Consider the following 52,788-nt stretch of genomic DNA (forward strand, 5'->3'; position numbering starts at 1 on the left):
GCTCATGCGCTACAACCGCATGATGTACGGTCCCACGGCGAAGGAGATGAAGCCCGCCGTGAAGAAGGTCAACTTCGGGGCGGCCTACCTGGATCACCCGAAGTTCCAGAGCCTGATGACCGCCTTCAAGCGGGGCACGGCCTTCAAGTTCGAGGTCACGGACAAGGGCAAGACCTACACCATCGCCACGGATGGAACGGACATCCTGTTCAACGGGAAGACCATCTTCTATTCCCGCCCCATGAACAAGTACGAGGACCACCTGCTTCTCGACCGCGTCTCCATGACCCAGTACCAGACGACGGATGCGCTCATCCACCTGGCCTTCGCCGTGCTGCGCAGCCTCCCGGAGCTCGCCGGGCATTCGCTGGTCTACATGCAGCACCAGTTCTACTACGGCGCGGAGCCCCTGGAGGATGGCGTGGCCCAGCAGGGTCCCAACCTCCTGCTCGGCTCCTACCGACACAACAAGGTCCCGGAGAAGACCCGGGGCTAGACACCGGCCGAGCGGCTCAGTTCTGGATGTAGTGCACCAGCTGATCGATGGTGAACCGCTGGTCGGAGATGGTTTCCTTCACCAGGTCGCCGATGGAGAGGATGCCCAGCACCTCGTTGTCCTCCGAAAGGACCGGCAGGTGGCGGATGTGCTTGCCCGTCATGAGGGCCATGCACTCCTCTACGGTCTCCCCCAGGGTCACGCAGCTCACCCGCTCGCTCATGATCTCCCGCACGAGGGTGTCCTTCGAGGACTTGCCCTTGAGGATGATCTTCCGCGCGTAGTCCCGCTCCGAGAAGATTCCCACCAGGCGACCTCCTTCCAGCACCAGCAGGGCGCCGATGTCGTGCTGGGCCAGCAGGGTCAGGGCGGTGAACACCGTGTCGTCGGGGCCTACCGACACCAGGGCCTTCTTGCCTTGGATCAACTGGGCGAGTGGTCGCATGCGTGCCTCCCGGCGCCGGACTGGATGGAATGGATGGCCCTGACTATACGGCCAAGGAGGGCCCAATGGGACCCTCCGGTTCCGGGAATTCGTGATCCTTGGCGTGGATTTTCCCGGGACAAGGCATTTATGATGCATGGGTCAGCTTTTTGAAAGCCTGCCCGGACCTGCGCTCAGGGCCGCGAAATGCCTCCAAGGATCGCCCATGTCCCTCCCCCGGAAACTCAAGGATCACGCCGCCCGCCAAGCCGAAGCCAAGGAGCCCCATCCGGAGGCGGCCCGGAAGCAGGCTGCCCAGGGCAAGCTCCTGGCCCGGGAGCGCATCACCGCCATCCTCGATCCCGATTCCTTCCATGAGTACGACCTCTTCGTGGAACACAAGTGCTCCGACTTCGGCATGGCGAAAAAGCAGCTGCCCGGGGACGGCGTCATCACCGGCACGGGCACCATCGCGGGCCACCCGGTGGCCATCTACGCCCAGGACTTCACCGTGGCCGGGGGCAGCCTGGGCCTGGCCCACGCCCGCAAGATCACCAAGATCATGGACCACGCCATCAAGCTGGGCATCCCCCTCATCGGCATCAACGATTCCGGCGGGGCCCGCATCCAGGAGGGAGTGAACTCCCTGGCGGGCTATGGCGAGATCTTCTACCGCAACACCCTGGCCTCGGGCGTCATCCCCCAGATCTCCATCATCCTGGGCCCCTGCGCGGGCGGAGCGGTGTACTCCCCGGCCCTCACCGACTTCGTCTTCGTGGTGGACAAGATCTCCAAGATGTTCATCACGGGCCCGGAGGTCATCAAGACCGTGCTGGGCGAGGAGATCTCCATGGAGGACCTAGGCGGGGCCCGGGTGCAGTCCGAGATCTCGGGCAATGCCCATTTCTATGCGGAAAGCGAGGCCACGTGCTTCGAGCAGGTGAAGCGCCTGGTCACCTTCATCCCCTGGAACAACCGCAAGAAGGCTGACCCCTTCAACACCAGCCCCTCCCGCACCGAGGAGGACCTGGAGCGCATCATCCCCTCCGAGGCCCACCGGCCCTACGATGTGCGCGACGTGCTGCGGGCCGTCTGCGACGGCTCGGACTTCATGGAGGTCCAGGCCCTCTGGGCCGCCAACGTCGTGGTGGGCTTCGCCCGGATGAACGGCCGCACCGTGGGCATGGTGGCCAACCAGCCCGCCGTGCTGGCCGGCGTCCTCGATGTGGACAGCTCGGACAAGGCCGCGAGGTTCATCCGCTTCTGTGACGCCTTCAACATTCCCCTGGTGACCTTCGTGGACCTGCCGGGCTACCTGCCGGGCGTGGACCAGGAGCACGCCGGGGTCATCCGCCACGGCGCCAAGCTGCTCTACGCCTACAGCGAGGCCACCGTCCCCAAGATCACGGTCATCCTGCGCAAGGCCTACGGAGGCGGCTACATTGCCATGTGCTCCCGCCACCTGGGCGCCGACTTCGTCTTCGCCTGGCCCTGCGCCGAGATCGCCGTCATGGGCCCCGAGGGCGCCGCCAACATCATCTTCAAGGGCGAGATCGCCGCCGCGGCCGATCCCGAGGCCTTCCGGAAGCAGAAGGTCCAGGAATACACCGAGAAATTCGCCAGCCCCTACGTCGCCGCGGCCAATGGGCATGTGGATGCGGTCATCGCCCCCCGGCAGACCCGCGACTTCCTGCTCCACGCCCTGGCGATCTCCGAGCAGAAGGACGAGCCGCGGCCCGCCCGGAAGCACGGCGTGCCCCCCTTCTGAGCGAGCCTCCATGACCACGCGCCAGACCCTCACCCTGAACGACACCGTCTACGAAACGGCCCACACCCGGAAGTACACCCTCCGGAAGGCCTACGCACCCAGGGACCCGGGCCGGATCACGGCCTTCATCCCCGGCCTCGTCCTGGAAGTCCTCGTGAAGCCCGGGGACCTCGTGCGCCGCGGCCAGAGCCTTCTCGTCCTCGAGGCCATGAAGATGCAGAATCACGTGGCGGCCCCCTTGGACGGCACCGTGCTCGACGTGACCGCGGCCCCCGGCGCGACCGTGGCCAAGGGGCAGCTGCTGGTGACCCTCCGGACGGGCTCTGACACTCTGTAAACCGGGGTTCGGGCCGGCGCCTTCCGGACCGCCGTCACCCCGGGGGGCGGCTACCCTGGGGCCTGGATTCGCTTCGGAGGACCCCATGGCCGTCAACCTCAAGGGACGCAGCTTTCTCACGCTGATGGACTTCACCCCCCTGGAGGTGCGCTACCTCCTGGACCTCTCCCGGGACCTGAAGGCCAAGAAGCGCATGGGGCTCCACGGCGAGGCCCTGAAGGGCAAGAACATCGTGCTGCTCTTCGAGAAGACCAGCACCCGCACCCGCTGCGCCTTCGAGGTCGGCGCCCTCGAGGAAGGCGCCCACGTGACCTTCCTGGACAGCGCCAGCTCTCAGGTCGGCAAGAAAGAGAGCATCGAGGACAGCGCCAAGGTGCTGGGCCGCTTCTACGACGGCATCGAGTACCGCGGCTACAAACAGGAAGTGGTGGAGGCCCTGGCCCAGCACAGCGGCGTGCCCGTGTGGAACGGCCTCACGGACACCGACCACCCCACCCAGATCCTGGCGGACTTCCTCACCATCGAGGAGCACGTGGCCAAGCCCCTGAACAAGGTGAAGCTGGTATTTTGCGGCGACATCCGCAACAACATGAGCTACGCCCTGATGTACGGCGCCGCCAAGACCGGCATGCACATGGTGGCCCTGGGGCCGAAAGACCTCGCCCCCGATCCCGCCGTGCTGGCCGCCGCCCGCAAGGCCGCCGAGGAGACCGGCGCCACCATCGAGGTCACCGATGACGTCGCCGCCGCCGTCAAGGACGCCGATGTGCTCTACACCGATGTCTGGGCCAGCATGGGCGAGGAGGACCAGATCCCCCAGCGCGTGAAACTGCTCACGCCCTTCAAGGTCACGATGGAGATGGTGCAGAAGACCGGCAACCCGGACGTGAAGTTCCTCCACTGCCTGCCCGCATTCCACGACTTCGAGACCAAGCTGGCCAAGGAGCAGAAGGCTCTCGGCCACGACATCCGCGAGGTGACGGACGAGGTCTTCCGGTCCCGCCACAGCGTGGTTTTCGACGAAGCCGAGAATCGCATGCACACCATCAAGGCCGTCATGGTGGCGACCATCGGGTAGGGGACGACCCAGCCCCATCGGTTGTTTCACCGCAGAGAACGCAGAGAAGGTTTTTCTCCGCGTTCTCTGCGGTTGGCGTTTGAAGGTGTTGCCGCGGACCACCCGGTGCTATGGTGGGACCACCCATTCCACGGAGGTCCCCATGCGCGCAGCCCGGCTGTTCATCGTACCTGTACTCGCGGCTCTGTCTCTGGCGGCCCAGGAGCCTCCCCTCTCCGGCGCCTGGACCCAGACCAAGGCCGATGACATCGCCGCGGCCATCGACGCCACGGTGAAGGAGATGGCCTTCTACAAGCGACCCATCGCCCGCGGGCGGCTCAGGAAGCTGAACCCCGCCTACCGGAAGGTCACCATCACCATCACCGACAAGGGCGTGGCCGTGAAGCTGGACGACCGGGCCCCCATCCTCATGCCCGCCGGCGGCAAGGCCGCGCCCTGGACCCGCGAGGACGGCGAGAAGTTCATGGTGGCCGCCCAGGTGGGCAAGGACCAGCTCGTCCAGACCTTCAAGAACGAGGACGGCGAGCGCACCAACTTCTTCAAGCTGAGCCCCGACGGCAAGGCGCTGACCCTCACCGCCACGGTGAAGAGCCCCCAGCTGCCGAAGCCGCTGACCTATTCGATCCATTTCGGCCGCTAGGCGCCGTTCGACGGCCCGGGCGGCCTGCGGAGGTGGCGCATGACACGCACCGCGCCGTACGCCGTGGCTTCCGTGATCATCCTCCTGGCCTCGTGCCGTCCCCCGGCGCTGGCCCCGTCCGCCCCCGACACGCCGGACACCCGGCTCGTACTCAGCTTCCTGGAGGCCTACGGCCGCCGGGATCTCGAGGGGATGATGCGGTGCCTGACCGAGGACGCCGTCTTCCGGGGATCCGGCGGAATCCTTTCGAAGCCACAGATCCGGGCCTTCTTCCAGACCACCTTCCGCAAGCACCCCGACCTCCGCGTGGAGGTCGGGACGTTGGCGGTGGTCCAGGGCTCGATCCAGGCCCGGGTCAAGGTCCAGACCGATGCCATCTGGTCTGACACCTGGATCTTCGAGATGCGGGACCACAGGATCCGCGCCTATTCGCTCGCCTCAGGAACACGCTAGGTTCCCCGCACGGTCCCAGCGGCCCCTGACAAGCTCACTTCGTGAGCGTCACGGCCTCCAGCTCCCGCCCTTCGGCATCCAGTTGCCGCAGCCTCAACTCGCGGCCGTCCACGTCCAGCACCGTGAAGGAATGCCGGTCGGAGACGAAGGCGCGGGTCCAGGGCTGCCAGCTGGCGCGGACATCCGTCTGCCAGCGGTCGTAGAGCTCGGCCCCGCCGGCGCCCGTGACGATGTGGACGACGCCCTTCGCCCGGGTGACCGTCTTGCCGTCGAAGGCCTCGTCGACGGTGAAGGTGCCCTCCACCGGCCTGCCCCGGGGCCCCACCTTCGTGGGCGTGAAGCGGAGGGGAGCCGTGCGCTGGTAGTTGTGGACATGGCCGGCCAGCACCAGGTCCACGCCGTACTTCTCGAGGAGGGGGCTGATGGGGCGCATCCACTGGTCATCCATGTGGCTGCGGGAGCTCTGGAACAGGGGGTGGTGGAGGGCCACGATGCGCCAGGTGGCCGCCTTCGCGGCCTTCAGGTCGGCCTCCAGCCAGGCCCTCAGGACCGGGCTCGTCCAATCCGCGTAGGCGTTGGAATCCAATACGGTCCAGTGGACCTTGCCGTAGTCGAAGCTGTAGCTGGCCATGCGGGGAAAGGCCGGGCCCGCGGCAGCCACCATGGCATCGTGCACGCCGGCCACGACGGGCGCGGCGTTCGGCCCGCCGGGCTCCAGGGCGGGCCCGTTCAGGGGCAGGGACCAGTAGGCGAAATAGGCGGCCGCATCCGGAGCGCGGCGGAACGGCACGTCGTGATTGCCGGGCAGGCCCAGGAACGGCACCTCCGCCATGAGCGGGCGGGAGCCGCCGTTGTAGACCGGGAAGAAGCGTTGGCGGTACTCGGAGGCCAGGCCCATGCCATAGACCAGGTCCCCGACAAGGAGGACTGCGTCCGGATGCGCGCCGGCCACGGCCTGCGCGAGGGCCGCCTGTTCCCGCGACCCGTCCGCCGCATCCCCGAACACCACCATCCGATGGGCGTCAGGCTTGCGCACTTGCGCCTGAGCCTCGAACACCACCGCGCCATCCCGCTTCACCCGATAGGGCACGCGGGCCCCCGGCGGCAGGTCCTTCAGGGTGGCCCGGTAGATGCGGTGGGGCGGCAGAGGCGGCGCATCCAGCCGGCGGAAGGCGGGCCGCAGGGGCTTCCAGCGGTCGCCGACCTTCACCTCCACGCGCCAGGCGGCGTCACGATCCTCGGTCTGCCACAACAGATCCAGCCGGTCCACGGCCGCCGCCTTCGGAGCATCGCCCAGCTGCAGGTAGGGCTGCACCAGGAAGACCTCCTGGGCCCGGAGGAGCGAGGCGAGCAGGAGGAGGATGGAGAGGCGCATCCTTCCAGGGTAGGTGGTCCTCCCAGGAGGCTCCAGACGATCCGGGCCTTGCCTGTGCCCAGGAAGGCCTTATGCTCCAAGCGCCGGCCGTCCTCGCCTGGCTGTCCCGCCACTGGAGGTCGTATGCCCAAGCCCCTGGCGTCCCTCGTCCCGAGCATCGAGAAGCGGGAATGCACGTGGACCGAGCTGCAGGAGCGGCTCGCGCGCTCCCATCAAAGGCGGAACCTGCCCACCATCACCATCTCCAGGGAGTTCGGCTGCCAGGGCTATCCCCTGGCCCTCCACCTGAAAACCCTCCTCGACGAGGTGACAGGCCTGCCCTGGACCATCTTCGACAAGGCGCTGGTGGATCAGGTGGCCTCCGACGAAAAGCTCTCCCGGGAGCTCCTGGCCCACCTCGGGAACGAAAGCCACGCCCAGGATGTCCTCCGGACGCATTTCGGCTTCCTCACCCACGATGACGCCTACGCCAAGGTGGTGCAGCACCTGGTCCCCATCGCCATGGCCGGGGGTGCGATCATCGTCGGCCGGGGCGGGGCTGTCGTCTGCCAGGACATGAAGAACTGCTTCCATTTCCGCCTGGTGGGCAGCTTCGAGTTCCGCGTCCGATCCATCGCGCGCCGCCTCGAGATGCCCATGGAGGACGCCGGGGACGTGGTCCGGGTCCAGTCCAAGCTGCGAGAGAAGTTCATCAGCGAGTGCCTGCACACGGACATCACCTCCTTCCACTGGTACGACGCCGTCTTCAACAACGGACGACAGCGGGTGGAAAGCGTCGCCCAGGCGTGCCTCCGGCTTGTCGAATGCGGCTGGCCTGATCTGAAGGGCGGCTACAAGGCCGGCCCCGCGCACCCGACCCTGGTCGGCTCCTGAGTGGCGCGACCTTTCCCGAACAAGGAACCGGGCGCCGTCGGCGCCCGGTTCTGCGGAACGGAAGGATGGCCGCTAGTGCGCGCCCACCGCGGTCAGCAGCCGCGAGCCCTGGGCGTAGCAGGTCTTGTGGGTGATGTGATGCTCGAACTCGTGGCGGAACTTCTGGAGGGCGGAGTCCATGGGGCCGCAGGCGGCGTCGCCGAGGGGGCAGAGGGTCCGCAGGCCGATGCGGGGTGTGAGGCTGGCCAGCAGGTCCAGGTCCTCCATGCGGCCTTCGCCGTGCTCGATGCGGTGGAGCACCATCTCCATCCAGTTGCAGCCTTCGCGGCAGGGCGTGCACTGGCCGCAGCTCTCGTGGGCGTAGAAGCGGATGAGGCGCAGGGTGGCCTGCACCATGCAGGTGTCCTCGTCCATGCAGATGAGGCCGCCGGAGCCGGCCATGGAGCCGCGGGCCTTCACGGTGTCGAAGTCCAGCGGGCAGTCGAAGTCCTTCTCGTCGAACATGGGGGCGCTGGCACCGCCGGGGATGATCGCCTTGATCTTCTTGCCGGTGCTGGAGCCGCCCGCCAGTTCGTTCACGACGAAGTCCATGGGCGTGCCCAGGGGCAGCTCGAAGAGGCCCGGGCGCTTCACGTGGCCGCTGACGCCGAAGATGCGGGTGCCCGTGTTCTTGGGGGTGCCCAGCTTGGCGTACTCGGCGCCGCCCATGCGGAGGATGGGGGGCACGGCCGCGAGCGTCTCCACGTTGTTCACGGTGGTGGGCTGGCCGAAGGCGCCCTTGGCCGCCGGGAAGGGCGGCTTCACGCGGGGCTCGCCGCGGCGGCCTTCCAGCGAGTTCAGCAGGGCCGTCTCCTCGCCGCAGATGTAGGCGCCGGCGCCGCGGTAGACGAGGATGTCGTAGTCCCAGCCCGTGCCCAGGATGTTCTTGCCGAGGTAGCCGGCATCGCGGGCCTGCTGGATGGCGGCCTCCAGCTTCTCGATGAGCCAGAGGAACTCGCCGCGGATGTAGACGAAGCCCAGCTTGCACTGCATGGCCCAGCCGCCGATGATCATGCCCTCGATGAGCTGGTGCGGGTTGTACTCGAGGATGGCGCGGTCCTTGAAGGTGCCGGGCTCGCCCTCGTCGCCGTTGCAGACGAGGTAGCGCGTGAACTTCCGCTCGGGCGTGTCCTTGGGCATGAAGGACCACTTCAGGCCGCAGGGGAAGCCCGCGCCGCCGCGGCCGCGGATGCCGGAGGTCTTCATTTCCTCGACCACGGCCACCGGCTCCATTTTCAGCGCGGCCTTCAGGGCCACGTAGCCCTCGTGCTTCTGCTCGTAGACCTTGAGGTGCCAGTTGTCCAGGTCCCCCGCCCCGCGGAGCATCAGGTTCGGGTACTTCTCCGTGCCGAAGCCGGGGAAGGTGTAGATCTGGGGATCGGGCTTGGTGCGAATGGCGGCCATGTCTGTGTCTCCGCTCAGTGGGCCCAAGGCCGGTAATCGCCCCGCTTGCAGGCTTCCATCACCTCGAGGAGCTTCTTCTCGTCCACGAACTCGTCGTAGACATCGTGGTTCACCTGCACGCAGGGGCCGCTTCCGCAGCCGGCGAGGCACTCGACCTCCTCCACGCTCCACATGCCGTCGGCGCTGGGGCCCTGGCCGGGCTTCACGCCGGTCTTCTCGCAGACCTTCTCCAGCAGCTGGGCGGCGCCGCGCAGGGCGCAGCTGATGTTGGTGCAGACCTGGAGGTGGAACTGACCCACCGGGGCCTTCTGGTACATCGTGTAGAACGTGGCGACGCCGAAGACGTGGCCCTCGGGGATGCCGATGGCCTTGGCCACGGCCTTCATGGCCGAGAGGCTCACGAAGCCGAACTCGCGCTGGGCGATGTGCAGCGCCGGCAGCGTGGCCGCGAGCTTGTCCGGGAACTTGACCATGAGGGCCTGGATCTCCGCCAGGGCCTCGGGGCTGAATTCCTTCCGTTCGGATTCCGGCAGCCGCTGGCCCGGGGCTAGGGGCTCGTTCGAGGTCTCGGGAGGCAGAGGATGGTTCATGGGCGCGCTCGCATGAACGGCCAGTTTAGCCCAAAGACGCTGGGGGGCACCGGGGTAAACCCCTGTGCCCCCCATCACGAAACGGGACGTCCGGTTACTTCTGGGCGGTCTGGGCGACCTTGCCGGCCTCGGCGTTCAGACTGACGGCGACGGTCTCGCCGATGACGCCGGGGAAGGTCTTGATGCCGTACTCATTGCGGTTGAGGCTGAGGGCGCCGTCGATGAAGCCTGCCACCACGCTGCCGGGCGCCATGCCAGGCTGGGTGCCGGCGTTGGTGATGGGGAAGGTGATGCGCCGAGTCACGCCATGCAGGGTGAAGTCGCCGGTGATCTCCAGCTTGCCCTTGGCCACTTCCTTCACGGAGGTGCTCTTGAAGGTGATGGTGGGGTACTTCGCCACGTCGAAGAAGTCGGGGGACTTCAGGTGCTTGTCGCGGGCCTCGTTGTCCGTGGTCAGGCTGGCGGCGTCGATGGTGACGGCCACGCTGGACTTGCTGATGTCGGCGGTGTCGACCTGGATGGTGCCTTCGAACTTCGTGAAGCGGCCGCTGACCTTGGCGAGCAGGTGGCTGACCTTGAAGCTGACCTCGCTGTGGACCGGGTCGATCTTGTAGGTGTCCTGGCCGGCCAGGGCGGGCACGGCCGCCAGGGCGAGGGTGGCGAGCAGGGTGCGGAAGGGGTGTCGCATGGAGCCTCCAGAAATTAGGTGTTTCACCATGCAATTCAGTCTAGGCGCTTCCAATGAAGTTGCAACACCTTTTTTGGGGGAAATCATGTCAATCTTGGATCAGCCGGAGCAGAACCATGCACATCCAGGAAGAACTCCAGATCACCAAGCCCCTCGAGCCGGGCCACGAGGTGGCCCTGGCGATCCTCCTGACCCGGGAGTATGTCGCGCGGCTCTTCGACCAGGCGCTCTATGAGCCCGAGGACCTCTCCGACCAGCAGTTCAACGTCCTGCGCATCCTCAAGGGGGGCGGGAAGGACGGCTACCTGGTGAAGGACATCCGCTGCCGGATGATCTACCGCTTCGCGGACGTGCCCCGCCTGGTGAACCGCCTGGAGGCCCGGGGCCTGGTGAAGCGCTGCGAGAATCCCTCCGACCGCCGGGGCAGCCGGGTGCAGATCACGGCCAAGGGCCTGGCCCTGGAGGCCCGCATGCACGACTGCCATCAGGCACTCTGCCAGCAGGTGGACCGCTGCCTCTCCGTGGAGGAGCGCAACCAGCTCCTGGCCATGCTGGAGCGCCTGCGGGACGACTACCGGGCCCAGCTGGAGGCCCTGGGCAAGTAATCTGCGGGCGGCGCGTCAGCGGTCGAGCCCGCCGGCGATGATGCTCACTCGGCGCGTCAGCGGTCGAGCTCGCCAGCGATGATGTTCATGGCGCCGAGGACGGCGACGGCGTCGGCGATCAGGCAGCCCTTCACCTGCTCCTCGAAGCTGCTGAAGATGGGCAGACAGGGCGGACGGACCCGGATGCGGTAGGGGTTCTTGCCACCGTCGCTCACGAGGTAGAAGCCCAGCTCGCCGTTGGCCGCCTCGGTGGCGCTGTAGACCTCGCCCACGGGCATGTCGATGCCGTGCATGATGAGCTTGAAGTGGTGGATGAGGCTCTCCATCCGCGTGTAGACCTTCTCCTTGGGCGGCAGGGCCACCTTGTAGTCGTCCACGATGACGGGGCCGGGCTCCAGGCGGTCCAGCACCTGGCGGATGATGCGCAGGCTCTGGCGCATCTCCTCGATGCGAACCAGGTAGCGGTCGAACACGTCGCCGGTGGTGCCCACGGGGATGTCGAAGTCGTAGGTCTCGTAGCCCAGGTAGGGCTGGGCCTTGCGGAGGTCCTGGGGCACGCCGGCGGCGCGCAGGCAGGGGCCCGTGTAGCCGCTGTTCACGGCGTCTTCGGGGCTGATGGCGCCGATGCCCTTGGTGCGGTTGTACCAGATGGGGTTGTGGGTCAGGAGACGCTCGCACTCGTCCACGGCCGCCTCGCATTCCACGAGGAACCGCTCGGTCAGGGGCACGAAGCCCTCTGGGATGTCGCGGAAGAGGCCGCCGATGCGGGTGAAGCTGGTGTGCAGGCGCTGGCCGGCGGCCATCTCGAAGAGGTCGTAGACGGTCTCGCGCTGCTTGAAGAGGTAGAGGAAGGCGGTGAAGGCGCCGATGTCCACGGCGTTCACGCCCACGCAGACGATGTGGTCGGCGATGCGGGCCAGCTCGGAGACCAGCACGCGGATCTGCTGGGCCCGCTTGGGGATCTCGATGCCGAGCAGCTTCTCCACGGCGCAGGCGTAGCCCACGTTGTTCATGATGGAGCTGCAGTAGTTCAGGCGGTCGGTGAGCGGAATGAACTGCTGGTAGCTGAGGCTCTCGCCCAGCTTCTCCACGCCGCGGTGCAGGTAGCCCATCTCCGGGGTGGCCCGGATGATGGTCTCGCCTTCGAGCTCGAGGACGATGCGCAGGGTGCCGTGGGTGGTGGGGTGCGAGGGCCCGAAGTTGACGATCATGTGATCGCCGTCGAGCATCTGGCGGGAGAGGGCGATGGAATCCATGGTCATAGCGTCCTCAGCCCCTGGCCCGTTCGCCGTTGTTGTAGGGAGCGGTGCAGCCTTCCATGCAGAAGGGATCGCCGCCATCCAGGGGGAAGTCCTTCCGGAGCGCGTGCCCCTGGAAGTCGTCCCAGGTGAGCAGGCGCTTCAGGTTCGGGTGGCCCTCGAAGCGGATGCCGAAGAGGTCGAAGACCTCGCGCTCGAACCAGTCGGCGGTCTTGAAGCGGCCGGTCAGGGTGGGCACGGTCTCGCCGTCGGCCACGGGCACCTTCACCCTCAGGCGCTCCTGGCTGGCGAGGTTCAGCCAGTGGTAGACCACGTCGAACCGTTGCTCACGCTCCGGCCAGTCCACGGCGGTGATGTCCACCAGCAGCTGGAAGCCCTCCCGGTGGATCAGGTCCACCAGGGGCAGCAGGTTCTCCTTCGCGACGACCACGGTCTGGTCGCCCCGGAAGTCATGGCGGTCGGTGATGGCGCCCGGCAGCTGTGCGTCGATGTGCTCGATGATCATGGTCTTCCCCAGGCTAGAAGATCGTGCCCGCGCCGCGCTCCGCGGCGTCCAGCAGCATCTCGCGGATGGTCTGCTGGCCCGTGAGGCCCTTTTCCGCCTGGAGCGCGTCCTGCCGTGCCAGGCTTTCGTAGAACCGCGCGATGTGGTCCTTGCGCATGGAGAGGGATTCCTTCTCGATCTTCTCCTGCAGCTTCATCACGCCGTAGAGCATGCTCTCGGGCCGGGGCGGGCAGCCTGGCACGTAGACGTCCACGGGAATCACCCGGTCCACGCCCTGGAGTGTGGCGTAGGTGCGGTACATGCCACCGGAGCTGGCGCAGACACCGAAGGAGATCACCCACTTGGGCTCGGCCATCTGGGCGTAAATGGTGCGCAGCACCGGCGCCATCTTGTTGGTGACGGTGCCGAGGATCATCATCATGTCGCTCTGGCGGGGGCTGAAGCGCATGGCCTCGGCGCCGAAGCGGCTCATGTCGTACTTGGAGGCCTGCATGCTCATGAACTCGATGGCGCAGCAGGCGGTGCCGAAAGGCATGGGCCAGAGGCTGTTCTTGCGGCCCCAGTTGACGACCGCGTCCAGGCGGGTGGTCACCACCGCGTCGTTGAGGTTCATCTCGGCCATGGTCAGTGCTCCCACTCGAAGGCGCCCTTGCCCCAGGCGTAGATGAAGCCCACGAGCAGGGTGGCCATGAAGCTCAACATGGGGACGAAGGTCCAAAGCGCCTTTTTGAAGTTCACGGCCCAGGGCAGGAGGAAGGCGGCTTCCACGTCGAACAGGATGAACAGCATGGCCGTGAGGTAGAACCGCACGGAATACTTGTGCCGCGCCCCGGGCTGCTGGATGGGCACGCCGCACTCGTAGGGCCGCAGCTTGGCCTCCTGCGGGTTGCGGGGCTTGAGCAGGGCCAGCGCCTTGCCCGACAGGAAGAGGATGGCGACGGCCGTCACGGCGGCGACCAGCAGCAGGATCAGGACCGGCAGGAAGGGCGATGCGGGATGGGCCATGGCGCTCTCGGGCGGAGGGTTCCGCGAGGATCCAGCTTAGCGCCCTTTGCGGATCCCGAAACCGTGCCAATATCACAACCCCACCGGGCCCCCGGGTTGAGGATAGAATCACCACTTCCACTGATCTGCCGGGATTGTCATGAGCGACCTCAAGCTGCGCGTCAAAGAGATGATCATCGAGCGCCTGAAGCTTGAGGGCCTGACCCCGGACCAGATCGAGGACCAGGCCCCCCTCTTCGGAGAAGGGCTGGGGCTCGACTCCATCGACGCCCTGGAACTCGTGCTGGGCATCGAGCAGGTGTTCGGGGTGAAGATCGAGGACGAGGCCGCGGGCATGCGGGCGTTCAAGTCCGTCCAGGCCCTCACGGACTTCATCGCCGAGCACGCCAAAGCCTGACGTCCCGCCCATGGACATCCTGGCCCACCTCCCGCATCGCGCGCCCCTGCTCCTCGTGGACCGGCTGCTGGAGCGGGAGCCGGGCCTGCGGGTGGTGGCCGAGAAGCTCGTCACGGCCGGTGAGCCCTACCTCCTGGACCACCCCGCCGGGGGTGCCCAGGTCCCCGGCCCCCTGCTGCTCGAGATGCTGGCCCAGGCCGGCGGCTTCCTGGAGGCGGAAACCCTCCACGGGGCTTCCATCTTCCTGGCGGGCGTGCGGGACGCCCGGTTCCACGCCCCGGCCGTTCCCGGAGACCGGCTGCGCCTGGAGGTGGCCGCGGAAGGCGCCTTCGCGGGGCTGATGCGCCTTCAATGCGCCGCGACCTGCGAAGGGCGAGACCTCTGCACTGCGACCCTGCTGGTGAAGCGCCTATGAACCGCGTGGCGGTCACGGGCCTCGGCATCGTGAGTTCGCTGGCCCTGGACCGCGAAGGCACCTGGTCCGCCATGCTCGCCGGACGGGACGGCCTGGGACCCCTCTCCCGCCTGGACCTGCCGGCGGAACCGGCCCAGGTCGCCGGCCAGGTGGCCCTGGAACCCCTTCGGCACCAGACCCTGTGCGAGGTCGCCGCCCTGAGGGCCCTGGTGGAGGCGCTCGGCGGCTTCCAGCCCAGCGGCGATCCAGCCCGTATCGGCGTCTTCCAGGGCGCGGGCACCAGCGGCCTGCCCGTGGCCGAGGTTTACCTGGAGGATCGCCTGGCCGGGCATCGCGGCCGGGCCGCGGAGCCCGCCTACCAGAGCCCCTGCACCGTCACGGACGCCCTCGCCCGGGTGCTCGGCGCCGAAGGCCCCCGCGCCACCGTCATGAACGCGTGCTCTTCGAGCCTCCTGGCTCTGGGCCAGGCCTGGGAGCGCCTGGCCGCCGGGGAGCTGGACCTGGCCGTGGCCGGGGGTGCCGAGGGCCTCTGCCGCACCACCTATGCGGGCTTCTCCAGCCTCAAGGCCGTGGATGCCCGGAAATGCCGTCCCTTCAGCCGGGATCGGGCGGGCCTCAACCTGGGCGAGGGCGCCGTGCAGATCCTGCTGGAGCCCCTGGACCGGGCCCTGGCCCGGGGCGCCACCATCTACGCCGAGGTGCTGGGCTACGGCGCCAGCATGGACGCCCACCATGCCACGGCGCCCCATCCCGAGGGCGAAGGCGCGGCCCGGGCCATGGCCATGGCCCTCCGCACGGGCCGGCTGGATCCCGCCGAGGTGGACCTGGTCTCCGCCCACGGCACGGCCACCCCCGCCAACGACGGCGCCGAGTGCCTGGCCATCCGCCGGGCCCTGGGCGCGGCCGCCGACGCCGTCTCCGTCACCAGCACCAAGAGCCAGTTCGGCCATACCCTGGGCGCCGCCGGAGCCTTCGGGGCCGCCGCCGCCATCCTGGCCCTGCGCGACCAGGCGGTGAGCCCCACCCTGCGGCTGGAGGACCCGGACCCCGCCTGCGACCTGGATTGCACGCCCCTGGTGGCGAAGCAGCGCCGGCTCCGCGCGGCGCTGGTGAATGCCTTCGCCTTCGGGGGCAACAACGTGAGCTTGGCCCTGCGCCGCTGGAGCGGGGCATGAGCGGCGACCTCGTCATCACCGGCCTGGGCCTGGTGCTGCCCTGCGGGGACGGCATCGAGGCCGCGGGGTCCTGTCTCGCCTCGGGGCAGCCCTGTTTCGCGGATCTGCCGGAAACGCTGGGCCAGGGCCGGGGCGCCGCCTGCGCCGCGTTCAACCCCGCCGGCATCATCCCACCCATGCAGCTGCGGCGCCTGGATCGCGTCTCGCGATTCGCCTGGGTAGCAGCGCACCAGGCCTTCCAGGATGCGGGCCTGGATCCGAAGCCGGTGGGCGACCGCATCGCCGTGGCTGTGGGCACCATGACCGGCGGCAGCGAGGCCAGCGAAGCCTTCATGCGGCCCTACCTCCAGCGCGGACCCGATGGGGCCTCGCCCCTGCTCTTCCCCAACACGGTGGCCAACGCCGCCAGCGGCCACCTGGCCCTGGCCTTCGGCCTCAAGGGCCCCAGCGCCACCTTCGTGGACCGGGAGAGCGCCGCCCTCGCGGCCCTGGAGCAGGCGACCCGCTGGCTGCGCGCCGGCCTGGCGGACGCCGCGCTGGTCCTGGGGGCGGATGGCCTCTTCCCCCTGCTCCTCGACATCTGCGCCGGCGCCCGCCTGCTGGCCCGGCACGGCCGCCCCGAGGTGGGCTCAGACCGGGGTTTCCTGCCGGGCGAAGGGGCCCAGGCCTTCCTGCTGGAGACCCGGGAACGCGCCGAAGCCCGGGGCGCCCGCCCCCGGGCCCGCCTGCGCGCCGTGACCTCGCGGTCCGCGCCTGGAGCCGGAATCGAGATCCGGGCGCGGGCCTTGGCCGAGGCATCGATAGAGGCCCTTGGCGAGGCCGCTCCGACCAGATGGATCGGCGGCAGCAACGGTCTGGGCCGGCTCGACGCCCTGGAGGCCCGTCTGGCCGCCGCCCATCCGGACTGGCCCGCGGCCCGCTTCCCCAAGGCCCTCTGGGGCGAGTTCGGCGGCTCCGGCGGCCAGCTGCTGGCGGCGGCGCTGCTGGAACCCGCGGAACGCGCCCTCGTCACCGCCCCCGCCAGTTCGGGTGCCCAGTTCGCGGCGCTGTTCGAAGGCGTTAGGCTGGAACGACGATGACCCAGCGTGACCAGATCAGCATCGGCAGCCAATCCATCCTGTGGGTGGCGGGCGTGGGCGTGGGCCTGGTCACCCTGGCTTTCGTCCTGGGCGTGCAGGTCGGCAAGCAGGGCGCGGCTCTGCGCCGCCCTGCCCAGAAAGGCGTGGAGGAGGAGCTCAAGGACCTTCCCGAGCCGCTGGTCGACCAGCTCAAGATCTTCGAAGGCGACGGCCCGGACAAGCTCGTGGCCACCCCGCGGGTGGATGCCTCCGCTCCCAGACCCGAGCCGAAACCTGAGGCGGCCCCAGCTCGGGAGAGTGCCTGGACCCTCCAGCTCGTGTCCACCTCTGATGCGGCCGAGGCCAAGCGCGTGGCCGACAAGGCCAAGGCCGCCGGCTTCGCCACCACCACCCTCAAGGACAAGGGCCAGCTGAAGGTGCGCCTCGCCAAGTCGGCAGACCGCGCCGCCATCGACAAGACGGCCGAGAGGCTCAAGAAGGCGGGCTTCAAGCCCTTCGCCGTGAAGGCGGAGTAGCCTCCACAGGCTGAACCTTCACGGCTTGGGACCTCAGGGTTTGGGATAGACGCGGATCCCCACCCACTTTTTCAGGATCACCTTGCCCGGCGCGAAGCCGCGGGGCTTGCTGATGTCGGCGATGCGGGCGAGGTGGACCTCCACCTTGCCGCCGTCGCGGGCCTTGCTGTGGTAGGCGGCCAGCTCGGCGGCCCGCTCCAGCACGTGGCGCGGCAGCTCGCTCAGCTTGTCGGGATTGCGGATGACCACGTGGCTGCCGGGCACGCTGGCCACGTGCAGCCAAAAGTCCGTGTTGTCGGCCACCTTGAAGGTGAGCTGGTCGTTCTCCGCATCGCCCTTGCCGATGAGCACCTCGAAGCCGTCCACCATGACGCTGCGGAAGGCCGCGCCCTTGCCGTCCTTTCGTTTCGTCTCCGGTGCGCCCATCCGCTTCGTCCCCTGGCCTTTCGCCGCGTCCTTGCCGCTCCGTTGTCGCGTGGAAGGCGGCTCCGGCGCAAGGCCCGCGGCCTCGGACTCCATCCGCTCCGCCCAGGCCGACCGCTCGCGGGCGAGCTCTGCCTCCAGTTCCCGCACCCGGGCCAGGCCCCGCTCGGCCTTCTTGGCCGCGGCGAACCAGGCCTGGGCGGCATCCTCGGCGAGGCGCCCTTCCGGCAGGGGCACGCGCGTCCCATCCAGCAGCACGGCCTCCCCCGTGGCCCCCTTGAGGCGGTACAGCTCCGCCGCCAGACGCTGGGCCTGGACCTTGAGAGGCAGCACCGCCTCGTGCTTCGTCCGGTCCCGGGCCAGGGCCTGGGCCAGCCGCGCCATACGCGCGACCTCCGCCTGGCGCTTCCGCTCGACCGCCGCCTGGGCCGGGGCCAGGATCAGTTCCTCGGCCCGGGCCGCGGACCAGGCGTGATGCCGGTCCAGCAGGCCCCCTTCGCCCTCCAGGACTTCGGGGATCTCCCCCGCCAGGGCCCGCTCCAGGTCCGCGCCCCACCGGTCTCGCCAGCGACGGAGGGGGGGCGGGTCCTCCTGCGGCTCCGGCGCCGCGGCAGGGAAGGGCGAGCCCAAGCCCAGGCGGGGCATCTGGGTATCCAGACCATCCGCCCGGATGCCGGCCCGGCCGGGGATGGCCTGGAAGGCCAGGCGCACGGTCTCCAGGCGGCCCGTGATGGCCCGGCGCTGGAAGACGAGGCCCAGCCAGCGCTCCCGCGGGTCCCCCTCCACGGCCTTCAGCCTCGCCCCCTGGAGCCAGGGGCCCCAGAGCTTCCCGCTGTCCTTCGGGGCCTCGGCCTGGAGGCGCGCCCAGGCGGGATGGGCCGAGTCCAGCAGCCAGAGCTCGGGCCTGGGCTGGAGCAGCAGCACCCAGCCCTCGGCGGCCTTCCGTCCCGCCCAGCGCAGGCCCAGGGCCCGGTTCGAGGCCCAGACGGCCTCCACAGGCAGCTCCCCCCGTTCCCGGAGCCACGTCCGGCTCAGGGCCAGGATCAGGGGTGCATCCACGGACTCACCTTTCTCTGTTCTTTCCACCCGACGGTGGCCATCATGGGGCAGCCTCCCCGTCCAGCATCCCATGTCTGGCCCCGGGAGGGTTCCCACCTCCCCCCTCATCCGGCTTTCCTCCTCCACCTGACGCTGGACCCATGACGATTGCCGCAGCCAAGGCCACCAAGACCCTCCAGGTACTCCTGGTGGACGACAATCCCATTCAGCTGAGCCTCCTGCATCACCTCTTCCAGCGGCACGGACACACCACCCTCGAGGCCAAGAACGGCGCCGAGGCACTCATCGTCCTCGCCACGGAATGCCCGGACGTGGTGGTGAGCGACTGCGTCATGCCCCTGCTGGACGGCTACCAGCTCTGCCGCCTGCTGAAGGACGACCGGGCCACGCGCAACCTGCCCGTGCTCCTGCTGACGGCCCAGGGCGTGGGCCTGGCGCGCTTCTGGGCCAAGACCTGCGGGGCGGACCGCTTCCTGGTGAAGGGGCGGGACCTCGACCATGTGGTGGAGGCGGCCACCTCCCTGGTGGAGCAGACCGACCGGCTGCGGCCCCTTCCCGGCACCCCCCGGCTCGCCCAGGAGAACTTCGGCGTGGACGCCATCCAGCGCCGCCTGGCCATGGCCCTGGAGCAGCGCGTGGTGGAGACGGCGCTGCGCGACTCCATCTCCCGCCTCTACACCGTGGAGCACGACACCCTGCGGCTCATCCGCGGGTTCATCGAGATCCTCCAGGAGCTCGTGCTGCCGGGAGCCATCCTGGTGTCCTACATGGGCGAAGAAGGCACCGTCTGCCACGGGGCCCACGGCACCTCGGCCAGCGAGGAGGACCGCCGGGCCCTCGAGACCGCCCTCCTCCAGTTCTCGCCCGCCGGGGTTCCGACCGAGTGCCGATGGCACCCCGTGGATGACGGCGACGAACGGCGGCGCACCCTCCGGGATCCGGTGATGCGCGTGCTGCCCGCCCTCATGCCCGGCTACCCGGCCGTGGGCGCCCTGGGCTTCTTCGCCGAACGCCGCTCCGTCGAGGAATATGAGCGGCTGTTCGAGATCGCCAACGAGGAGCTGGGCCGCCTCCTCACCCTGGAGGACTCCCGCCTCCGCCTCTACCACCAGGCCATCCGCGACCCGCTGACGGGCCTGTTCAACCGGCGCCACATCCTCGACATGCTCAAGATCGAGGTGGATCAGTGCGGGCGGTTCGGACAGAGCCTGTCGCTGATGCTCATCGACCTGGACCACTTCAAGGCCGTGAACGACCGCTTCGGCCACGCCACCGGCGATCAGGTGCTCAGCGTCATGGCCCAGCGGATGTCCTTCGCCCTGCGCAAGGTGGACCAGCTGGGCCGCATCGGCGGCGAGGAGTTCCTGGCCTATGGGCCCCAGACCGAGCTGGAGGGCATCCGCGCCCTGGCGGAGCGGCTCCGCGAGCAGGTGGCCCTCGAGCCCCTGCCGGGACTTCCCAAGAACGACCGCGTGACGTTGAGCGTCGGCCTGGCCACCTGGGAAGGCCCCGCGGACAGCCTGGAGCGCCTGCTGGCCCGGGCCGACAAGGCCCTCTACCGGGCCAAGGCCGAGGGCCGGGACCGCGTCATCGGCTGACCTGCCGGGAAGACCAGGCCGCTTGACAGGGCCGGAACCGCCATCCCATGATTCCATACGCTTCCGTATGGAGACCTCATGGCCGAGCTTCCGCAGGATCAGTCCGCCTCCCCGGATCTCACCGAGCGGGTGGCCCGCCTGGAGGCCCAGGTGGCCTGGCTCCTCCAGCGCCAGCAGGCGCCCGTGCCTCCGCCCACCGCGCCCAGGGCCCGCAAAGCACCTGCCGCCGCGCCCCGGAAGCCGCTTTCTCCGGTGGTCTGGATCGCCGGTGCGGCGGCTTCCCTCTTCCTCGTGGGGGCCGTCTTCTTCTTCCACTGGGCCATCCAGCAGGGCTGGCTCGGGGCCGAGCTGCGCTTCGCCCTGGGGCTGCTGGTCGGCGCCGCCATCGCCGGCACCGCGGGGAAGCTCATCTTCGGTGAGGGACGCCGCCTGGGCGTGGCCCTGCTCCTGGCGGGCCTGGGCACCCTGCAGTTCACCTTCCGGGCCGGGGCCATGGCCTACCACTTCTACCCCGCCACCCTGGGCCTGGTGGCGGCGGCCCTGGTCACGTTGGTGGCCGGCGGTCTGGCGGCCCGGGGCCGCAGCGGCGGCGCCCTGACCGTGGCCCTGGTCTCCGGCCTCGCCGCGCCGCTGGTCTTCAGCCAGGGCGGCCACCACGAGGTGGCCCTGGCCATCTACCTGGCCGTGCTCATGGCCGCGGCGCTGGCGGTGCCCTACCTCGCCAGGACCGGGGAGGCCTGGCACGGCGCCCGCTGGACCGCGCTCATCGGCACCTGGCTCCTGCTGCTCCCGGCCTGCACCGAGGTGCTGAAGGCCGACGCCCCGGCCCTGGCGGGCCTGCTGGCCCTCCACCTGGCCCTGGCCGGAGGTTGGGCCTGGCTACCAGGACGGGAGGAGAAACCGGGCACGCCGACCGTGCTCTGGCTGGTCGCCTCGATCCTGGCCACCACGTACGGCGGCCTGGTGTGGAAGCGCCTGGACCTCGCGCCCGAAGCCTTCGCGGGACCGGTTCTCGGCCTCGCCGCCCTGAACCTGGCTCTCGTGAAGCCGCTGCGCCGCCGCCTGGGCGGCCGCCACGCGGACTGGGGCCTGCTGGCCCTGGCCACGGGGCATCTCGCCCTGGCGGTGCCCGTGGCCCTGGCCTGGCGCTGGGTCGGCCCCCTCTGGGGCGTCTTCGCCCTGGGCCTGGCCTGGGCCTCCCGGAAGGCCGAGGAGGGGGAGTTCACGCAGGAGGCCACCGCCCTGCGCTGGCTGGCGGCGGGCATGGCGCTGCTCACCACGCTCCGCTGGGCCTTCCACGGCCTGGACAGCCTCTTCTTCCACGGCAGCGGGACGGTGCCCTTCCTTCATGCCTCCTTCGTCGAAGGAGCCCTGGCCTCCGCCGCCTGGTTCCTGCTCACACGGCGCGGCGGCCCCCTGGGCGTGGTCTCGTTCCTCGCCCTGGAGGTGACGGCCAACGTGACCCTGGCCTTCGAAGCGGCCCGGCTGGTGCAGTGGCTCCAGACCCCCCCCCCGGCCGCCTGGGGCCCCTCCCGCGCCGCCTCCATCGCCATGACGTTGGTGTGGGCCCTGTCCGGCGCCTGGCAGTGGATGCGGGGGCTGGGCCAGCGCGAGGCGGCCCGCCGCGCCCTGCTCGCCGCCGGCTATGCCTGGATGGGGATCGCCAGCTTCAAGCTCATCGTGTCGGACCTCGACCGCGCCGACACCCCCCTGCGCGCCCTGGCCTTCCTCGGCGTGGGGGCCATCGGCATGGCGGCCGCCATCCTCGCCCACCGGCATCATCCCGAGGGGAACGCATGACCTCCATCCGACTGATCGCTCCCCTGGGCCTCCTCCTGCTCGGCCTCGCCTGCGCCCGCGAGGACGCCGCAGCCCTGCGCCGGCGACCCATCCTGGCGCCGGCCGCCAGCGGGTGGGCGCGCCTGCCACTGGACGCGGATGCCCAGCGTCAGATGAAGGGTGCCTGGATCGGCGATGCGGAGGGGCGGAGCGTTCCCTTCCTGGTGGCCCGCGAGGGTCTCTGGGAATCGCGCACCCTGGCCCTGGATCGCCTGCTGACCGGGCGGGACGCCGAGGGCCGGCCCACGGCCGAGTTCTCGCTGAAGCTTCCCGAGGGCTGGCGGGTGGGCGAGCGGGAGACGCTGGAGCTCGACTTCGACCTCGACGGACGCGCCCCCTGGGTGGCTCAGGTGAAGGCCGAACGGCGACGCGAGGACGAGGGCGACGGCCGCGGCTTCATCACCTACGATGCCCCCGCAGCCATGCACCTCTACGACCTGTCGCCCTCGGGGCGCCGGCACACCCTCCACCTCCCCTGGGACGGCCAGCGCTACCGCCTGGTGCTGGTGGCCTCGCAGGGGGAAGCTCCGCGCATCCGCGGCCTCGCGGTGCGGGCGGAGACCCGGCCCGAGGCCCTGGAAGCGGAGCTGGCCCTCGAGGGCACCCTCGCCCCGGAGCCGGGCCGGCCGCGAACCTGGCGGCTGACGCTGCCCGACACGGAGCGCATCGTGGGGCTCGATCTGGTGCTGGCGCCGCCGGCCGCGCCCCTCGCGCCGGAAGTCCGGGTGGGAGAGCGGGTCGAGGCGGAGCGGCCCGGCATGGCCCAGACGATGGCTCAGACCTGGACCGGCGGTGACCTCGTCTGGAACCTCCCGGCGCTGGGCACGCGCTCCAGCCGCATCGCCCTCGCGCCGACGCTGGCGAAGACGCTCACCCTGACGCTGCCCGACGGCGCCACGCCCCAGCAGGTGCGCGCCCTGGTGCGGCGGCAGACCCTGATCTTCCCCGTGGAGGCGGGACAGGCCTACGTCCTCCACCTGGGGGGGGAGGCCAAACCCGCGCCTGGCAGCCTGGGCGCCCTGCCCTCCCTCCAGGTCCTGACCGCCGCCGCCGCCCTGACCCTCGGCGCCAGCGAGCCCGATCCCCAGGGCCTTCCCCGCCGCGTCGGCGCCGACGAGCGCGCCCGGCCCTGGATGCCCTGGTTGGCGGGGATCGCGGTGCTGGTCCTGGCCGCGGTCGCCTGGAAGCTGCTGAAGGAGAGCCCCGCCGCATGACGCCGGGAAGCCCCACTGGGAGGAGACCTACTACGTGCTGCGGGCCCTCCGGGAGCTGGGGGCCCTGGCTCCGGCCGAGCAGGCGAAGCGGGAGCGCCAGCTCCAGGCCTCCCTCCGGAAGATCGAAGGGAGGCTCTTCCACGACCTCGAGGCCATTCCCGGCTTTCCCCGCCCCCTCAGCCCTTCGCGGCCCCGGGAGTCGCCGGCCGCAGCTGCACCAGCGCCACCGCTCCCAGGATGACCGCCATGCCCAGGACCTGGCGCGGGCCGAAGGGCTCGTGGAGGATGAGGCCCCCCAGCAGCACGGCCACCACCGGGTTCAGGTAGGCATAGGTGCCCATCTTCGCCGGCGGCCAGGCCTTGGCCAGGTAGACGTAGGCGGAGAAGGCCAGCATGGAGCCGAACAGGGCCAGGTAGACCGTGGCCCCCACGGCCCTGTGGGTGAGCGGTCCCCGCAGGAACCCGCCCGCGAGGGGCGCGACCGTGAGCCCGATGGCCGCGGCGGTGGCCATCTGGATGCCCACGTTGGTGAGCAGCCCGCCGCCGTGGACGAAGTGCTTGCCGTGCAACGTGCCCCAGGACCAGATGATGGGCGCCGCCACCAGGGCCGCCAGCCCGCCCATGTGAACGCGCGTGCCGCCCGAAGGCCACACCAGTACGCAGACGCCGGCCAGCCCCAGCAGGAGGCCCATCCACCCCTTGGGGCCCAGCGGCTGCTTCGCCATGGAGAAGACCGCCAGCCACAGGGGCACCAGGGCCGCCAGCACCGCCGCCAGGCCCGAGGAGACGTGCAGCTCGGCCCAGGAGACCAGCGCGTTGGCACCTCCCAGCAGGAGGGCCCCCACGATCATGAGGTGGCCCACTTCCCGGGCAGGCGGCCAGGGCTCCCGCCGCAGCCGTCCCGCCGCCAGGGCCAGCACCGAGGCGAGGGAGAAGCGCGCCGCCACCAGGCCGTAGGGCGTGAAGGATTCCAGGCCCAGGGCGATGGCGAAGTAGGTGGAGCCCCACACCACGGCCACGGTGAGGTAGGCGAGCCAGGCGAGCATCAGGGTGTGCCCATGCCCGCTGCGCGCTCCACGCGGCAGACCCGCAGGTGGAAGGATCCGTACCACCGCTCCCGGCCCAGGCGCTGGGCCGCGGCATGCTCCGCGTGCGCCTTCCACGCGGCGATGGAGGCCTCGTCCTTCCAGTAGGACACGGTGATGCCAAAGCCCTCGGCGTCCCGGGCACTCTCCACGCCGAGGAAGCCGGGCTGCGAGCGGGCCAGCTCCACCATGCGGTCGGCCATGGCCTCGTAGCCCTGGTCGCCCGGGGTGCGCTGGCTGGTGAAGATGACGGCGAGGTAGGGCGGCTCGGGGGTTCGCGCGATCACTTCTTGGCCTTCTTCCCGGCGGCGTCGCCTGCCGGGAAGGGGCTCGGACCGGCCTTTTCCCAGTGGGTCTCCAGCACGATGGTGGTGCGCGTGGTCACCATGGGACCCAGCGCGCGGATGCGGCGCAGGCGCTCGGCGATGCCCGCGGGGGTGTCCGCCACCACCTTCAGCATGAGGGCGTCCTCGCCGGCCACCGTGTGGGCCTCCAGGATGTCCGGCTCGTCCTCAAGCGCCTTGATGAAGCGCTGCTCGATGGCCTCGTTGTTGTCCTTGTAGCGCACCGCCACGAAGGCCACATTGGGCTTGTTCACGGCCGCCGGGGCCACGCGGGCCGCGTAGCCCGCCAGGATGCCGTCGGCTTCCAGGCGCTTCACGCGGTCGATGATGGTGGGGCGGCTCACGCCGAGCCGCTCCGCCAGCTCCGCGTGGCTCATGCGGCCTTCCTGCTGGAGCAGGGCCACCAGGCGCCGGTTCAGATCGTCTTCCATCAACGTCTTCGCCATGCTGGACTCCGGGAATGGGGTTGATGAGAATCATTGAACACTGTGCTAGAAGGTTCGGCAATACGGATGACAACCCGTAAATGGCCCGGGTCGAGGTAAAATGCAGGCAGAGGTGCACATGGACTTCGCCCGACCCTTCACCGGCCAGAGCTTCTTCCTGATCGCGGGGCCCTGCGTCATCGAGAGCCGGGAGCATGCCCACCTGATGGCGTCGAGCCTGCGCGACCTGGCCGAGGCCCGGGGCATCCCCTTCATCTACAAGTCCAGCTTCGACAAGGCCAATCGCACCAGCCGCGACAGCCACCGGGGGCCGGGCATGGAGGAAGGCCTGGACATCCTGGCGGAGATCCGCAGCCGCTACGGCGTGCCCGTGCTCACGGACGTCCACGAGAGCAGCCAGTGCGGCCCCGCGGCCCAGGCCGTGGACGTCCTCCAGATCCCCGCCTTCCTCTGCCGCCAGACGGACCTGCTGCTGGCCGCCGCGGCAACGGGCCGCACCGTGAACCTGAAGAAGGGCCAGTTCCTCGCCCCCTGGGACCTCCAGCACGGCGTGGAGAAGCTGAAGTCCGTGCCCGGCCACGGCCCCGTGTGGGTGACCGAGCGCGGCTCCAGCTTCGGTTACGGCAACCTGGTGGTGGACTTCCAGAGCTTCCCCCACCTGCGCAAGACGGGCTGCCCCGTGATCTTCGACGCCACCCACAGCGTGCAGAAGCCCGGCGCCCTGGGCAAGGCCACCGGCGGCGCCCGGGAGATGATCCCCACCCTGGCGCGGGCCGCGGCCACGGCCGTGGACGGCTTCTTTTTCGAGGTGCACGACTGCCCCGAGAAGGCCTTCAGCGACGGCCCGAACGCCATGCGCCTCGAGCAGTTCGGCGCCCTGCTCGATGAGCTGCTGGTCCTGTGGAGGGCTGGCCGCGCCGCGGCGCAGCTCGATCCCGCCGGCAAGTGAGGGTCGCGATGCCGGAGGCGATCAAGGCCGGGCGCGCCCTGGAACTGCGCCCCCTCTGCCTGCGCGACGCCCGCCCCCTGTTCGCGCTCGTGGACGCCAACCGGGACCGCCTGCGCCACTGGCTGCCCTGGCCCGACGACAACCGCAGCGTGCAGGATTCCCGCGCCTACATCCTGAGGGTGCGGGCCCAGGCGCGCGCGGGCATGGCCCTGCCCTTCGGCCTCTGGTGGAAGGGCGACCTGGTGGGCGTGGCGGGTTTCGTGTGGCTCGATCCGGCCAACCGCAGCGGAGGCATCGGCTACTGGCTGGCGCGGGAGGCCGAGGGCCACGGCCTGATGACCGCCGCCGTGTCGGCCCTGGCCCGCCACGGCTTCTACGCCCTCAAGCTCAACCGAGTGGAGATCCGCGCCGGCATCCGCAACCGCCGCAGCCGCGCCATTCCCGAGCGCCTGGGCTTCCGCCACGAGGGCACCCTGCGCCAGGCCGAGCGCCTTGTGGGCCGCTACGTGGATCATGCGGTGTACGGGATGCTGGCGGAGGAATGGCGGACCCGATAAACCGCCCGCGCGCCCGGCAGTAACCGGGACATGCGCCTCTGGATCCCCCTGCTCATCCTTTCCGCCCTCCCCCTGGGGGCCCAGACGGCCATGGTGTCGGTGGTCCGCCAGCCCAAGGCCACCGCCGCGGAGTTCACCGTTCCCATCACTGACCTCCAGGTGCGGGACCAGGGCGATTTCGCGCACCTCCACCTGGGCGTCGGCCTCGGGGCCCGGCACTGGGACGACGGCGACACCAGCCTGCGGTTCGTCATGGACGCCAACGCCACCGCCAACGCGCTGTTCGTGGGATTCGGTGCCATCGTGGAGGTGCCGCCCGGCGAGGGCGCCTTCCTCGGCCCCCGCCTCCGTGTGGGCTGGGCCTTCCACCCGTCCTGGGCCCTCAGCCTCGAAGGCGAGCACCTGGAACGCCCCTTCACCGACGGGATCACGCCCCGCCGGCGGAGCGCCCTGGGGCTGGCCCTCACCTGCCGATTCTGAGCGCCGACCCGGCCTTCAGCGGAGCCGGAAAGGCATCGTCAGGCGGAACCGCGCATACTGCGGCACCCCGTTGAGCTTGGCCGGCTCGAACCGCCAGGCCAGGGAATAGCTGATGGCGGTGAACAGCAGGGGTACCGGCCCTTCCCTCGCCTCGGCCTGGACGGGCTCACCCTGCGGATCGATGATCAGGTCCAGGACCACCGTGCCCTGAACGCGGGCCAGCTTTGCCGCGGGCGGATACGGCGGCGCGGGCGGCTGGCGCTTTACGCGGATCTGGCTGAAGTCGAAGTCCACCACGCCCCCGGCCTTTTGTGCGGGCGCGGTGGAGGCGGGAGCGGGCGCCGATGGTTTCGCGGCCGGCCTGATCTCCCGAATCGGGGCCGGAGGCGCCAAGACCTCGTCCAGGCCCTGCCTGAGCACACCGGCGACCAGATCCTGGAGGCCAGCATCGCCCTTCTGCCCAGCCACCCGGTTGAAGAAGGCGATGCGGGGCGGTTTTCCGGCCACGTTCTCGGTCAGGTCCCGGTCCTCCCAGAGCGAGCAACGCGCTCGGACCTGACAGATGGCCAGGCCCTCCGCCCGGACGACCTGGATCTGCAGCCCGAGGTGGAAGGCGTCCTGCGGTCCCGCCTCCAAGGGCGCGACCCGGGTCAGGCCGCTCCGGTCCAAGAAGCGTCCGAGCTCGGCCTCCAGCCGGTCGGCCTCGAGAACGGCCGGTCCGTCCGTCGAGTTCTGCGCCACCTCCACCACCACCTTGGATGGCGGCGCCGAGGGGTGGGGCGCGCCTGGCGCAGCGTCGAGGTGGAAGGGTACCCGCAGGTCACATCGCACCCGCAGGGGTGTCCCGTCGATGACGACGGGCTGGAAGGTCCAGGCTTGCAGATAGGCCGCCGCGGCCTCGCGAAGCAGCCTGGGGCCCTCCAGGGCCTCGGCCCGCTCCACCCAACCGGAGCGCGAGATGGTCAGCCGCAGCAGAACCTCACCTTCCAGGTTCGCAAAGCGGGCCAGGGGAGGGTACGGGGGCGAATCAGCCCGTTTCCGGACCACCAGACGCTGGAAGTCGTAGGGCACCGGGTCCGAAGTCGCGGCGGGAGGTGCCACCAGGGTGCCCGGACCGGCCGGCGCAGGCTGGGCCAGGGCCGGGAGAAAGGGGCTGAGACAGGCCAGGAGACCGGCGGCGGGGCGCATGGGAACCTCGGGAACGTCGGGCCAATGTAGGGGGGGCTCGGCGGAGGCCTACTCCACGCCCGCCGCGTAGGTGAGGTTCAGCAGGGCCATGGCGCGGGTGACCTTGCCCACGCTGTTCTTCGTGGTGTCGGTGTAGAGAATGCCGCGGCGCTCCAGGGCCTCGTAGTCGAAATTGCCGTCACCGCTGAGGTCGAAGCAGAGGGCGCCGTCCTTGATCCAGTCCGTGCGGATCTGGTATCCGGGGGCTGGAACGGCGCTCACGATGACGTCGGCCATGCGGACGAAGCCCTCCAGGTGCGTGGGGTTGGTGGCGGCGTGGCAGAGGATGGGCGTGCCCTTGAGGTTGGCCACCATGGCCGTGAGGGGCCGGCCGATGCGGAGGCTGTCGTTGATGACGAGGACGGTCTTCCCCGCCATCCAGCCGTCGCCGAAGCCCCGCTTGAGCGTCTTCACGATGGCCCGGGCGGTGCAGGGCGTCATGCAGCGGTGCTGGGAGCCGTCGTCCAGGCGCTTCCGGTACTTGGTCAGGAACCCGATGTTGATGGCGTGGAGGCCCTCGATGTCCTTGCCCGGATCCACCAGGTCCATGACCTCGTCATCCTTGATCTCGGGGTAGCGCAGGGGATAGAAGATGAACACGCCGTGGGTCTTGTCGTCCTGGTTGAGGCGGGCGATGAGCTTCACGAGCTGCATGCCGTTCTCCACGCGCAGGTCGGCGGCGTTGATGCCCAGGTCCTCGCAGTCCTTCATGAGCCAGCGCTGGTAGGTGACGCTGCCGGGGTCGCTGCTCCCGAGGATCACGCCGAGGCCCGGGGAGAAGCCGAGCTTCTTCACGTTCAAGCGCACCAGGTCCAGGTAGTGCCGGGCGGTCTCCTGGCAGTCGAGCTTCCCCGTGAGCGTGGTGGGCATGCGGCACCTCGCCTTCCAGTTTATCCACCCGGCGGGCCGGGCACCCTATCCTGGTCCCATGCGCTCCTCCAAGCCTCAGCTCCGCGAGATCCAGGCCCGGCTGCGCGCCGCCTACCCAGACGCTCGCTGCGCCCTGGACCACCGGGACCCCTTCCAGCTGGTGGTGGCCACCATCCTCAGCGCCCAGTGCACGGACGCCCGGGTGAACCTCACCACGCCAGCCCTCTTCGCCCGCTACCCCAATGCGGCCAGCCTGGCGGCGGCCCGCACGGAGGAACTGGAAGCCCTCATCAAGTCCACGGGCTTCTTCCGCAACAAGGCGAAGAACCTCATCGGACTCGGACAGGCGCTGATGGCGAAGCACGGCGGATGCGTGCCTTCGGACCCGGCGGAGCTGGGCGCCCTGCCCGGCGTGGGCCAGAAGACCGCCAATGTCGTCCTGGCCAACGCCTTCGGCGTGCCGGCCCTGGCCGTGGACACCCACATCTTCCGCGTGGGGCGCCGCCTGGGCCTCTCGAAGGCCGCGACCCCCGAGAAGGTGGAGGCGGACCTCTGCCGCCTCTTCCCCCGGGAGGACTGGATCGAGCTGCACCACCAGCTCATCTTCCACGGCCGCCGCACCTGCGACGCCCGCCGCCCCGCCTGTGCCGCCTGCCCGTTGCTGGACCTCTGCCCCACGGGGCTGGGGCAGATCAAGGATCCGCACCTGGGGGTGAGGCTGACGGTAGATCCTGGGCCGAGCGCGCTGCGCCCTGCGGTGCCCCTGCCCCGATCAAGAGGCGCCAGGCAGGATCATCAGGCTCTGCCTGAAGATCCTGCGGGGCCCCGGGGGGACATCGCGAGCGAGGCGAGCAGGCGGTCCCCCCGGAGCCTGTCAGGCCCCCAGCGCATCGTCAGCCTCGTCCCGTCGGTCACGGAGCTGCTCGTCCAGTGGGGCCTGGCGGCGCGGCTGGCGGGGCGCACGCGGTACTGCATCGAGCCGCGGTGGATCCGAAACACGGTGCCGGCCGTGGGCGGCACCAAGAACCCGGACCTGGACCGCATCCGCGACCTGGCGCCGGACCTGGTGATCCTCGAGCGCGACGAGAACCCGAAGGAGGTGGCCGACGCCCTCACGGCCCTGGACATCCCCTGGCTGGCCCTGGAGATCCGGACGGTGAAGGACTGCGTGCGCGCCTTGCGCCAGCTGGGGGAGCGCCTCGGCGCCGTCGAGGTCGCTGAATCCCGCGCCTCGGCGCTGGAGGCCACCCTGAAGGGACGCCGCCGCAAGGGTCCCCGCACCCTCGCCCTCATCTGGAAGGATCCCTGGATGAGCGCCGGGCCCGACACCTACGTGGGCGATCTCCTCCGGACGGGGGGCCTGACGCCCCTCGGCCCGGACCGCTACCCGACGCTGACCGACGACGATCTGGCGGCCCTCTCGCCCGAGCTGATCCTCCTCCCCACCGAGCCCTACCGCTTCAACCGGCGCCATCAGGCCGAGCTGCAGCGGCGCTTCCCGGACGCGGAGGTGCGCGTGGTGGATGGCCAGGCCCTCACCTGGTACCTCAGCCGGACGGAGCTGGGCCTCGACCTGGTGCGGAGCTTCCGATAGGGTGGTGGGCAATCCCCACCGAGAGGTGTCCCGTGTCGCGTCCTCCGCTGTGCAGCCTTCTCCTGGCCCTCTCCGGCCTCGCCCTGGGGGCCCAGGGCATCTTCAACAACGCCAACAGCCCCAGCGACCCCACCTGCCCGAGGATCATGCAGGAAAAGACGGAATTGAACGACAAGAGCCAGTACGGTCCCAACGGGGCGGACGCCTCCGCGGTCCGCTACTCCCAGCGTGGGGATCAGTTCTTCCCTCCGGCGGCCCGGAAGGATGTCTCCGCCTTCACCGCCTACGACGAGAAGAGCAAGGGCATCTCCATCGCCAGCCTCAAGGGCAAGGTGGTGCTGGTGGGCCTCTGGAGCAAGAACTGCGATCCCTCCGCCAAGATGCTCCAGGAATTCGCCAGCCTCTATCCCAAGAAGGGTCAGTACGGTTTCGAGATCCTGGCGATCAATTTCGATGAGAACCAGCAGGACAGCGGCATTGAGGGCGGCTGGCGGGCCATCCACAAGTTCATGAACCGGAACCGCCAGTTCTTCGAGAGCAGCCACATGCCCGTCTTCACGCCGGGCCTCGGCAAGGAGGGTCCGTCCAACTTCATGGACATGGTCTATTCCGTGCCCGTGCTGTTCGTGGTGGACCGCCAGGGGAAGCTGGCCGAACTGCACATCGGCTACCATGACGGCTTCGTGGGCCAGGCCGTGATGCGGGCCCTGCGGGAGCGGACGCCCGCCCCGGCGCCAGCCCCGGCGCCAACCCCGGCACCCGCCCTGGCCGAACCCGCCAAACCTGCCCAGCCCTGACCTCATCTATTGAGGTAACCTGTCCGGCGAGGCTGCCCGCCCCGCCGGAGGATCCATGCCCTTGCCCCTGATCTGCCTCATGACGGCCCTGCCTGCCCTGCAGGCTCCCGCCCCTGCCCCGGCCCCCCAGGCCGTGATCGAGGCGGCCAAGGCGAAGGCCAAGGCCGTGATGGAGGCCCGGGCCGCCTTCATGAAGGCCGGGGGCAACACCAAGGACTTCCGTGGCGACTGCGCCAAGGAGCTGGCGGACCTGGACGCGCGCCTGGCGGTCGAAAAAGCCCCGGAGCTGCGCCAGGCCCTGCTGGTGAGCAAGCTGTTCCACCTCCAGCTGGCCAAGGCCGAGCCTGCCCCGGCCTTCCTGGCCCAGCTGAAGCAGGAGGTGCCGCCCACCGCCGCCGCCTGGAGCCTGGACCCGGGCCTGCTCACCGCCCGCGCCGAAGCTGACCCCAAGGGCTGGGACGCCTACGTGGCCGAGGCCCGGACGAAGCACGCCGACGCGGACCTCCGGCGCACCCTGCTCTTCGAGCACTTCTGGGAGCGCCTGGACGCCAAGGACGAGGCCGCCTGGAAGCCCGCCTACGAGACCCTGCAGAAGGACTTCGCCGGCAGCCGCCAGGCCAAGCAGGCCCAGGGCATCCTCGAGGGCGAGCTGAAGACCGGCCTGGGGCGCCCGGCGCCGGCCTTCCACCTCCAGGCCCTGGGCGATCCGACGACCACCTACACGCTGGACACCTTCAAGGGCAAGTACGTGCTCATCGACTTCTGGGCCACCTGGTGCCCGCCCTGCCGCGCCGAGATGCCCTCCATGCACGCCGCCTGGGCCAGGTTCAAGACGAAGCCCTTCGAGATCCTCTCGCTCTCCTTCGACCGCCGCGTCGAGCACATCGCGCCCTTCCGGAAGCAGGCCGCCACACCCATGCCCTGGAAGCACGCCTTCATCGAGGGCGGCTTCCAGAACCCCGTGGCCGACGCCTACGGCGTGAAGGGCATCCCCAAGCCCCTGCTCGTCGGACCCGACGGCAAGATCGTCGCCAGCGGCGCCCAGCTGCGGGGCGAGAACCTGGAGAAGACGCTGGAGACGTTCCTGGGGAAGTAGCACGCGCTTAACCGGCAGCGTGAATTCAGAAAGGGCCCGCGTTCGCGGGCCCTCGTCATTTGCCTTCCAGCCACGCCCTCATGCTCTCGGGCTTCTGGAAGCCGAGGATGCGACGCAGCTCCCTGCCGTCCGCGTCCAGCAGGAGGACCGTCGGGTAGCTGCGGATCTGGAGCTTGGCGGCCAGGTCCTTGCGCTTGGCGTCGGTGTCGATGCGGATGGGCACAGCGTTCTGGGCCATCCACTGCTTCACGGAGGCGTCGGGCCAGGTCTTCTCGTCCAGCTCCTTGCACTGGGCGCACCACTCGGCGTAGATGTCCACCAGCACGAGCTTCTTTTCGGCCCTGGCCTTGGCCAGTGCGCCTTCCAGGTCCTGCTCCATCCAGCCGGCGTGTTCGTCTGCCACGGCCGCCGCGCCGCCCTTGGGCAGCAGGTCCACCTTCAGGTAGGTCTCCACCGTTCGAACGCCCAGCAACAGGGTCAGGACCAGCATCAGGAGGGCGAAGCCCTTGCGGAGCTGGCCCACCAGGCCCGCGGCGGCCTCGAAGGCGCCGAAGACGGCCGCGCCCGCCAGCATCACGATGGTCCACATGGCGAAGTTCGCCCAGTCCGGCACCACGAGCCGCACGTTCCAGGCCGCGAAGCCCAGCACCACCAGGCCCATGCCCTGCTTGAACCGCGTGAGCCAGTCGCCGCTCTTGGGCAGGGCCGCCGAGAAGGTGCCCACGGCCAGGAACAGCACGCCCATGCCCAGGGCGAAGACGAAGAGCTGGAGCCCGCCCATGAAGACATCGCCCCGCTGGGCAATGCCCACCAGCACCGCGCCGATGACGGGGCCCACGCAGGGCGCCGACAGGGGTCCCAGCACGAGGCCCATGAGGAAAGCCCCGCCGAAGCCCTTGCGGGAGCCGTCACCCTGCAGCTTCAGGGCGAGCCCCTGGGGCAGGGCGATCTCGAAGGCCCCGAAGAGGGAGAGCGCGAAGGCCGCGAAGAGCAGGGACACCGGAATGAGGAAGGCAGGCTTCTGCGCGAAGGCCCCGAAGGCCGCACCGCTGCGCGCGGCCAGCACGCCCAGCGTGGTGTAGGTGACCGCCATGCCCAGCACCAGCATGGCAGACAGCGCGAAGCCCCTGGCCTTGCCGCTGCCCTTGGCTCCCACGATGGCCATGGTGATGGGGATCATCGGGTACACGCAGGGCGTGAGCGAGGCCCCCATGCCCGCCAGGAAGACCAGGAGCAGCGACCAGAACAGGCCCGAGTGCTCGGGGACAGGCGCAGGCGCAGCCGCCTGCGCCGTGGGAGAAGGCGAAGCCGCAGGGGTCGCCGGCTCTGCCGTTTTTTCCACCGGAGAAACCGCAGGTTTCTCTGCCGGCACGGCCGCGGGCGCGGCAGTCGGAATCTCGGACGCCCTCACATCCAGCACCCGAGTGGTCGGCGGGAAGCAGACGCCGCCCTCGCCCTCGGTGCAGGGCTGGTAGGTCACTTCCAGTTTCACGGTGCCGCTGAGGCTCTCGCCGCGCAGGGGGATGCGCACCGTGCCATGCCACACGCCGTCGCCGATCTCGTCCTGGGCGTCCGTGGCGGGCAGGGGACCCACCTTCAGCGTTCCGGCGCCGCCCTTCTTCGCCACCTCCATGAACGAGGCCTTCAGGTGGGCGCCCGGCGGCACCGTGAGCACCACGGCTCCCTTCTGGAAGGCCAGGCTCACGCTCTTGATCGCATCGAAGGAGGGATCGGCCTTCTGGGCCCAGGCGGTCGCCGCCAGCAGAACGGAGCAGAACAGGGACTTCAGGAACCGCATGGGCACTCCAGGCGTGCCTCGGGGCACCCTCCATGATCCCCTGGGCGGACCGCCCTCCGCCAGCGGCCACTGCGATGGCAGGGGCCGGCGGTCAGGACAGGCCGCCCGCGGCCCGCTGGACGAAGTTCTGGAGGCCCATCTGCCCGATGAGGTCGAGCTGGGTTTCCAGCCAGTCCACGTGTTCCTCCTCGCTCTCAAGGATGTCCTGGGCCAAGTCGCGGCTCACGTAGTCGCGGATGCCTTCCGCATAGGCGATGGTCTCGCGCAGGTCCTTCATGGCGTCCATCTCCAGGGCCAGGTCCCCCTCCAGCACCTCCTTGGGATTCTGGCCGATGCGCAGCTTGTGCAGGTCCTGCATGCTGGGCAGGCCCTCCAGGAAGAGGATCCGCTCGATGAGACGGTCGGCGTGCTTCATCTCGTCGATGGATTCCCGGTACTCGTGCTCCCCCAGTTCCTTCAGGCCCCAGTTGCGGCACATGCGGGCGTGGAGGAAGTACTGGTTGATGGCCGTGAGTTCGTTGCGGAGGAGCCGGTTCAGGTGCTGGATGAGGGTCGCATCGCCTTGCATGGGGCCTCCCCTGGAAAGGCCCTCACCATAGCCACCTTTGCCGGTTCCTCACAACTCGTTTCAGCTGGCCTTGGCGATCTCGCCCGGTACGCCCCAGACCGGGCGGCAGCGTCCCCGGCAGCCCCAGGGCGTCGCGAGCGGATCCAGGGCCACCCCCACCGGCTCCCCGGCCCGGATGGCCAGGACCGCCTCGGCCATGGCTCCCAGACAGCGGCCGCAGTCCGGCTTGGCCTCCAGGACCTCGAAGACCGCCTTCACCGACGCCGCGCCGCGCTCCCGCACGGCCCAGGCGACCTGGTCTTCCGTGATGGCGTTGCAGATGCAGAGATACATGCCCGGCCTCAGGAATCCATTCTAATCAAAAGAGAAGGAGTCTCAATATTGAAATGTGTGATCTGCGCCACAATCCCCGCCCACGGTCGCTGGATTAGGCTGGAACCATGACGTCGAGCCCCGCCTTCCCCTGGTCCGCGCCCCTGCTGGCGCGCCTTCGGGCCCACCTGGCCGCCGAGCCCTTCCCCCGGGATGCCGCCCACGACCTGGGCCACATCCTGCGGGTGGCGCGCCTGGCGGGCGTCCTGGCCACCGAGGAGGGCGCGGATGTAGAGGTCTGCGTGGCCGCCGCCCTGCTCCACGACCTGGTCTACCGCCCCAAGAACCACCCGGAGTCGCCGCTCACCGCCCGCATGGCGGCGGAGCTGGTGCCCCAGTGGTGCCGGGAGACGCCGGGATTGGAGCCGAAGGCAGAGGCCATCGCCGCCGCCGTGGCCACCCACAGCTGGAGCGGGGGCGAGTCTCCCGGCAGCCTGGAGGCCGCCGTGCTGCAGGACGCCGACCGCCTGGAGGCCCTGGGCGCCATCGGCATCGCCCGGGTCTTCGCCACGGGCGCCAGCTTTGGGGCCGGCCTCTGGCACCCGGAGGACCCCTGGGCCGAGGGCCGCGACCTGGATGACAAGGCCTGGAGCCTGGACCACTTCGAGCGGAAGCTCCTTAAGCTCGCCGCCGGCATGACCACCGCCGCGGGGCGCCGCCGCGCCGGGGCCCGCCAGGCGGTCATGACCGCCTACCTGACCGCGCTCCGCGCGGAGCTGGGGCCGACGGCCGAGCCCTGATCGCCGTTCCTCATGTCCGCAGTTCCATGGCCGATAGCTATACTCAGCCATGCCTTTCACCCTCTCTCTCCGACGCCCCTTCGTGGCCGATCATTTCCACAACCTTCCTGGATTCCAGGAGGATCGGCACGGGCACAACTGGGAAGTCGAGGCCACGGTCGAGCTGGTCTCCGAAGCGGACGAGGCGGCCTTCGCCAAGGCCCTGGATGCCTGGCTGGAAGCCGTGGACTACCACCTGCTGAACACCCTGTCCCCGCTGGATGGGCGGAACCCCACCGCCGAGGCCCTGGCCGAGTGGGCCTTCGAGCATCTGCGGGAGGCGGACCTGCATCCGCACAGCGTGAAAATCCGGGAAAAGGCCAACTACTGGGCGCTCTGCCGGGGAGACGCCACGTCATGAGACCCGCCCGCAGGTCAGGTCCGGGCCCGAGTCTGCGGATGGGCATGTGCACGGGCCTGGGCTCGGGGCTCTTCCTGGGCCTGTTCCTGGCCTTGACGGGCTGCGGGCGCCAGGCGGCCCGGGAGGCGGCTTCGCGGCCCGCTCCCCCGCCCAGGCCCGCCACCTCGGCCCGGAAGGACTGGTCCTGGCGCCCGGTGGGGGGGCTGGCCATCCTGGAAGGCGAGCTGGCCTCACCCGCGGAGCTGGTGCTGGAGGGGCGCTCCATCCGGGAGGCCCGCTTCGCCGAAGCCGGCCCCGTGCGCTGGGAGCTGTTCCGCCCCCCCGTAGGCGAGACCGCCCTGCTGCGCACCGCCTCCGGCCAGATCCTGGCCCGCTTCGAGTTCGTGCTGCCTCCGCCGGCCAGGGTCGCGCCCCCGAAACCCAGCACCCGCGCTGCTTCCAGGGTCCCGTCGAAGGCGCCGCATGCCGACCCGCCGGCCCGGGCCGAGGTGGGCCCCGCCATCGTGCCCGCCCGGCCTCCGAAAGCCTTGCCCGGATTGCCCGCCGTGGCCCCGGATCGGGTCACTCCCCTCCCGAGCCCCGCTCCGTTCCTTCTCCCCCGCGCCGCGGCGCCGGCCCCGGGGCCAGGCCCCTGGCCCGGGATGGGCGAGGCGCTCAACCTCACCCGCGGCCCCGGGGGACAGAAGCGGCTGCTCCTCAGCTTCGATGGCGGCTCCAATGCCGAGGTCGCCACCGAGATCCTCGACGCCCTGAAGGCCCGGGGCGTGCGCACCACCATCTTCCTCACGGGCGCCTTCATCCAGCACTTCCCGGCCCTGGTGAAGCGCATGGCGGCAGAAGGGCACGAGCTGGGCAACCACACCATGAACCATCCCCACTTCGCGCCGGGCATGAAGCGCGATCCCAAGTGGACCAAGGAGCGGGTGCAGCGGGAACTCCTGGAGGCCGATGCGGCCCTGGTGCGCCTCCTCGGCCGCCCCATGGATCCCTACTGGCGGGCGCCCTATGGCGAACAGACCGCCGAGATCCGCCGGTGGGCCGAGGAACTGGGCTACCGCCACGTGGGCTGGAGCGAAGGCGCGGACACCCTGGACTGGGCGACACCGAAGGAGCGCCGCCTGTACCGCAGCGGCGATGCCATCCTCCAGCGCCTCAGGCAGCGCCTGGACCGCGATGGCGACGGCCTCATCGTGCTCATGCACCTGGGCTCGGAGCGGGCCGAGAAGGACCGGCCCTCCGCGGGGCTGGGGGCCTTCATGGACCGCGCGCGACGGGAAGGCTGGGCCTTCGTGCCGGCCAGCGCTTTCCTGCACGACCTTGGCAAGCCCGCCTGGAACCCGCAGCTGCGCCTGGCCTTCCTGCAATCCCCAACTCCAGCGCCCCAGTCCCGCTGAGCGCCGCGCCCCTGGGCTACACTGAAGCCCAGTCACCTTGGAGGCGCGTTGCAGGGGATCGGCCGTTGGATGCTGAGGGCAGGACTGGGCTTCGTGGCCCTGGTGCTGCTGCTCTCGCTGGCCAGCTTCCATCCTCTGGACCCGCACCCCTTCACGCAGGGCGCCGCCGTGGCGGGCGTGCAGAACCTCTGCGGCACCGTCGGGGCCACCATCGCGGGTCTGCTCCAGACCCTCATGGGCATGGGCGCCTGGATCGTCCCGCCCTACCTGCTCTGGGAAGCCTGGCCCCGGGAGGAGCACCGCTGGCCCGGCCGCCTGGCCTGGCTGGGTCTGGCCCTGGCGGTCTGGACGGCCCTCGGCGCCTTCGGCAGCCGGTCCTGGCCGGGCCTCGATGGCGTAGGCACCGTGGAGATCCGCTGGGGCGGCTGGCTGGGAAGCACCCTGTGGCCCGCCCAGCGTCACCTCCTGGGGCCTGTCGGACTGCCCCTCTTCCTGGCCCTGGTGATGCTCACCTGCGCCCTCGTCCTGGCCCCCTCCGTGACGCGCGGCATCGGCAGGCTGCTGCACCGCTGGCTGGGCGAGACCGCCTGGCCCTGGGTGAAGCCCATGCCGGCGAAGGGTTTCCAGGGTTTCCTCGGCATGGTGAAGCGGCCCTTCCTCCGCGGCCGCAACCCGGACCAGCCGGACCTGGACGCGGCGGATGGCGCGGCCCTGCTGGCCCTGGCCCAGCGCCAGGAGGCCCTGGAGGCCCAGCGAGAGGCCCTCCTGAAGGCCGAGTTGGAGACGGCAGAGGTCCGCAGGAAGCAGCCCCTCGTCCGCGCCGAGGACCTGCTTCCGCCCATTCAGTCCATCAACCTCGATGCCACCCAGACCCTGATCGACGCGCAGCCGCTCCCCACCTCCGCACCGACGCCCCCCCTGCCCGCCGACGCCCCCTTCCGGGCCAAGCTGCTCGCCGAGGCCCCGCCGCCGCCCAAGCCGAAGGCCACCGTGGCCAAGGTCCAGGTGGCCAAGGACCGCTTCGGGCGGGAGATCGTCCAGCCCCCGCTGCCCCTCACGGAGCCCACCCCGGCGCGCCCCCTGCCCGCCCCGCCGCCCGATCCGGAACCGGGCCCGGCCTCCCGGGAGACCCTGCCCCCGCGCCGGCTCTTCGATCCTCCCGGACAGCACGCGAAGGCTGACCTCGCGGCGCTGGAGTCCATCAAGGAAGTCATTGGACAGAAACTGTCCGAATTCAAGATCAAGGGCGCCGTTACCGGCATGCAGCCCGGCCCCGTGGTCACGGTGTTCGAGTTCCAGCCCGATCCCGGCATCCCCCTGTCCCGCATCCTGGGCATGGAGGAGGATCTCGCCCTGGCCCTGCAGGCTGAAGCTGTGCGCATGGACCGCATTCCGGGCAAGAACCTGGTGGGCATCGAGGTGCCCAACCCCAAGCGGGAGATCATCACCTTCCGCGAGGTCATCGACAGCCCCTCGTTCCGCGACGCGCCGGGGCTGCTTCAGCTGGCACTCGGCAAGGACATCGCGGGCAAGCCCGTGGTGGCCGACCTCAACAAGATGCCCCACCTGCTCATCGGCGGCAGCACCGGCAGCGGCAAGAGCGTGGGCGTGAACGCCATGATCTGCTCCTGCCTCGTGCGCGCCCTGCCCGACGAGGTGAAGCTCATCCTCGTGGACCCGAAGATGGTGGAGCTGGGCGTCTACGAGGACATCCCGCACCTGTGGGCGCCGGTAGTCACGGACATGAAGGAGGCGGGCCGCGTGCTGAAGTGGGTGGTGGCCCAGATGGAGGACCGCTACCGCCGCCTGGCCCTGCTCAGCGTGCGCGACCTCAAGGGCTTCAACACCAAGATCGCCGACGCCGGCGGAAGCCTGGACATCTCCGAGCGCACGCCCAATCCGCGCTGGCCGGACCGGCCCGCGGTGCTGGACCCCATGCCGCACGTGGTGGTGGTCATCGACGAGCTGGCGGACCTCATGATGGTGGCCCGCAGCGAGGTGGAGGACAGCATCGCCCGCATCGCCCAGAAGGCCCGCGCCGTGGGCATCCACCTCATCCTCGCCACCCAGCGGCCCTCGGTGGACGTGGTCACGGGCGTCATCAAGGCCAACCTGCCCAGCCGCCTCAGCTACCGCGTGCGCACCAAGATCGACAGCCGCACCATCCTGGATTCCGGCGGCGGCGAGCAGCTGCTGGGCGCCGGCGACGCGCTGTTCCTCCCCAACGGCGCCAGCCATCCCCGGCGCATCCACGCCCCCTTCCTCACGGAGGACGAGACCCTGCGCCTCGTCACCTGGCTGCGGGAGCGCGGCCGGCCCGACTACAACCAGTCCCTCGTCAGCGCCATGGAGACCGAGGAGGAGACCGCCCTCTTCGACGAGGCGGAGATGGGCGGCGGCGACGACATCTACGTCCGGGCCCTCGCCGTGGTGAAGCGGGAGCGCAAGGCCAGCACCAGCCTCCTCCAGCGCAAGCTCAACCTCGGCTACGGCCGCGCCGCGCGCCTCATCGACCGCATGGAGGAGGAAGGCATCGTCGGGCCCGACCGCGGCGCGGGGAAACCGCGCGAAGTGCTGGTCGAGGCGGAGTGAGTCTCAGACGATATCGTTAATCGATTCATAACCATATCAACATAATTCAATCCATTGAACACTTGTAGAAACCCGCCATCGGACTGTCCGTAGATCTGCGTCACACATTTCTTGATGCATCGATCATGAATCCTCAGACTTCGCTTACCCCTGCCTGAGGAGCCTGCATGAATTCCGTCCCCTTTCTCCGCGCCGCCAGCCTCCTGGCCGCCGCTTCCTGCCTGTTGGCCGCCGAGCCCGCTGCGGCCCAAAAGCCGGCTTCCGCGAAGATCTGCACCACCTGCCACACCACCGCCGCCGACAACCTCCGCGGCAACTTCGACAACCTCGCCCTCAAGAACAATTCCTTCCAGCTCAAGCTCGACGAGCGCACGGAAGTGCTGCGGTTCGACAAGGCCTCGCTGAAGGTGGTCACCCCCGAGCCCGCCGCCAACGCGGAAGCGGCCCTCAAGTCCATCGCCAAGGGCCACGAGGTGCGCGTTCAGTTCACCGAGAAGGACGGCGTGAAGACCGCCGTGGCGGTGTTCGCCAAGCCTCCCGTCAAGCTGGCCGCCAGCGAGACCATCACGCTCGACGAGCTCCAGAAGCTGGTGGTCCTGGGCCCCGAGAAAGGAAAGTATTTCCTCTTCGACTCGCGCCCGGCGCCACGCTTCATGGAAGGCGCCATCCCCACGGCCGTGAACCTGCCCTTCCCCGCCTTCGACAAGAACGTGGCCAAGCTGCCGGCCGACAAGGGCGCGCTGGTGATCTTCTACTGCAGCGGGAAGACCTGCAACATGAGCCCCGGATCGCTCGCCAAGGCCAAGAAGCTGGGCTACACGAACGCCAAGGTGTTCATCGACGGCATGCCCGCCTGGACGAAGAAGGCCTACGGCGTGCTGAGCCCGGCTTCCATGAAGGTCGCGTTCCTCGACACGCAGACGCCGCTCGTGATCCTCGACACCCGTCCCGCCGCTGAAGCCTCCAAGGGCTTCATCAAGGGCGCCGTGGCCGCGGATCCCGCGAAGACGGCCGACCTGCTCCAGACCTTCCCCTCCGCCAAGCTCAAGCCCCCGGTGGTGGTGGTGGATGAGACCGGCGGCGACGCGGCGAAGGCCGTGGCCTCCGACCTGGTCAAGGCCGGCTATGTGGGCGTGAACGTCCTCACCGGCGGGTTCAAGGCCTGGCAGGCTGCGTCGATGCCGGTGGAGACGGGAACGTTGGCCACCAAGGCCGCCTTCGTGCCCAAGCCCCGCCCCGGCGCCATCGCCCCGGCGGAGTTCACCAGGCTCGCGAACCTCGCTCCCGCCGAGCGTGGCGCGGTGATCCTGGACGTCAGGAACCTCGACGAGACGAAGAACGGCATCATCAAGGGTGCCCTCACCGTCCCCGAACCCCAGCTTCTGGCCCGGCTGGCCGAGGTCCCCAAGGGCCAGAAGGTGATCTGCCACTGCTCCACGGGCATCCGTGCCGAGCTGGCCTACCACCTGCTGAAGGAGAAGGGCTACGACGTGCAGTTCCTCCCCACGGAGATCACCATCATCGACAGCGGCGAGTTCACCCTCGACTGAATCCCCTCGCCATCATAAAAAAGGCCGGTCCCGTGACCGGCCTTTTTTATGCCAGCCACCCCCAAGCAACACTCAAGTCTGGCCCGACTCGGCCGATAGCATGGGGCATGAGGGTCTGCCATGGACGCCAGCCTTGCCCCCTATCACCACCACCACCAGGAGCTGCGACGCCTGGCGCGCGAGCATGAGGCCCGCCTGGCCCCGGCCCTGGTGCGAAGCCATCCGGACCTCTGCCTGGCCGGCGCGCAGGCCCTCCTCGTCACGGTCAAGGCCCACGTGTCCATGGAGAACACCGTCCTGTATCCGGCGCTGCTGGAAGCCATGGACCCCGACATCCAGGCCACCGCGAGAGGGCTGGAGGCGGGCCTGGGCGAGCTGAAGACCCGGCTGCGCCAGTTCAGCCACCACTGGCCCAGCGCCGAAGCCATCCGGCTGGCACCGGAGGCCTTCATCGAGACGTCCAGGGACCTGCTCCAGGTCCTCCGCCGGCGAATCGACCTGGAGGAAGCCCGGCTGTTCCCCCTCGTGGAACGGGCCTAGCCTCGGGTCAATTCTCGGAAACGGGCCTCGCGCGCGGCACGCGCCAGCGGCTGCGCTGCGCGGGATCGGCCATGCCCCCGGTGTGGCAGGCTTTGCAGGCCTCCAGATGGGTGTTCTGGTTCCGCCAGTAGGCCCGGGCCTCGCCGCCGGTCTCCTGCCGGCGGTCGATGGGCACCTGGGGCCAGTAGAACGTGAGCGCGGGCATCTCGCCCCTCATCTCCAGGGCGTAGAGCGGGCCGGGTTCGGTGCCGGGGCGGCCCCAGCGGTCCTCCAGGGTGCTGAGCACCACCAGGGAGCCCGGCGGCAGGGGGTTGCCGGCCCGGTAGGCGGAGGCGGCGGCGGGATTGGCCCAGGCGCGGATCCACCGGCCGCCGTGAGCGGGAGACTTGACGGGCTCCGCGTGGATGGCCTCGAGGGAGGCATAGTCCAGGGCCCGCACGGGAGCCTGGGCTTCGGGATCCGCCGGCGGCGCGGGGGGCGCCTGGACGACCTTCGCGGGCGAGGGGGCAACGGGCCGGCCGGGATGGGCCAGGGCATAGCCGGAATACCCGGTCGCCAGGAGGGCGCCGGACCAGGCGAGGCCCAGCAGCAGCGCGAGGAGGCCCAGGCTCTGGTGATCCTTCCGCGGGCGGTTCATGGACCAGAGCGCGGGGACCGAGAGGAGCGCCGCGGCGGTGGCGATCACCGCATGGCGGAACAGCAGGGCATCCGCTCCCAGGCCCGAGGCCGGCAGGGGGAAGATCCGCCCGGCGGGAATCAGCGCCGACAGGCGGCCCAGCGCGGGGCCGCTGACCAGCGCGGCGATCAGCCCCAGCAGGCCGACCCAGCCCAGGTACCGGCACACCGTCCACCAGGGGCGCATGCCGCGTCCGGCGCGCTGGGAGGCGAACAGCGCCCAGGGCAGGAGCAATCCGGTCGCCACCGGGAGGTGGGCCAGCAGGGCGTGTTTGAGGGCAATCCATTCCATGGGACCCACGCTCGGAAGGGGCAAGACTCCCCGCAGTCTGCCAGTGTCTGGGAAATCCTGGGAGTGGAATTCCTGTCACAATCGGCGGCATGAAGCAGATCCTCCTCCAGCACGTCCAGGAGTCCGTCCAGCTCAAGCAGGCCTTTTTCACCCGGGAGATGGACCACCTCCTCGCCCAGGCTGACGACATGGCCGAGCGCCTGCGCCGCGGCGGCCGCATCCTCGTCTGCGGCAATGGGGGCAGCGCCGCCGACGCCCAGCACCTGGCCGCGGAGCTGAGCGGGCGCTACCTGAAGGAGCGGCGCGCCCTCGCGGGCATCGCCCTCACCACCGACACATCGGCCCTCACGGCCATCGGGAACGACTACGGCTTCGACCAGGTCTTCTCCCGCCAGGTGGAGGCCCTGGGCCGGCCTGGCGACCTGCTCATCGGCATCAGCACCAGCGGCAACAGCCCCAATGTCATCCGGGCCGCGGCCTCCGCGAAGGAGCTGGGCGTGCGCACCCTGGGCCTGCTGGGCCGCGACGGCGGCAAGCTGGCGGGCCTGATGGACGACGCCCTCGTGGTGCCCTCCACCGTGACGGCGCGCATTCAGGAGATCCACCAGATGATCTACCACTTCTGGTGCGAGGCCCTTGATGCCCAGTTCTGAGCGTGACGGATGATCACCGCTGCGGGACTGCTCGTCTTGGCCCTCCTGGGCCAGCCTTCGCGAACCTACTACTGGCGCGATGCCGGCGGGCAGACCCACATCACCAATACGCCGCCGCCGGCCGACGCGGAGATCCTGGAACCCCCGCCCCCGCCCGCGGTGGAGCCGGGTCGCCTCCGTCCTGCCCAGGCTGGTTCCCAGAACCTGGTCCCCCGCGGGTACCGGCAGGTGACCCTCACTCCCGCCCAGAAACAGGCCTGGGAGGCCCTGGACCAGCACCTGCTCCGGGCCCGGATCGCCAACGACCGCCGCACCCTCGAAGCCGTCACCGATTCCCTCATCCACGACTGCCTCTGGGGCAATGGCCTGTGGGCCATGCCCCTGGTGCCGCTCCTGGCGCTGGCGCTCATGGTCCTCATGGGCTGGTGGCTGGCCCTGGGGCTGAGCACCGCGCTCCGCCTCCCGGTGGTGGGCGGGTTCCTGATCCTGGGCCTCGCCTTCGGCCACCTGCTCTTGAACGTCTTCCTCTACCACCCCCAGGCGGCCCGCCTCCAGCAGAACCTCGAACTCCTCGAGCTCCACATGGGCGGGCGGATCCCCCGGCCCGAACGCCACGCGTTCCTGCTGCAGCGGTATCAGGCTCTGGAACGAACCGCGGAGCCCACCCAGGCTCCCTGGCGCTTCCCGAAGGAGATCCGGGCCCTGCGGGAGGCTGTGAAGCAGGTGATGGTTGACCCCTGACCTTCCGCCCCCCCTGGCGGAGAGGCTGCCGGCGCTCAGGGCCGCCGCGCACGGGGAGCCGCTCGGGCTCTACCTGCACATTCCCTTCTGCCTGGACCGCTGCACCTACTGTTCCTTCGCCACCACCCGGGATCGCGACCTCCAGCCGGCCACGATCCGGCGCCTGACGGCCCAGGTCCGGGCCTGGGGCGAGGCCCTGGAGCGGCCCGCGGTGGACACGCTCTACCTGGGCGGGGGCACCCCCTCCCTGCTCTCCCCGGGGGAACTGGCGGCGCTCACGGCCGCCCTCCGCGACGCCTTCGACCTCTCCCCCCTCGTGGAAGCCACCTTCGAAGCCAACCCCGGCACCGTGGATCTGGGTTGGCTCCAGGGGGCACGGGATCTTGGCTGGGATCGTGTGAGCCTCGGTGTGCAGGCCCTGGATGACGCCCTGCTCGCCCGGCTGGGGCGAATTCACGGGGCGGCGCAGGCTCTCGAGGCGCTGGGGCTGGCCGAGCAGGTTGGTTTCCGGCGGCGCAGCGCGGACCTCATGGTGGGCATCCCTGGACAGTCGCTGTCCAAAGTCATCGAAGATGCCCGCGCCCTCGCCGCCACAGGCATCGACCACCTGAGCATCTACCTGCTGGACCTGGACAAAGCCTGCCCCCTGCGGGCCGAGATCGACGCCGGCCGGCTCGCCTTGCCCTCCGAGGACGAGGTGGCGGACGTGTTCGAGGCCCTCCAGGCCGAACTTCCGCCGCTGGGCCTGGTGCCCTACGAGATCAGCAACTACGCCCGCCCCGGCGGCGAGTCCATCCACAACACCCGCTACTGGGAGCGCCGCCCCTACCTGGGCCTGGGCCCCAGCGCCGCCTCGCAGATGGGCGCCTTCCGCTGGACGGAGACCTCCGTCATCCCCGCCTGGACCCAAGGACGCGGCCGCCTGGACTTCCAGGAGCTGGGCGCCGCCGAAGCCCTGGCCGAGATCCCCCTGCTGGGCCTGCGCCTTCACCGCGGCGTGGACTGGGGGGCTCTGAGGCAGAAGGCGGGGGACCTGAACCTGCGGCCCCTGGCGGATGGGTGGGAGGCGCGGCTGCGGGCCCTCGCGATGGAAGGCCTCACAGTCTGGGAAGGCGACCGGGTGCGCCTCAGCCCCCGCGGCATGCTCATGAGCAACGGCATCCTGGAGATGTTCGTATGACGTACCTCGGCGAAAGCGCCGCCCTGCTCACCTCCGCGTGCTGGGCCCTCAACTCCGTCTGCTTCACCATCGCGGGCCGGCGAGTGGGGTCCGCCAGCGTGAACCTGGTGCGGCTGCTCATGGCCTGGGCCCTGCTGCTCCTGCTGCACCTCGTCCTCTACGGCCAAGTCTTCCCCTGGCAGGCGGGGGCGGTGCGCCTGGGCTGGCTGGGGGTGTCGGGCCTCATCGGCTTCGCCGTGGGCGACGCGGTGCTCTTCGAGGCCTTCGTCGTCATCGGGGCGCGGCTGGCCATGCTGCTCATGACCCTCTCGCCCATCTTCAGTGCTCTCTTGGCCTGGCTGTTCCTGGGCCAGAGCCTGAACCTCCCGAAGGTCCTGGCCATGGCCGTCACCCTGGGCGGCATCGCGTGGGTGGTGTGGGATGGCGGTGATCGCGAGCCCCATCCCCACCTCTGGCGCGGCGTGGCGCTCGGCGTCGGTGGCGCCCTGGGCCAGTCCGTGGGCCTCCTCTTCAGCCTGAAGGGCCTGGCAGGCGGCTTCCCGCCCATCTCCGCCAACCTCATCCGGGTGACCGCGGGCCTGGGCGCCCTGCTGCTCTACTTCGGCGCCAGGGACCGTCTGGGCGGAACCCTGGGGGGCTTCCGCGACGGCCGGGCCACCGCCTACATCGGCCTGGGCGCGGTCACCGGCCCCGTGCTGGGCGTGGTGCTGTCGCTGGTGGCCATCGCCCGGGCCCCCATGGGCGTCGCCGCCACGCTCATGTCCCTGTCGCCGGTCCTCCTGCTGCCTGTCTCCCGTTTCGCGTTCAAGGAGAAGGTGGGCTGGCATGCCATTCTGGGGACGCTGCTGGCCTTGGCGGGCGCGGCGGCGCTCTTCTTCGTGTAGGAGTCCCGATGTCGCTGCGCAAGGATCCCGTCAGCTGGCTCTACCCGCCCATCGAGCCCACCCGGGCGCTGCGCCTGAAGGTGTCGGACCTGCACGAGCTGCATGTGGAGGAGAGCGGCAACCCCCAGGGCAAGCCCGTCATCTTCCTCCACGGCGGGCCCGGCGGCGGCACCAGCCCCAAGCACCGGCGCTACTTCGACCCGGAGACGTACCGCATCATCCTCTTCGACCAGCGCGGCTGCGGGCAGAGCACGCCCTACGCCGAGGTGCGCGAGAACGGCACCTGGGACCTGGTGGCAGACATCGAGCGCATCCGCGTGGAGCTGGGCCTCGAGCGCTGGATGGTCTTCGGGGGCTCCTGGGGCGCCACCATGGGCCTGGCCTACGCCGAGACGCATCCCGGGCGCGTCACCGAGCTGATCCTCCGCGGCGTCTTCCTGCTGCGCCAGCGCGAGGTGGACTGGCTCTACCAGGAGGGCGCCAGCCGCATCTTCCCCGACGCCTGGGAGCCCTACCGCGACGCCATCCCCGAGGCCGAGCGCGGCGACTTCCTGCAGGCCTATGCGAAGCGCCTGCTCAGTGACGACCCGGCCGTGAACCTGCCCGCCGCCAAGGCCTGGAGCATCTGGGAGGGGGCCACCAGCAAGCTCATCCCCGATCCCGACTTCATCGCCTCCTACGGCGACGAGGCCACCACGCTGGCCTTCGCCCGCATCGAGTGCAGCTACTTCCTGAACAAAGGCTGGATGGACGAGGCCCAGCTGCTGCGCGATGCGGGGAGGCTCAAGGGCATCCCCGGCGCCATCGTCCAGGGACGCTACGACATGGTCTGCCCCATCGAGAGCGCCTGGGCCCTGTCGAAGGCCTGGCCCGAGGCCGACCTCGTCATCGTCCCCGACGCCGGCCACAGCGCCTACGAGCCCGGCATCTCCCGGGCTCTGGTGGCGGCGACGGACCGATTCGCCGGCTGAGGCTCCGGATCCCGCCTCCCCCAGCGCGGGTCAGGCGGGGAAGACCTCCTCTTTGGCGTTCTTCAGGATGGCGACCACGGCCGGATGCACCAGCCGCCGCGCGGCGCTGATGGCGTAGACGCGCTCCTGCAGGCCCTCCAGGCCGCAGACCCGCCGGACGCCGTAGCTGCGGCAGACCTCCTCCGCCAGCGCCGCGGGCGCCGTGAAAAAGCCCTCCCCCTCCGCGCCGAAGGTCTTCAGGAGCGCGCTGTCGTCGAAGTCCCCCGCCACCACGGGCCTCAGGCCCTGGCGCTCGAACCAGGCGTCCAGGTCCCGGCGGAGCGCGGTACCCTCCGCTGGCAGGAGGAGGGGCGCGCCGTCCAGGGCCGCGGGGAAGGCCCCCCGGTGGCGCTTGAGGAGGCCGGGCGCCGCGAAGAGGTCCACCCCGCAGACCCCCAGGAGGTGGTTGAAGGCACGGGGCGCGGTCCTCGGAGGACAGGGCACGTCGGACAGCACCAGGTCCACCTCGTGGGCCAGGAGCGCCTGCACCAGCTCGCCCAGGCGGTCCTCCCGGCAGGAGAGCCTCAGGGGCTCCTCGAGGCCCAGGGCCGGCCGGAGGAGCCGGTGGACCATGAGCTTGGGCAGCACGTCCGAGACGCCCACGACGAGCCGCAGCGGCCGCCCCGTGGGCCGGCCCTTGAGCTCGTTCTGGAACTCCCGTCCCAGCGTGAAGATCTCGTCGGCGTAGCGGTAGGCGAGGCGACCGGCCTCGGTGAGCCGGAGGCGGCGCCCGTCCTTCTCGAAGAGCCGCTCCTCCAGGCGCTCCTCCAGCTGGCGGATTTGGGTGCTGAGGGCGGGCTGGCTGACGCTCAGCTCCTCGGCGGCCGCGCGCACCGAGCCCAGGCGGGCCACCGTCCAGAAGTAGAGGAGATGGTGGTAGTTCAGCCAGGCCATGCCGGAAATATATCCAGAAAATGAAACTATTTTTTATAAATTATAAATTTGATGAAACTTATTCCAGGCCGCATCTTGTCCCTGCGCCCACGGGCGCCAGGGAGGAGGACGATGAGGATCGAGGTTCGAAGCTCCGGATTCACCACCAGCGAGGCGCTCCGCGCCCACCTGGAGCGGCGGCTCGGGAGCGCCATCGCCCGCCGGGCCGACGGGATCCTGCGGCTGGTGGTGCGGATGCGCGACGAGAACGGGCCGCGGGGCGGCCTGGACAAGCGCTGCCGGATCGAGTTCGAGCTGCGCGGCGGCCCCCGCCAGGTGGTGGAGGCGGTGGCCGGAGACTTCTACGCCGCCGTTGACGCCGCGTCCCGGCGGCTGGGCCGCGCCGTGGACCGCGCCCTGGACCGGCCCCTCGGTTGACCGGAGGAGACCCCATGAACCGCCTGAAGACCTTCTTGCTGCTCAGCCTGGTCACCGCGCTGCTGGTGGCCTTCGGCGCCCGGATGGGCACGGGCTGGTTGACCCTCGCCATCGCCGCGGCCTTCGCGCTGAACCTGGGCGCCTACTTCTGGAGCCACAAGCTGGTGCTGCGGATGCAGGGCGCCGAGGAGATGCCCGAGGAGGAGATGCCCTGGCTCCACCGTGAGGTGGCCCAGCTGGCCGCCGAGGCGGGCATCCCCAAGCCCCGGGTCTACGTGATCCCGGACGACGCCCCGAACGCCTTCGCCACGGGGCGGAATCCCGAGCACGGCGTGGTGGCCTTCACCGAGGGGATCCTGAGGACGATGCCGCGCCGGGAGCTGCGCGGGGTCATCGCCCACGAGCTCAGCCACATCGTGCACCGCGACATCCTGGTGGCCACGGTGGCGGCCGCCCTGGCCGGAGCAGTGAGCCTGCTGGCCCACGGGGTGCAGTGGGGCGCCCTGCTCGGCGGCGGACGGGAGGACGAGGAGGGCGGAAGCCCGCTGGGGGGCCTGCTGTTCGCGCTGCTGGCGCCCCTCGGCGCCTCGCTGATCCAGTTCGCCATCTCCCGATCCCGGGAGTACCTGGCTGACGAGGGCGCGGCGCGGCTCACGGGCGACCCGGAGGGGCTGGCCCTGGCGCTGCTGAGGCTCGGCCGGGGGCAGGATCCCGAGCGGCAGGGGCCTACGGCCGAGCCCGCGACCGCCAGCTTGATGATCGCCAGTCCCTTCGCCGGCGGCGGACTCCTGCGCTGGTTCAGCACCCACCCCCCAATCGAGGACCGGGTGGCCCGCCTGCGGGCCATGGCTCCGATCCGCCATCGCGCCGCCTAGGCCAAAGGAGACGACGTGGAATCCATCGGTTCGTTCTGGATGTGGGCCGGCTTCCTGGCCTTCGTCCTCGGGATGCTGGCCTTGGACCTGGGGGTGTTCCACCGCCGGGCCCACGCCGTCTCGGTGAAGGAGGCGGCCATCTGGAGCGCGGTGTGGGTGGCCCTCGCCCTGGCCTTCAATGGCCTCCTCTGGGCCGGCTTCGGCGCGGAGCGGGGCATGGCCTTCCTCACCGGCTACCTCATCGAGAAGGCCCTCAGCGTGGACAACATCTTCGTCTTCGTGCTGATCTTCGGCGCCTTCTCCGTGCCCACCACCTACCAGCACCGGGTGCTGTTCTGGGGCATCCTGGGCGCCCTGCTCATGCGGGCCGTCTTCGTCGCCCTCGGCTCGGCCCTGATCGCCAGCTTCCACTGGGTGATCTACTTGTTCGGCGCCTTCCTGATGGTCACCGGCCTCAAGATGCTGCTGCTCCGGGACCAGACCTTCGATCCCCGCGCCAATCCGGTGTTCAGGCTGTTCCGCCGGCTGGTGCCGGCGGTGGAGGGCTACCACGGGCCCGCCTTCACGGTGGTCCAGGGCGGCCGCCGGTTCGCCACCCCGCTGCTTATGGTGCTGGTGGCCGTGGAGCTGACCGACCTGGTGTTCGCGGTGGACAGCGTGCCGGCCATCTTCGCGGTGACCCAGGACCCGTTCATCGTGTTCACCTCGAACATCTTCGCCATGCTCGGCCTGCGCTCGCTGTACTTCCTGCTCGCCGGGGTGGTGGGGAAGTTCCATCTCCTCAAGGTCGGCCTCAGCCTGGTGCTGGTCTTCGTCGGCGCCAAGATGCTCCTCTCCGAGGTCTACAAGGTTCCCGTCGTCTGGAGCCTCGGGGTGATCGCCGGCCTGATCGGCGGCGCCATGCTGGCCTCCAGGCTGTTCCCGCGCCGCGAGGCGGAGGCCCGGTGAGCCTTGCGATCCCGGCGGCCTCAGCCCTTGGACCGGTGCTTGAGGTGGTCGTACACGAACCACGCCACGCCCGCCACGAGGAGCGCGCCGATGACGGCGTCGAGCTTGTGGAAGTACTGGCCCAGGGTGTTCCACTTCTCGCCAAGCTTGTAGCCGACCCAGGCCAGTCCCAGGCACCAGGGGAGGCTGCCCACGAAGGTGTAGAGGTGGAAGCGGGTGCGGTTCATGCGGGCGATGCCGGCGGGCAGGGCGATGAAGGTGCGCACCACGGGCAGCAGGCGGCCGATGATGATGGCCTCTGAGCCGAAGCGCTCGAAGAAGCGGTGGGCCTGGTCCAGGTGGCCCGTGTGCAGCCAGATGTATTTGCCGTACTTCTCGATGGCGCGCCGGCCGCCCCAGGCGCCCACCTCGTAGGCGGGAATGCTGCCCAGGTTGCAACCCAGGGCGCCGAAGATCCCGGCGATCCAGATCTGCCCCGCGGGGCTGCCGGCGCCGATGCCCAGGAAGGTGAGCTTGCCCTGGAAGGCCAGGTAGCCCGCGAAGGGCATGATGACCTCGCTGGGCAGGGGGATGCAGGCGCTCTCGATGGCCATGAGCAGCATGACGCCCAGGGGCCCCATGGCGGCCATGAGGGCCACCATCCAGGCGATGATCGGGGCGAGGAGCTTCTGCAGCATGGCGGCGTCCCAAAAGGACGAGTGTACCGGGCGGATAGACTGGGGTCATGTCCGAAGACCTCGTCCGCAACCGCAAAGCCCTGCACAACTACCACGTCCTGGAGACCTGGGAGGCGGGGATCGCCCTGCAGGGTACGGAGGTGAAGGCCCTGCGGGCGGGCCTGGGCCAGCTCCAGGACGCCTACGTGGACGCCGTGGCCGGGGAGCTGTGGCTCAAGCAGGCCCACATCTCGCCCTACGAGTTCGGCACCTACGCCAACCACGACCCGCTGCGCCCCCGCAAGCTGCTGCTGCACAAGGCCGAGATCACCAAGATGACCGCCAAGGTCGTCCGCAAGGGCCTCACCATCATCCCCCTGGCCATCTACCTGAATGAAAAGGGAACGATCAAGGTCAAGGTGGCCCTGGCCGAGGGCAAGGCCGTGGGCGACAAGCGCGAGGCCCTGAAGGCCCGCGAACAGAAGCGCGAGATGGATCGCATCCGCAAGGGCGCCCGGGAGTAGGCGCCAGAGAATTTTAATGGAGGTGCCGGTCCCCTGCCCGGGGGACGCAGTTTCCCGTGCCCGGCCCGCAGCGCGGAACGACACTGGGCCCGGTGAAGTCCCCTCCGCGCAGGCGGCACATGGAGCAGCCATGAGACACGCATCGGTCGCTCTCCAGGGAATCCTCTCCGTCCTCGTCCTGGGTTGGGTGGGGTGCGGCGGGGGTGGATCGGGGGGCGGATCCTCCTCTCATCCGCCGACGATCTCGAACCTCTCGGTCACCCCCACCGCGCTGTACCAGGGCCATGGCGGGGGGACGGCCACCGTATCCGCCAGTTTCGACTTCACGGACATGGGGGGCGACCTTTCGACCGTGAACCTCGTGATCAAGAACGGGGCCGGGACCAC

Annotated in this window: 59 protein-coding genes (1 of these 59 only partly in view); 38 read left to right on the plus strand and 21 right to left on the minus strand. The window is 70.0% G+C overall.

Annotated features, from left to right (window positions below):
* Positions 1–496: hypothetical protein (locus MLJ35_RS07740; RefSeq protein ID WP_243383850.1), on the plus strand; the 496-nt coding region annotated here is incomplete at its 5' end.
* Between the two features lie 16 nt (positions 497–512).
* Here the strand turns inward: MLJ35_RS07740 and MLJ35_RS07745 are convergent.
* Positions 513–941 (minus strand): CBS domain-containing protein, encoded by a 429-nt coding sequence (locus tag MLJ35_RS07745; RefSeq protein WP_243383851.1) that lies wholly within the window; start codon positions 939–941, stop codon positions 513–515.
* A gap of 205 nt (positions 942–1,146) precedes the next feature.
* Between MLJ35_RS07745 and MLJ35_RS07750 the strand changes: the two genes are divergently transcribed.
* From MLJ35_RS07750 to MLJ35_RS07770, 5 genes are all read left to right on the plus strand, one after another.
* Positions 1,147–2,688 (plus strand): acyl-CoA carboxylase subunit beta, encoded by a 1,542-nt coding sequence (locus tag MLJ35_RS07750; protein WP_243383852.1) that lies wholly within the window; start codon positions 1,147–1,149, stop codon positions 2,686–2,688.
* 10 nt (positions 2,689–2,698) lie between these two features.
* Positions 2,699–3,025 carry an acyl-CoA carboxylase biotin carboxyl carrier protein subunit gene (locus MLJ35_RS07755; protein ID WP_243383853.1) on the plus strand — a complete coding sequence of 109 codons (327 nt, stop codon included), beginning with the start codon at positions 2,699–2,701 and terminating at the stop codon, positions 3,023–3,025.
* Positions 3,026–3,110: 85 nt separating this feature from the next.
* On the plus strand, positions 3,111–4,103 hold the full coding sequence (gene argF / locus MLJ35_RS07760; RefSeq protein WP_243383854.1) for an ornithine carbamoyltransferase: 993 nt from the start codon (positions 3,111–3,113) through the stop codon (positions 4,101–4,103).
* A 142-nt stretch (positions 4,104–4,245) separates the two neighbouring features.
* Positions 4,246–4,743 (plus strand): hypothetical protein, encoded by a 498-nt coding sequence (locus MLJ35_RS07765; RefSeq protein ID WP_243383855.1) that lies wholly within the window; start codon positions 4,246–4,248, stop codon positions 4,741–4,743.
* A 39-nt stretch (positions 4,744–4,782) separates the two neighbouring features.
* The gene (locus MLJ35_RS07770; protein ID WP_243383856.1) at positions 4,783–5,196 is read left to right on the plus strand and encodes a nuclear transport factor 2 family protein; all 414 of its coding nucleotides are present in this window, start codon (positions 4,783–4,785) and stop codon (positions 5,194–5,196) included.
* A 34-nt stretch (positions 5,197–5,230) separates the two neighbouring features.
* Here MLJ35_RS07770 and MLJ35_RS07775 read toward each other — a convergent pair whose 3' ends face one another.
* Positions 5,231–6,571, minus strand: a complete 1,341-nt coding sequence (locus MLJ35_RS07775; protein WP_243383857.1) for a metallophosphoesterase — start codon at positions 6,569–6,571, stop codon at positions 5,231–5,233.
* Positions 6,572–6,694: 123 nt separating this feature from the next.
* Here MLJ35_RS07775 and MLJ35_RS07780 point away from each other — a divergent pair, with 123 nt between their 5' ends.
* Positions 6,695–7,444, plus strand: a complete 750-nt coding sequence (locus MLJ35_RS07780; RefSeq protein ID WP_243383858.1) for a cytidylate kinase-like family protein — start codon at positions 6,695–6,697, stop codon at positions 7,442–7,444.
* A gap of 72 nt (positions 7,445–7,516) precedes the next feature.
* Here the strand turns inward: MLJ35_RS07780 and nuoF are convergent, their stop codons facing one another.
* The 3 genes from nuoF to MLJ35_RS07795 form a co-directional block, all read right to left on the minus strand.
* Positions 7,517–8,887 (minus strand): NADH-quinone oxidoreductase subunit NuoF, encoded by a 1,371-nt coding sequence (gene nuoF / locus MLJ35_RS07785; RefSeq protein ID WP_243383859.1) that lies wholly within the window; start codon positions 8,885–8,887, stop codon positions 7,517–7,519.
* A 14-nt stretch (positions 8,888–8,901) separates the two neighbouring features.
* Entirely contained in the window at positions 8,902–9,477 is a 576-nt protein-coding gene (locus MLJ35_RS07790; RefSeq protein ID WP_243383860.1) for an NADH-quinone oxidoreductase subunit NuoE family protein, read from the minus strand.
* A gap of 94 nt (positions 9,478–9,571) precedes the next feature.
* Entirely contained in the window at positions 9,572–10,165 is a 594-nt protein-coding gene (locus tag MLJ35_RS07795; RefSeq protein WP_243383861.1) for a YceI family protein, read from the minus strand.
* Between the two features lie 116 nt (positions 10,166–10,281).
* On the opposite strand from MLJ35_RS07795, the gene MLJ35_RS07800 reads away from it, so the two are divergent.
* A complete protein-coding gene (locus MLJ35_RS07800; protein WP_243322770.1) occupies positions 10,282–10,770 on the plus strand; it encodes a MarR family winged helix-turn-helix transcriptional regulator in 489 nt (162 codons plus the stop codon).
* Positions 10,771–10,826: 56 nt separating this feature from the next.
* Here MLJ35_RS07800 and nuoD read toward each other — a convergent pair whose 3' ends face one another.
* Genes nuoD through MLJ35_RS07820 form a run of 4 tightly spaced genes read right to left on the minus strand, consistent with a single transcriptional unit; the run spans position 10,827 to position 13,539 of the window.
* Positions 10,827–11,999, minus strand: a complete 1,173-nt coding sequence (gene nuoD / locus MLJ35_RS07805) for an NADH dehydrogenase (quinone) subunit D (protein WP_347710753.1) — start codon at positions 11,997–11,999, stop codon at positions 10,827–10,829.
* A 40-nt stretch (positions 12,000–12,039) separates the two neighbouring features.
* The gene (locus MLJ35_RS07810; protein ID WP_243383862.1) at positions 12,040–12,534 is read right to left on the minus strand and encodes an NADH-quinone oxidoreductase subunit C; all 495 of its coding nucleotides are present in this window, start codon (positions 12,532–12,534) and stop codon (positions 12,040–12,042) included.
* Positions 12,535–12,547: 13 nt separating this feature from the next.
* Positions 12,548–13,156 carry an NADH-quinone oxidoreductase subunit B gene (locus tag MLJ35_RS07815; RefSeq protein WP_243383863.1) on the minus strand — a complete coding sequence of 203 codons (609 nt, stop codon included), beginning with the start codon at positions 13,154–13,156 and terminating at the stop codon, positions 12,548–12,550.
* A 2-nt stretch (positions 13,157–13,158) separates the two neighbouring features.
* Positions 13,159–13,539 (minus strand): NADH-quinone oxidoreductase subunit A, encoded by a 381-nt coding sequence (locus MLJ35_RS07820; protein WP_243322762.1) that lies wholly within the window; start codon positions 13,537–13,539, stop codon positions 13,159–13,161.
* A gap of 139 nt (positions 13,540–13,678) precedes the next feature.
* On the opposite strand from MLJ35_RS07820, the gene MLJ35_RS07825 reads away from it, so the two are divergent.
* From MLJ35_RS07825 to MLJ35_RS07845, 5 genes are read left to right on the plus strand one after another with little or no spacing between them, the layout of a single operon-like run.
* Positions 13,679–13,936 carry a phosphopantetheine-binding protein gene (locus MLJ35_RS07825; protein WP_243295036.1) on the plus strand — a complete coding sequence of 86 codons (258 nt, stop codon included), beginning with the start codon at positions 13,679–13,681 and terminating at the stop codon, positions 13,934–13,936.
* Positions 13,937–13,946: 10 nt separating this feature from the next.
* Entirely contained in the window at positions 13,947–14,351 is a 405-nt protein-coding gene (locus MLJ35_RS07830) for a 3-hydroxyacyl-ACP dehydratase FabZ family protein (RefSeq protein WP_243383864.1), read from the plus strand.
* Positions 14,348–15,526 carry a beta-ketoacyl-[acyl-carrier-protein] synthase family protein gene (locus MLJ35_RS07835; protein WP_243383865.1) on the plus strand — a complete coding sequence of 393 codons (1,179 nt, stop codon included), beginning with the start codon at positions 14,348–14,350 and terminating at the stop codon, positions 15,524–15,526. Before MLJ35_RS07830 ends, MLJ35_RS07835 begins: the two co-directional genes overlap by 4 nt.
* Complete coding sequence (locus MLJ35_RS07840; RefSeq protein ID WP_243383866.1) at positions 15,523–16,605, plus strand: beta-ketoacyl synthase N-terminal-like domain-containing protein; 1,083 nt, start codon at positions 15,523–15,525, stop codon at positions 16,603–16,605. Before MLJ35_RS07835 ends, MLJ35_RS07840 begins: the two co-directional genes overlap by 4 nt.
* The gene (locus MLJ35_RS07845; protein ID WP_243383867.1) at positions 16,602–17,120 is read left to right on the plus strand and encodes an SPOR domain-containing protein; all 519 of its coding nucleotides are present in this window, start codon (positions 16,602–16,604) and stop codon (positions 17,118–17,120) included. The genes MLJ35_RS07840 and MLJ35_RS07845 overlap by 4 nt, the downstream gene beginning before the upstream one ends.
* Before the next feature lie 33 nt (positions 17,121–17,153).
* Here MLJ35_RS07845 and MLJ35_RS16125 read toward each other — a convergent pair whose 3' ends face one another.
* Positions 17,154–18,602 (minus strand): NFACT RNA binding domain-containing protein, encoded by a 1,449-nt coding sequence (locus MLJ35_RS16125; RefSeq protein ID WP_338028449.1) that lies wholly within the window; start codon positions 18,600–18,602, stop codon positions 17,154–17,156.
* Positions 18,603–18,742: 140 nt separating this feature from the next.
* Here MLJ35_RS16125 and MLJ35_RS07860 point away from each other — a divergent pair, with 140 nt between their 5' ends.
* The 3 genes from MLJ35_RS07860 (at position 18,743) to MLJ35_RS07870 (ending at position 23,253) form a co-directional block, all read left to right on the plus strand.
* Positions 18,743–20,200 carry a GGDEF domain-containing response regulator gene (locus MLJ35_RS07860; protein ID WP_275976446.1) on the plus strand — a complete coding sequence of 486 codons (1,458 nt, stop codon included), beginning with the start codon at positions 18,743–18,745 and terminating at the stop codon, positions 20,198–20,200.
* A gap of 78 nt (positions 20,201–20,278) precedes the next feature.
* Positions 20,279–22,000 (plus strand): DUF2339 domain-containing protein, encoded by a 1,722-nt coding sequence (locus MLJ35_RS07865; protein WP_275976447.1) that lies wholly within the window; start codon positions 20,279–20,281, stop codon positions 21,998–22,000.
* On the plus strand, positions 21,997–23,253 hold the full coding sequence (locus tag MLJ35_RS07870; protein ID WP_243384100.1) for a hypothetical protein: 1,257 nt from the start codon (positions 21,997–21,999) through the stop codon (positions 23,251–23,253). The genes MLJ35_RS07865 and MLJ35_RS07870 overlap by 4 nt, the downstream gene beginning before the upstream one ends.
* 176 nt (positions 23,254–23,429) lie before the next feature.
* Here the strand turns inward: MLJ35_RS07870 and MLJ35_RS07875 are convergent, their stop codons facing one another.
* The 3 genes from MLJ35_RS07875 to MLJ35_RS07885 are packed head-to-tail and all read right to left on the minus strand — an operon-like array spanning position 23,430 to position 25,128.
* Positions 23,430–24,299, minus strand: a complete 870-nt coding sequence (locus MLJ35_RS07875; RefSeq protein ID WP_243383868.1) for an EamA family transporter — start codon at positions 24,297–24,299, stop codon at positions 23,430–23,432.
* Complete coding sequence (locus MLJ35_RS07880; RefSeq protein ID WP_243383869.1) at positions 24,299–24,625, minus strand: antibiotic biosynthesis monooxygenase family protein; 327 nt, start codon at positions 24,623–24,625, stop codon at positions 24,299–24,301. Before MLJ35_RS07880 ends, MLJ35_RS07875 begins: the two co-directional genes overlap by 1 nt.
* A complete protein-coding gene (locus tag MLJ35_RS07885; protein WP_243287242.1) occupies positions 24,622–25,128 on the minus strand; it encodes an Lrp/AsnC family transcriptional regulator in 507 nt (168 codons plus the stop codon). The genes MLJ35_RS07880 and MLJ35_RS07885 overlap by 4 nt, the downstream gene beginning before the upstream one ends.
* Positions 25,129–25,246: 118 nt before the next feature.
* Between MLJ35_RS07885 and kdsA the strand changes: the two genes are divergently transcribed.
* Genes kdsA through MLJ35_RS07900 form a run of 3 tightly spaced genes read left to right on the plus strand, consistent with a single transcriptional unit; the run spans position 25,247 to position 27,114 of the window.
* Complete coding sequence (gene kdsA, locus MLJ35_RS07890) at positions 25,247–26,077, plus strand: 3-deoxy-8-phosphooctulonate synthase (protein ID WP_243322743.1); 831 nt, start codon at positions 25,247–25,249, stop codon at positions 26,075–26,077.
* Positions 26,078–26,085: 8 nt separating this feature from the next.
* Positions 26,086–26,634 carry a GNAT family N-acetyltransferase gene (locus MLJ35_RS07895; protein WP_243322741.1) on the plus strand — a complete coding sequence of 183 codons (549 nt, stop codon included), beginning with the start codon at positions 26,086–26,088 and terminating at the stop codon, positions 26,632–26,634.
* A gap of 30 nt (positions 26,635–26,664) precedes the next feature.
* On the plus strand, positions 26,665–27,114 hold the full coding sequence (locus MLJ35_RS07900) for a hypothetical protein (RefSeq protein WP_243322739.1): 450 nt from the start codon (positions 26,665–26,667) through the stop codon (positions 27,112–27,114).
* Positions 27,115–27,129: 15 nt separating this feature from the next.
* Here the strand turns inward: MLJ35_RS07900 and MLJ35_RS07905 are convergent, their stop codons facing one another.
* On the minus strand, positions 27,130–28,302 hold the full coding sequence (locus tag MLJ35_RS07905) for an energy transducer TonB (protein WP_243383870.1): 1,173 nt from the start codon (positions 28,300–28,302) through the stop codon (positions 27,130–27,132).
* A gap of 48 nt (positions 28,303–28,350) precedes the next feature.
* On the minus strand, positions 28,351–29,211 hold the full coding sequence (locus MLJ35_RS07910; RefSeq protein WP_243322735.1) for a bifunctional 5,10-methylenetetrahydrofolate dehydrogenase/5,10-methenyltetrahydrofolate cyclohydrolase: 861 nt from the start codon (positions 29,209–29,211) through the stop codon (positions 28,351–28,353).
* A 58-nt stretch (positions 29,212–29,269) separates the two neighbouring features.
* Between MLJ35_RS07910 and nth the strand changes: the two genes are divergently transcribed.
* From nth to MLJ35_RS07925, 3 genes are read left to right on the plus strand one after another with little or no spacing between them, the layout of a single operon-like run.
* Positions 29,270–30,805 (plus strand): endonuclease III, encoded by a 1,536-nt coding sequence (nth, locus tag MLJ35_RS07915; RefSeq protein WP_243383871.1) that lies wholly within the window; start codon positions 29,270–29,272, stop codon positions 30,803–30,805.
* Positions 30,806–30,837: 32 nt separating this feature from the next.
* On the plus strand, positions 30,838–31,602 hold the full coding sequence (locus MLJ35_RS07920) for a TlpA disulfide reductase family protein (protein WP_243383872.1): 765 nt from the start codon (positions 30,838–30,840) through the stop codon (positions 31,600–31,602).
* Between the two features lie 55 nt (positions 31,603–31,657).
* Entirely contained in the window at positions 31,658–32,698 is a 1,041-nt protein-coding gene (locus tag MLJ35_RS07925) for a TlpA family protein disulfide reductase (protein WP_243383873.1), read from the plus strand.
* A gap of 55 nt (positions 32,699–32,753) precedes the next feature.
* Here the strand turns inward: MLJ35_RS07925 and MLJ35_RS07930 are convergent, their stop codons facing one another.
* The 3 genes from MLJ35_RS07930 to MLJ35_RS07940 all read right to left on the minus strand — a co-directional run bounded on the left by MLJ35_RS07930 (position 32,754) and on the right by MLJ35_RS07940 (position 35,397).
* Entirely contained in the window at positions 32,754–34,496 is a 1,743-nt protein-coding gene (locus MLJ35_RS07930) for a protein-disulfide reductase DsbD family protein (RefSeq protein ID WP_243383874.1), read from the minus strand.
* Between the two features lie 91 nt (positions 34,497–34,587).
* Complete coding sequence (gene bfr / locus MLJ35_RS07935) at positions 34,588–35,064, minus strand: bacterioferritin (protein WP_243287252.1); 477 nt, start codon at positions 35,062–35,064, stop codon at positions 34,588–34,590.
* 60 nt (positions 35,065–35,124) lie between these two features.
* Positions 35,125–35,397 (minus strand): (2Fe-2S)-binding protein, encoded by a 273-nt coding sequence (locus MLJ35_RS07940; protein WP_243383875.1) that lies wholly within the window; start codon positions 35,395–35,397, stop codon positions 35,125–35,127.
* 107 nt (positions 35,398–35,504) lie between these two features.
* Between MLJ35_RS07940 and MLJ35_RS07945 the strand changes: the two genes are divergently transcribed.
* From MLJ35_RS07945 to MLJ35_RS07970, 6 genes are all read left to right on the plus strand, one after another.
* A complete protein-coding gene (locus MLJ35_RS07945; protein ID WP_243383876.1) occupies positions 35,505–36,176 on the plus strand; it encodes an HD domain-containing protein in 672 nt (223 codons plus the stop codon).
* 49 nt (positions 36,177–36,225) lie between these two features.
* Complete coding sequence (locus MLJ35_RS07950) at positions 36,226–36,576, plus strand: 6-pyruvoyl trahydropterin synthase family protein (RefSeq protein ID WP_243383877.1); 351 nt, start codon at positions 36,226–36,228, stop codon at positions 36,574–36,576.
* Positions 36,577–36,620: 44 nt separating this feature from the next.
* A complete protein-coding gene (locus tag MLJ35_RS07955; protein WP_243383878.1) occupies positions 36,621–37,970 on the plus strand; it encodes a polysaccharide deacetylase family protein in 1,350 nt (449 codons plus the stop codon).
* A gap of 48 nt (positions 37,971–38,018) precedes the next feature.
* Complete coding sequence (locus MLJ35_RS07960; protein WP_243383879.1) at positions 38,019–40,562, plus strand: FtsK/SpoIIIE family DNA translocase; 2,544 nt, start codon at positions 38,019–38,021, stop codon at positions 40,560–40,562.
* Positions 40,563–40,729: 167 nt separating this feature from the next.
* The gene (locus tag MLJ35_RS07965) at positions 40,730–42,112 is read left to right on the plus strand and encodes a rhodanese-like domain-containing protein (RefSeq protein WP_243383880.1); all 1,383 of its coding nucleotides are present in this window, start codon (positions 40,730–40,732) and stop codon (positions 42,110–42,112) included.
* Between the two features lie 120 nt (positions 42,113–42,232).
* Positions 42,233–42,652 (plus strand): hemerythrin domain-containing protein, encoded by a 420-nt coding sequence (locus MLJ35_RS07970; RefSeq protein ID WP_243322715.1) that lies wholly within the window; start codon positions 42,233–42,235, stop codon positions 42,650–42,652.
* Positions 42,653–42,659: 7 nt separating this feature from the next.
* Here the strand turns inward: MLJ35_RS07970 and MLJ35_RS07975 are convergent, their stop codons facing one another.
* Entirely contained in the window at positions 42,660–43,619 is a 960-nt protein-coding gene (locus tag MLJ35_RS07975) for a hypothetical protein (RefSeq protein WP_243383881.1), read from the minus strand.
* A gap of 89 nt (positions 43,620–43,708) precedes the next feature.
* Between MLJ35_RS07975 and gmhA the strand changes: the two genes are divergently transcribed.
* The 5 genes from gmhA to pip are packed head-to-tail and all read left to right on the plus strand — an operon-like array spanning position 43,709 to position 48,048.
* Positions 43,709–44,272, plus strand: coding sequence for a D-sedoheptulose 7-phosphate isomerase (gene gmhA / locus MLJ35_RS07980; RefSeq protein ID WP_243322711.1), 564 nt, complete (start codon positions 43,709–43,711; stop codon positions 44,270–44,272).
* 9 nt (positions 44,273–44,281) lie between these two features.
* Positions 44,282–45,013 carry a DUF4124 domain-containing protein gene (locus MLJ35_RS07985; protein WP_243383882.1) on the plus strand — a complete coding sequence of 244 codons (732 nt, stop codon included), beginning with the start codon at positions 44,282–44,284 and terminating at the stop codon, positions 45,011–45,013.
* Positions 45,003–46,193, plus strand: coding sequence for a coproporphyrinogen-III oxidase family protein (locus tag MLJ35_RS07990; protein ID WP_243383883.1), 1,191 nt, complete (start codon positions 45,003–45,005; stop codon positions 46,191–46,193). Before MLJ35_RS07985 ends, MLJ35_RS07990 begins: the two co-directional genes overlap by 11 nt.
* Entirely contained in the window at positions 46,190–47,077 is an 888-nt protein-coding gene (locus MLJ35_RS07995) for a DMT family transporter (protein WP_243383884.1), read from the plus strand. The genes MLJ35_RS07990 and MLJ35_RS07995 overlap by 4 nt, the downstream gene beginning before the upstream one ends.
* A gap of 8 nt (positions 47,078–47,085) precedes the next feature.
* Positions 47,086–48,048 carry a prolyl aminopeptidase gene (pip, locus tag MLJ35_RS08000; protein ID WP_243383885.1) on the plus strand — a complete coding sequence of 321 codons (963 nt, stop codon included), beginning with the start codon at positions 47,086–47,088 and terminating at the stop codon, positions 48,046–48,048.
* Between the two features lie 30 nt (positions 48,049–48,078).
* Here the strand turns inward: pip and MLJ35_RS08005 are convergent, their stop codons facing one another.
* Complete coding sequence (locus tag MLJ35_RS08005; protein WP_243383886.1) at positions 48,079–48,981, minus strand: LysR family transcriptional regulator; 903 nt, start codon at positions 48,979–48,981, stop codon at positions 48,079–48,081.
* A gap of 111 nt (positions 48,982–49,092) precedes the next feature.
* On the opposite strand from MLJ35_RS08005, the gene MLJ35_RS08010 reads away from it, so the two are divergent.
* The 3 genes from MLJ35_RS08010 to MLJ35_RS08020 are packed head-to-tail and all read left to right on the plus strand — an operon-like array spanning position 49,093 to position 51,221.
* Positions 49,093–49,398: an HPF/RaiA family ribosome-associated protein gene (locus MLJ35_RS08010; RefSeq protein WP_243383887.1), complete on the plus strand. Its 306-nt coding sequence runs from the start codon at positions 49,093–49,095 to the stop codon at positions 49,396–49,398.
* 14 nt (positions 49,399–49,412) lie between these two features.
* Entirely contained in the window at positions 49,413–50,273 is an 861-nt protein-coding gene (locus tag MLJ35_RS08015; protein ID WP_243383888.1) for a M48 family metalloprotease, read from the plus strand.
* A 39-nt stretch (positions 50,274–50,312) separates the two neighbouring features.
* Complete coding sequence (locus tag MLJ35_RS08020; protein ID WP_275976463.1) at positions 50,313–51,221, plus strand: TerC family protein; 909 nt, start codon at positions 50,313–50,315, stop codon at positions 51,219–51,221.
* A 20-nt stretch (positions 51,222–51,241) separates the two neighbouring features.
* Here MLJ35_RS08020 and MLJ35_RS08025 read toward each other — a convergent pair whose 3' ends face one another.
* Positions 51,242–51,898 (minus strand): DedA family protein, encoded by a 657-nt coding sequence (locus MLJ35_RS08025; RefSeq protein WP_243383890.1) that lies wholly within the window; start codon positions 51,896–51,898, stop codon positions 51,242–51,244.
* 47 nt (positions 51,899–51,945) lie between these two features.
* On the opposite strand from MLJ35_RS08025, the gene smpB reads away from it, so the two are divergent.
* On the plus strand, positions 51,946–52,401 hold the full coding sequence (gene smpB, locus MLJ35_RS08030) for an SsrA-binding protein SmpB (protein ID WP_243322695.1): 456 nt from the start codon (positions 51,946–51,948) through the stop codon (positions 52,399–52,401).
* 130 nt (positions 52,402–52,531) lie between these two features.
* Positions 52,532–52,788: the start of a Kelch repeat-containing protein gene (locus MLJ35_RS08035; protein ID WP_243383891.1), read on the plus strand. Its footprint extends 1,024 nt past the window's final position; the window shows 257 of its 1,281 coding nt (coding positions 1–257); its start codon is at positions 52,532–52,534; its stop codon lies off the right edge, out of view.

This window comes from Geothrix alkalitolerans (genome assembly GCF_022808885.1).
GTDB lineage: Bacteria > Acidobacteriota > Holophagae > Holophagales > Holophagaceae > Geothrix > Geothrix alkalitolerans.

What these genes read in the sequence shown, in the direction of transcription:
- MLJ35_RS07745 (WP_243383851.1), bottom strand. Translation starts at nt 941, where the DNA reads ATGCGACCACTCGCCCAGTTGATCCAAGGCAAGAAGGCCCTGGTGTCG.
- MLJ35_RS07750 (WP_243383852.1), top strand. Translation starts at nt 1,147, where the DNA reads ATGTCCCTCCCCCGGAAACTCAAGGATCACGCCGCCCGCCAAGCCGAA.
- MLJ35_RS07755 (WP_243383853.1), top strand. Translation starts at nt 2,699, where the DNA reads ATGACCACGCGCCAGACCCTCACCCTGAACGACACCGTCTACGAAACG.
- argF (WP_243383854.1), top strand. Translation starts at nt 3,111, where the DNA reads ATGGCCGTCAACCTCAAGGGACGCAGCTTTCTCACGCTGATGGACTTC.
- MLJ35_RS07765 (WP_243383855.1), top strand. Translation starts at nt 4,246, where the DNA reads ATGCGCGCAGCCCGGCTGTTCATCGTACCTGTACTCGCGGCTCTGTCT.
- MLJ35_RS07770 (WP_243383856.1), top strand. Translation starts at nt 4,783, where the DNA reads ATGACACGCACCGCGCCGTACGCCGTGGCTTCCGTGATCATCCTCCTG.
- MLJ35_RS07775 (WP_243383857.1), bottom strand. Translation starts at nt 6,571, where the DNA reads ATGCGCCTCTCCATCCTCCTCCTGCTCGCCTCGCTCCTCCGGGCCCAG.
- MLJ35_RS07780 (WP_243383858.1), top strand. Translation starts at nt 6,695, where the DNA reads ATGCCCAAGCCCCTGGCGTCCCTCGTCCCGAGCATCGAGAAGCGGGAA.
- nuoF (WP_243383859.1), bottom strand. Translation starts at nt 8,887, where the DNA reads ATGGCCGCCATTCGCACCAAGCCCGATCCCCAGATCTACACCTTCCCC.
- MLJ35_RS07790 (WP_243383860.1), bottom strand. Translation starts at nt 9,477, where the DNA reads ATGAACCATCCTCTGCCTCCCGAGACCTCGAACGAGCCCCTAGCCCCG.
- MLJ35_RS07795 (WP_243383861.1), bottom strand. Translation starts at nt 10,165, where the DNA reads ATGCGACACCCCTTCCGCACCCTGCTCGCCACCCTCGCCCTGGCGGCC.
- MLJ35_RS07800 (WP_243322770.1), top strand. Translation starts at nt 10,282, where the DNA reads ATGCACATCCAGGAAGAACTCCAGATCACCAAGCCCCTCGAGCCGGGC.
- nuoD (WP_347710753.1), bottom strand. Translation starts at nt 11,999, where the DNA reads ATGCTCGACGGCGATCACATGATCGTCAACTTCGGGCCCTCGCACCCC.
- MLJ35_RS07810 (WP_243383862.1), bottom strand. Translation starts at nt 12,534, where the DNA reads ATGATCATCGAGCACATCGACGCACAGCTGCCGGGCGCCATCACCGAC.
- MLJ35_RS07815 (WP_243383863.1), bottom strand. Translation starts at nt 13,156, where the DNA reads ATGGCCGAGATGAACCTCAACGACGCGGTGGTGACCACCCGCCTGGAC.
- MLJ35_RS07820 (WP_243322762.1), bottom strand. Translation starts at nt 13,539, where the DNA reads ATGGCCCATCCCGCATCGCCCTTCCTGCCGGTCCTGATCCTGCTGCTG.
- MLJ35_RS07825 (WP_243295036.1), top strand. Translation starts at nt 13,679, where the DNA reads ATGAGCGACCTCAAGCTGCGCGTCAAAGAGATGATCATCGAGCGCCTG.
- MLJ35_RS07830 (WP_243383864.1), top strand. Translation starts at nt 13,947, where the DNA reads ATGGACATCCTGGCCCACCTCCCGCATCGCGCGCCCCTGCTCCTCGTG.
- MLJ35_RS07835 (WP_243383865.1), top strand. Translation starts at nt 14,348, where the DNA reads ATGAACCGCGTGGCGGTCACGGGCCTCGGCATCGTGAGTTCGCTGGCC.
- MLJ35_RS07840 (WP_243383866.1), top strand. Translation starts at nt 15,523, where the DNA reads ATGAGCGGCGACCTCGTCATCACCGGCCTGGGCCTGGTGCTGCCCTGC.
- MLJ35_RS07845 (WP_243383867.1), top strand. Translation starts at nt 16,602, where the DNA reads ATGACCCAGCGTGACCAGATCAGCATCGGCAGCCAATCCATCCTGTGG.
- MLJ35_RS07860 (WP_275976446.1), top strand. Translation starts at nt 18,743, where the DNA reads ATGACGATTGCCGCAGCCAAGGCCACCAAGACCCTCCAGGTACTCCTG.
- MLJ35_RS07865 (WP_275976447.1), top strand. Translation starts at nt 20,279, where the DNA reads ATGGCCGAGCTTCCGCAGGATCAGTCCGCCTCCCCGGATCTCACCGAG.
- MLJ35_RS07870 (WP_243384100.1), top strand. Translation starts at nt 21,997, where the DNA reads ATGACCTCCATCCGACTGATCGCTCCCCTGGGCCTCCTCCTGCTCGGC.
- MLJ35_RS07875 (WP_243383868.1), bottom strand. Translation starts at nt 24,299, where the DNA reads ATGCTCGCCTGGCTCGCCTACCTCACCGTGGCCGTGGTGTGGGGCTCC.
- MLJ35_RS07885 (WP_243287242.1), bottom strand. Translation starts at nt 25,128, where the DNA reads ATGGCGAAGACGTTGATGGAAGACGATCTGAACCGGCGCCTGGTGGCC.
- kdsA (WP_243322743.1), top strand. Translation starts at nt 25,247, where the DNA reads ATGGACTTCGCCCGACCCTTCACCGGCCAGAGCTTCTTCCTGATCGCG.
- MLJ35_RS07895 (WP_243322741.1), top strand. Translation starts at nt 26,086, where the DNA reads ATGCCGGAGGCGATCAAGGCCGGGCGCGCCCTGGAACTGCGCCCCCTC.
- MLJ35_RS07900 (WP_243322739.1), top strand. Translation starts at nt 26,665, where the DNA reads ATGCGCCTCTGGATCCCCCTGCTCATCCTTTCCGCCCTCCCCCTGGGG.
- MLJ35_RS07905 (WP_243383870.1), bottom strand. Translation starts at nt 28,302, where the DNA reads ATGCGCCCCGCCGCCGGTCTCCTGGCCTGTCTCAGCCCCTTTCTCCCG.
- MLJ35_RS07910 (WP_243322735.1), bottom strand. Translation starts at nt 29,211, where the DNA reads ATGCCCACCACGCTCACGGGGAAGCTCGACTGCCAGGAGACCGCCCGG.
- nth (WP_243383871.1), top strand. Translation starts at nt 29,270, where the DNA reads ATGCGCTCCTCCAAGCCTCAGCTCCGCGAGATCCAGGCCCGGCTGCGC.
- MLJ35_RS07925 (WP_243383873.1), top strand. Translation starts at nt 31,658, where the DNA reads ATGCCCTTGCCCCTGATCTGCCTCATGACGGCCCTGCCTGCCCTGCAG.
- MLJ35_RS07930 (WP_243383874.1), bottom strand. Translation starts at nt 34,496, where the DNA reads ATGCGGTTCCTGAAGTCCCTGTTCTGCTCCGTTCTGCTGGCGGCGACC.
- bfr (WP_243287252.1), bottom strand. Translation starts at nt 35,064, where the DNA reads ATGCAAGGCGATGCGACCCTCATCCAGCACCTGAACCGGCTCCTCCGC.
- MLJ35_RS07940 (WP_243383875.1), bottom strand. Translation starts at nt 35,397, where the DNA reads ATGTATCTCTGCATCTGCAACGCCATCACGGAAGACCAGGTCGCCTGG.
- MLJ35_RS07945 (WP_243383876.1), top strand. Translation starts at nt 35,505, where the DNA reads ATGACGTCGAGCCCCGCCTTCCCCTGGTCCGCGCCCCTGCTGGCGCGC.
- MLJ35_RS07950 (WP_243383877.1), top strand. Translation starts at nt 36,226, where the DNA reads ATGCCTTTCACCCTCTCTCTCCGACGCCCCTTCGTGGCCGATCATTTC.
- MLJ35_RS07955 (WP_243383878.1), top strand. Translation starts at nt 36,621, where the DNA reads ATGTGCACGGGCCTGGGCTCGGGGCTCTTCCTGGGCCTGTTCCTGGCC.
- MLJ35_RS07965 (WP_243383880.1), top strand. Translation starts at nt 40,730, where the DNA reads ATGAATTCCGTCCCCTTTCTCCGCGCCGCCAGCCTCCTGGCCGCCGCT.
- MLJ35_RS07970 (WP_243322715.1), top strand. Translation starts at nt 42,233, where the DNA reads ATGGACGCCAGCCTTGCCCCCTATCACCACCACCACCAGGAGCTGCGA.
- MLJ35_RS07975 (WP_243383881.1), bottom strand. Translation starts at nt 43,619, where the DNA reads ATGGAATGGATTGCCCTCAAACACGCCCTGCTGGCCCACCTCCCGGTG.
- gmhA (WP_243322711.1), top strand. Translation starts at nt 43,709, where the DNA reads ATGAAGCAGATCCTCCTCCAGCACGTCCAGGAGTCCGTCCAGCTCAAG.
- MLJ35_RS07985 (WP_243383882.1), top strand. Translation starts at nt 44,282, where the DNA reads ATGATCACCGCTGCGGGACTGCTCGTCTTGGCCCTCCTGGGCCAGCCT.
- MLJ35_RS07995 (WP_243383884.1), top strand. Translation starts at nt 46,190, where the DNA reads ATGACGTACCTCGGCGAAAGCGCCGCCCTGCTCACCTCCGCGTGCTGG.
- pip (WP_243383885.1), top strand. Translation starts at nt 47,086, where the DNA reads ATGTCGCTGCGCAAGGATCCCGTCAGCTGGCTCTACCCGCCCATCGAG.
- MLJ35_RS08005 (WP_243383886.1), bottom strand. Translation starts at nt 48,981, where the DNA reads ATGGCCTGGCTGAACTACCACCATCTCCTCTACTTCTGGACGGTGGCC.
- MLJ35_RS08010 (WP_243383887.1), top strand. Translation starts at nt 49,093, where the DNA reads ATGAGGATCGAGGTTCGAAGCTCCGGATTCACCACCAGCGAGGCGCTC.
- MLJ35_RS08015 (WP_243383888.1), top strand. Translation starts at nt 49,413, where the DNA reads ATGAACCGCCTGAAGACCTTCTTGCTGCTCAGCCTGGTCACCGCGCTG.
- MLJ35_RS08020 (WP_275976463.1), top strand. Translation starts at nt 50,313, where the DNA reads ATGTGGGCCGGCTTCCTGGCCTTCGTCCTCGGGATGCTGGCCTTGGAC.
- MLJ35_RS08025 (WP_243383890.1), bottom strand. Translation starts at nt 51,898, where the DNA reads ATGCTGCAGAAGCTCCTCGCCCCGATCATCGCCTGGATGGTGGCCCTC.
- smpB (WP_243322695.1), top strand. Translation starts at nt 51,946, where the DNA reads ATGTCCGAAGACCTCGTCCGCAACCGCAAAGCCCTGCACAACTACCAC.